General features: G+C 63.8%; 57 protein-coding genes (2 of these 57 running past the window's edge). 39 read left to right on the top strand and 18 right to left on the bottom strand.

All coding sequences use genetic code 11. The annotated features are described in order from the left end of the window. Both QMG25_RS07505 and QMG25_RS07510 read right to left on the bottom strand, forming a co-directional pair. Positions 1 to 974 carry the 5' portion of an Ig-like domain-containing protein gene (locus QMG25_RS07505; protein ID WP_283458838.1) on the bottom strand. 97 nt of this gene lie to the left of the window's left edge, so 974 of the gene's 1,071 nt are visible here — the first part of the coding sequence; its start codon is at positions 972 to 974; its stop codon lies beyond the left edge, outside the window. Continuing rightward, positions 971 to 1,639 (bottom strand): sigma factor-like helix-turn-helix DNA-binding protein, encoded by a 669-nt coding sequence (locus QMG25_RS07510; RefSeq protein ID WP_283458840.1) that lies wholly within the window; start codon positions 1,637 to 1,639, stop codon positions 971 to 973. The genes QMG25_RS07505 and QMG25_RS07510 overlap by 4 nt, the downstream gene beginning before the upstream one ends. A 416-nt stretch (positions 1,640 to 2,055) precedes the next feature. Between QMG25_RS07510 and QMG25_RS07515 the strand changes: the two genes are divergently transcribed. The 10 genes from QMG25_RS07515 to QMG25_RS07560 all read left to right on the top strand — a co-directional run bounded on the left by QMG25_RS07515 (position 2,056) and on the right by QMG25_RS07560 (position 13,431). Then, positions 2,056 to 2,706 carry a hypothetical protein gene (locus QMG25_RS07515; protein ID WP_283458842.1) on the top strand — a complete coding sequence of 217 codons (651 nt, stop codon included), beginning with the start codon at positions 2,056 to 2,058 and terminating at the stop codon, positions 2,704 to 2,706. 2 nt (positions 2,707 to 2,708) lie between these two features. After that, positions 2,709 to 4,013: a phage tail sheath family protein gene (locus QMG25_RS07520; protein ID WP_283458844.1), complete on the top strand. Its 1,305-nt coding sequence runs from the start codon at positions 2,709 to 2,711 to the stop codon at positions 4,011 to 4,013. A 1-nt stretch (position 4,014) separates the two neighbouring features. Then, positions 4,015 to 4,500 (top strand): phage tail protein, encoded by a 486-nt coding sequence (locus QMG25_RS07525; RefSeq protein WP_283458846.1) that lies wholly within the window; start codon positions 4,015 to 4,017, stop codon positions 4,498 to 4,500. A gap of 1,199 nt (positions 4,501 to 5,699) precedes the next feature. Then, positions 5,700 to 6,464, top strand: coding sequence for a CIS tube protein (locus QMG25_RS07530; protein ID WP_283458849.1), 765 nt, complete (start codon positions 5,700 to 5,702; stop codon positions 6,462 to 6,464). Continuing rightward, entirely contained in the window at positions 6,461 to 7,975 is a 1,515-nt protein-coding gene (locus QMG25_RS07535; RefSeq protein WP_283458851.1) for a phage baseplate assembly protein V, read from the top strand. Before QMG25_RS07530 ends, QMG25_RS07535 begins: the two co-directional genes overlap by 4 nt. Before the next feature lie 331 nt (positions 7,976 to 8,306). Continuing rightward, positions 8,307 to 8,741, top strand: a complete 435-nt coding sequence (locus tag QMG25_RS07540; RefSeq protein WP_283458853.1) for a GPW/gp25 family protein — start codon at positions 8,307 to 8,309, stop codon at positions 8,739 to 8,741. After that, on the top strand, positions 8,738 to 11,314 hold the full coding sequence (locus QMG25_RS07545) for a baseplate J/gp47 family protein (RefSeq protein ID WP_283458855.1): 2,577 nt from the start codon (positions 8,738 to 8,740) through the stop codon (positions 11,312 to 11,314). The genes QMG25_RS07540 and QMG25_RS07545 overlap by 4 nt, the downstream gene beginning before the upstream one ends. After that, positions 11,307 to 11,948 (top strand): phage tail protein, encoded by a 642-nt coding sequence (locus QMG25_RS07550; RefSeq protein WP_283458857.1) that lies wholly within the window; start codon positions 11,307 to 11,309, stop codon positions 11,946 to 11,948. Before QMG25_RS07545 ends, QMG25_RS07550 begins: the two co-directional genes overlap by 8 nt. Then, on the top strand, positions 11,945 to 12,415 hold the full coding sequence (locus QMG25_RS07555; RefSeq protein ID WP_283458859.1) for a hypothetical protein: 471 nt from the start codon (positions 11,945 to 11,947) through the stop codon (positions 12,413 to 12,415). The genes QMG25_RS07550 and QMG25_RS07555 overlap by 4 nt, the downstream gene beginning before the upstream one ends. A gap of 104 nt (positions 12,416 to 12,519) precedes the next feature. Continuing rightward, positions 12,520 to 13,431 (top strand): IPT/TIG domain-containing protein, encoded by a 912-nt coding sequence (locus QMG25_RS07560; protein WP_283458860.1) that lies wholly within the window; start codon positions 12,520 to 12,522, stop codon positions 13,429 to 13,431. Here the strand turns inward: QMG25_RS07560 and QMG25_RS07565 are convergent. The 4 genes from QMG25_RS07565 to QMG25_RS07580 form a co-directional block, all read right to left on the bottom strand. After that, positions 13,400 to 14,188, bottom strand: coding sequence for a hypothetical protein (locus QMG25_RS07565; protein WP_283458862.1), 789 nt, complete (start codon positions 14,186 to 14,188; stop codon positions 13,400 to 13,402). The genes QMG25_RS07560 and QMG25_RS07565 overlap by 32 nt on opposite strands. A gap of 1 nt (position 14,189) precedes the next feature. Further along, entirely contained in the window at positions 14,190 to 14,372 is a 183-nt protein-coding gene (locus tag QMG25_RS07570; protein WP_283458864.1) for a hypothetical protein, read from the bottom strand. A gap of 119 nt (positions 14,373 to 14,491) precedes the next feature. Continuing rightward, the gene (locus QMG25_RS07575; RefSeq protein WP_283458865.1) at positions 14,492 to 15,109 is read right to left on the bottom strand and encodes an isochorismatase family protein; all 618 of its coding nucleotides are present in this window, start codon (positions 15,107 to 15,109) and stop codon (positions 14,492 to 14,494) included. A gap of 15 nt (positions 15,110 to 15,124) precedes the next feature. After that, positions 15,125 to 16,426 (bottom strand): nicotinate phosphoribosyltransferase, encoded by a 1,302-nt coding sequence (locus QMG25_RS07580; RefSeq protein ID WP_502866368.1) that lies wholly within the window; start codon positions 16,424 to 16,426, stop codon positions 15,125 to 15,127. A gap of 76 nt (positions 16,427 to 16,502) precedes the next feature. Here QMG25_RS07580 and clpS point away from each other — a divergent pair, with 76 nt between their 5' ends. The 7 genes from clpS (at position 16,503) to rdgB (ending at position 21,358) form a co-directional block, all read left to right on the top strand. Beyond that, positions 16,503 to 16,808, top strand: coding sequence for an ATP-dependent Clp protease adapter ClpS (gene clpS / locus QMG25_RS07585; protein ID WP_283458867.1), 306 nt, complete (start codon positions 16,503 to 16,505; stop codon positions 16,806 to 16,808). After that, on the top strand, positions 16,801 to 17,367 hold the full coding sequence (locus QMG25_RS07590; protein ID WP_283458869.1) for a DUF2017 domain-containing protein: 567 nt from the start codon (positions 16,801 to 16,803) through the stop codon (positions 17,365 to 17,367). Before clpS ends, QMG25_RS07590 begins: the two co-directional genes overlap by 8 nt. Positions 17,368 to 17,428: 61 nt before the next feature. Continuing rightward, complete coding sequence (gene murI, locus QMG25_RS07595; RefSeq protein ID WP_283458871.1) at positions 17,429 to 18,466, top strand: glutamate racemase; 1,038 nt, start codon at positions 17,429 to 17,431, stop codon at positions 18,464 to 18,466. Beyond that, positions 18,463 to 19,260 carry an MBL fold metallo-hydrolase gene (locus QMG25_RS07600; RefSeq protein WP_283458873.1) on the top strand — a complete coding sequence of 266 codons (798 nt, stop codon included), beginning with the start codon at positions 18,463 to 18,465 and terminating at the stop codon, positions 19,258 to 19,260. The genes murI and QMG25_RS07600 overlap by 4 nt, the downstream gene beginning before the upstream one ends. 160 nt (positions 19,261 to 19,420) lie before the next feature. Next, complete coding sequence (locus QMG25_RS07605; RefSeq protein WP_283458875.1) at positions 19,421 to 19,960, top strand: hypothetical protein; 540 nt, start codon at positions 19,421 to 19,423, stop codon at positions 19,958 to 19,960. A gap of 31 nt (positions 19,961 to 19,991) precedes the next feature. Continuing rightward, complete coding sequence (gene rph, locus QMG25_RS07610; RefSeq protein ID WP_283458877.1) at positions 19,992 to 20,738, top strand: ribonuclease PH; 747 nt, start codon at positions 19,992 to 19,994, stop codon at positions 20,736 to 20,738. Beyond that, positions 20,738 to 21,358 carry an RdgB/HAM1 family non-canonical purine NTP pyrophosphatase gene (gene rdgB / locus QMG25_RS07615; RefSeq protein ID WP_283458879.1) on the top strand — a complete coding sequence of 207 codons (621 nt, stop codon included), beginning with the start codon at positions 20,738 to 20,740 and terminating at the stop codon, positions 21,356 to 21,358. The genes rph and rdgB overlap by 1 nt, the downstream gene beginning before the upstream one ends. 169 nt (positions 21,359 to 21,527) lie before the next feature. Here the strand turns inward: rdgB and QMG25_RS07620 are convergent, their stop codons facing one another. Continuing rightward, positions 21,528 to 22,229, bottom strand: a complete 702-nt coding sequence (locus QMG25_RS07620) for a DedA family protein (protein WP_283458881.1) — start codon at positions 22,227 to 22,229, stop codon at positions 21,528 to 21,530. Between the two features lie 180 nt (positions 22,230 to 22,409). Here QMG25_RS07620 and QMG25_RS07625 point away from each other — a divergent pair, with 180 nt between their 5' ends. The 5 genes from QMG25_RS07625 to QMG25_RS07645 all read left to right on the top strand — a co-directional run bounded on the left by QMG25_RS07625 (position 22,410) and on the right by QMG25_RS07645 (position 26,291). Further along, positions 22,410 to 22,841: a GntR family transcriptional regulator gene (locus QMG25_RS07625; RefSeq protein WP_283458883.1), complete on the top strand. Its 432-nt coding sequence runs from the start codon at positions 22,410 to 22,412 to the stop codon at positions 22,839 to 22,841. Beyond that, complete coding sequence (locus tag QMG25_RS07630) at positions 22,838 to 23,782, top strand: ATP-binding cassette domain-containing protein (RefSeq protein ID WP_283458885.1); 945 nt, start codon at positions 22,838 to 22,840, stop codon at positions 23,780 to 23,782. The genes QMG25_RS07625 and QMG25_RS07630 overlap by 4 nt, the downstream gene beginning before the upstream one ends. Beyond that, entirely contained in the window at positions 23,779 to 24,468 is a 690-nt protein-coding gene (locus QMG25_RS07635; RefSeq protein ID WP_283458887.1) for a hypothetical protein, read from the top strand. Before QMG25_RS07630 ends, QMG25_RS07635 begins: the two co-directional genes overlap by 4 nt. 75 nt (positions 24,469 to 24,543) lie before the next feature. Further along, complete coding sequence (locus QMG25_RS07640) at positions 24,544 to 25,542, top strand: 3'-5' exonuclease (RefSeq protein WP_283458889.1); 999 nt, start codon at positions 24,544 to 24,546, stop codon at positions 25,540 to 25,542. Positions 25,543 to 25,685: 143 nt separating this feature from the next. Next, a complete protein-coding gene (locus QMG25_RS07645) occupies positions 25,686 to 26,291 on the top strand; it encodes a DUF4395 domain-containing protein (RefSeq protein ID WP_349307116.1) in 606 nt (201 codons plus the stop codon). 42 nt (positions 26,292 to 26,333) lie between these two features. Here QMG25_RS07645 and tnpC read toward each other — a convergent pair whose 3' ends face one another. After that, positions 26,334 to 27,761, bottom strand: coding sequence for an IS66 family transposase (gene tnpC, locus QMG25_RS07650; RefSeq protein WP_283458891.1), 1,428 nt, complete (start codon positions 27,759 to 27,761; stop codon positions 26,334 to 26,336). Between the two features lie 114 nt (positions 27,762 to 27,875). After that, positions 27,876 to 28,967, bottom strand: a complete 1,092-nt coding sequence (locus QMG25_RS07655) for an ADP-ribosylglycohydrolase family protein (protein WP_283458893.1) — start codon at positions 28,965 to 28,967, stop codon at positions 27,876 to 27,878. A gap of 85 nt (positions 28,968 to 29,052) precedes the next feature. Between QMG25_RS07655 and QMG25_RS07660 the strand changes: the two genes are divergently transcribed. The 10 genes from QMG25_RS07660 (at position 29,053) to QMG25_RS07705 (ending at position 38,787) form a co-directional block, all read left to right on the top strand. After that, entirely contained in the window at positions 29,053 to 29,409 is a 357-nt protein-coding gene (locus QMG25_RS07660; RefSeq protein WP_283458895.1) for a YidH family protein, read from the top strand. A gap of 16 nt (positions 29,410 to 29,425) precedes the next feature. Beyond that, positions 29,426 to 29,830: a DUF202 domain-containing protein gene (locus QMG25_RS07665; protein ID WP_283458897.1), complete on the top strand. Its 405-nt coding sequence runs from the start codon at positions 29,426 to 29,428 to the stop codon at positions 29,828 to 29,830. 69 nt (positions 29,831 to 29,899) lie between these two features. Beyond that, a complete protein-coding gene (locus QMG25_RS07670; protein WP_283458899.1) occupies positions 29,900 to 30,862 on the top strand; it encodes an aquaporin in 963 nt (320 codons plus the stop codon). Positions 30,863 to 30,961: 99 nt separating this feature from the next. Beyond that, positions 30,962 to 31,324, top strand: a complete 363-nt coding sequence (locus QMG25_RS07675; protein ID WP_283458901.1) for an SdpI family protein — start codon at positions 30,962 to 30,964, stop codon at positions 31,322 to 31,324. Between the two features lie 70 nt (positions 31,325 to 31,394). Beyond that, a complete protein-coding gene (locus QMG25_RS07680) occupies positions 31,395 to 32,573 on the top strand; it encodes an exonuclease SbcCD subunit D (protein WP_283458903.1) in 1,179 nt (392 codons plus the stop codon). Beyond that, positions 32,570 to 35,662, top strand: a complete 3,093-nt coding sequence (locus QMG25_RS07685) for an AAA family ATPase (protein ID WP_283458905.1) — start codon at positions 32,570 to 32,572, stop codon at positions 35,660 to 35,662. Before QMG25_RS07680 ends, QMG25_RS07685 begins: the two co-directional genes overlap by 4 nt. A gap of 39 nt (positions 35,663 to 35,701) precedes the next feature. Continuing rightward, positions 35,702 to 37,066: an MFS transporter gene (locus QMG25_RS07690; RefSeq protein ID WP_349307117.1), complete on the top strand. Its 1,365-nt coding sequence runs from the start codon at positions 35,702 to 35,704 to the stop codon at positions 37,064 to 37,066. 113 nt (positions 37,067 to 37,179) lie between these two features. Then, positions 37,180 to 37,632: an SRPBCC family protein gene (locus tag QMG25_RS07695; RefSeq protein WP_283458907.1), complete on the top strand. Its 453-nt coding sequence runs from the start codon at positions 37,180 to 37,182 to the stop codon at positions 37,630 to 37,632. Positions 37,633 to 37,698: 66 nt separating this feature from the next. Next, a complete protein-coding gene (locus QMG25_RS07700; protein ID WP_283458909.1) occupies positions 37,699 to 38,181 on the top strand; it encodes a DinB family protein in 483 nt (160 codons plus the stop codon). Positions 38,182 to 38,259: 78 nt separating this feature from the next. Continuing rightward, the gene (locus QMG25_RS07705; RefSeq protein WP_283458911.1) at positions 38,260 to 38,787 is read left to right on the top strand and encodes a DUF427 domain-containing protein; all 528 of its coding nucleotides are present in this window, start codon (positions 38,260 to 38,262) and stop codon (positions 38,785 to 38,787) included. Positions 38,788 to 38,819: 32 nt separating this feature from the next. On the opposite strand, the gene QMG25_RS07710 is transcribed toward QMG25_RS07705, so the two are convergent. Further along, complete coding sequence (locus QMG25_RS07710) at positions 38,820 to 39,638, bottom strand: alpha/beta fold hydrolase (protein ID WP_283458913.1); 819 nt, start codon at positions 39,636 to 39,638, stop codon at positions 38,820 to 38,822. 76 nt (positions 39,639 to 39,714) lie between these two features. Beyond that, positions 39,715 to 41,112: an amino acid permease gene (locus QMG25_RS07715; protein WP_283458915.1), complete on the bottom strand. Its 1,398-nt coding sequence runs from the start codon at positions 41,110 to 41,112 to the stop codon at positions 39,715 to 39,717. Positions 41,113 to 41,320: 208 nt separating this feature from the next. Here QMG25_RS07715 and QMG25_RS07720 point away from each other — a divergent pair, with 208 nt between their 5' ends. The 5 genes from QMG25_RS07720 to QMG25_RS07740 all read left to right on the top strand — a co-directional run bounded on the left by QMG25_RS07720 (position 41,321) and on the right by QMG25_RS07740 (position 47,485). Beyond that, positions 41,321 to 42,049, top strand: a complete 729-nt coding sequence (locus tag QMG25_RS07720) for an NUDIX hydrolase (RefSeq protein ID WP_283458917.1) — start codon at positions 41,321 to 41,323, stop codon at positions 42,047 to 42,049. A 117-nt stretch (positions 42,050 to 42,166) separates the two neighbouring features. Continuing rightward, positions 42,167 to 43,510, top strand: coding sequence for a quinolinate synthase NadA (gene nadA / locus QMG25_RS07725; RefSeq protein WP_283458920.1), 1,344 nt, complete (start codon positions 42,167 to 42,169; stop codon positions 43,508 to 43,510). Beyond that, positions 43,507 to 45,306, top strand: coding sequence for an L-aspartate oxidase (locus QMG25_RS07730; protein ID WP_283458922.1), 1,800 nt, complete (start codon positions 43,507 to 43,509; stop codon positions 45,304 to 45,306). The genes nadA and QMG25_RS07730 overlap by 4 nt, the downstream gene beginning before the upstream one ends. Then, entirely contained in the window at positions 45,303 to 46,214 is a 912-nt protein-coding gene (gene nadC / locus QMG25_RS07735) for a carboxylating nicotinate-nucleotide diphosphorylase (RefSeq protein WP_283458924.1), read from the top strand. Before QMG25_RS07730 ends, nadC begins: the two co-directional genes overlap by 4 nt. A 2-nt stretch (positions 46,215 to 46,216) precedes the next feature. After that, positions 46,217 to 47,485, top strand: coding sequence for a cysteine desulfurase family protein (locus QMG25_RS07740; RefSeq protein WP_283458926.1), 1,269 nt, complete (start codon positions 46,217 to 46,219; stop codon positions 47,483 to 47,485). 56 nt (positions 47,486 to 47,541) lie between these two features. On the opposite strand, the gene QMG25_RS07745 is transcribed toward QMG25_RS07740, so the two are convergent. The 7 genes from QMG25_RS07745 to QMG25_RS07775 all read right to left on the bottom strand — a co-directional run bounded on the left by QMG25_RS07745 (position 47,542) and on the right by QMG25_RS07775 (position 53,241). Beyond that, on the bottom strand, positions 47,542 to 48,381 hold the full coding sequence (locus tag QMG25_RS07745) for a VTC domain-containing protein (protein WP_283458928.1): 840 nt from the start codon (positions 48,379 to 48,381) through the stop codon (positions 47,542 to 47,544). Beyond that, entirely contained in the window at positions 48,378 to 49,094 is a 717-nt protein-coding gene (locus tag QMG25_RS07750) for a DUF4956 domain-containing protein (RefSeq protein ID WP_283458930.1), read from the bottom strand. Before QMG25_RS07750 ends, QMG25_RS07745 begins: the two co-directional genes overlap by 4 nt. Before the next feature lie 97 nt (positions 49,095 to 49,191). After that, the gene (locus QMG25_RS07755; protein WP_283458931.1) at positions 49,192 to 49,854 is read right to left on the bottom strand and encodes a response regulator transcription factor; all 663 of its coding nucleotides are present in this window, start codon (positions 49,852 to 49,854) and stop codon (positions 49,192 to 49,194) included. Between the two features lie 28 nt (positions 49,855 to 49,882). After that, a complete protein-coding gene (locus QMG25_RS07760; protein WP_283458932.1) occupies positions 49,883 to 51,307 on the bottom strand; it encodes a sensor histidine kinase in 1,425 nt (474 codons plus the stop codon). Next, positions 51,300 to 51,662, bottom strand: coding sequence for a hypothetical protein (locus tag QMG25_RS07765; RefSeq protein ID WP_283458934.1), 363 nt, complete (start codon positions 51,660 to 51,662; stop codon positions 51,300 to 51,302). Before QMG25_RS07765 ends, QMG25_RS07760 begins: the two co-directional genes overlap by 8 nt. 82 nt (positions 51,663 to 51,744) lie before the next feature. Continuing rightward, the gene (locus QMG25_RS07770; RefSeq protein WP_283458936.1) at positions 51,745 to 52,269 is read right to left on the bottom strand and encodes a GtrA family protein; all 525 of its coding nucleotides are present in this window, start codon (positions 52,267 to 52,269) and stop codon (positions 51,745 to 51,747) included. Positions 52,270 to 52,407: 138 nt separating this feature from the next. Continuing rightward, positions 52,408 to 53,241 (bottom strand): fumarylacetoacetate hydrolase family protein, encoded by an 834-nt coding sequence (locus tag QMG25_RS07775; protein WP_283458938.1) that lies wholly within the window; start codon positions 53,239 to 53,241, stop codon positions 52,408 to 52,410. Between the two features lie 82 nt (positions 53,242 to 53,323). Between QMG25_RS07775 and QMG25_RS07780 the strand changes: the two genes are divergently transcribed. Beyond that, complete coding sequence (locus QMG25_RS07780; protein WP_283458939.1) at positions 53,324 to 54,823, top strand: M20/M25/M40 family metallo-hydrolase; 1,500 nt, start codon at positions 53,324 to 53,326, stop codon at positions 54,821 to 54,823. Between the two features lie 202 nt (positions 54,824 to 55,025). Next, positions 55,026 to 55,793: the 5' end (the start) of an HNH endonuclease signature motif containing protein gene (locus QMG25_RS07785; protein ID WP_283458940.1), read on the top strand. 1,644 nt of this gene lie beyond the right edge of the window; the window shows 768 of its 2,412 coding nt (coding positions 1–768); its start codon is at positions 55,026 to 55,028; the stop codon falls past the right edge of the window.

Genomic DNA, 55,793 nt, shown 5'->3' on the forward strand with positions numbered 1-55,793 from the left:
GTGGATTGTCCCTCCACCGGGGGAGGAGCCTGACTGGTGCCGACGGCCACTGCCAATCCGTTCTGATCAACCTGCACCACTTTGTCATTGCTTGTTGACCAGACGGCCCTGTCAGCAAGACGGGTGTTGCCGTCATTGAGCACGAACTCGGCCTTCAGCTGCTGGCTTTGTCCCACTTGGAGCTCGGTTGCAGGCGGGTCGATCCGCAGGCCCACGATCGCCACCGGGACATCAATGTGAGCCTGGGCTGTCTGCCCGTCCTCGGTCAATGTGATCAGCGCGCTGCCCGTTCCGGTCGCTGTCACCAGCCCCCCTCCGTCAACGGCAGCCACGGCCGGGTTGTTGGATCGCCAGATTCCCGTGGCTCCAACCGGTCTGCTGGAACCGTCGCTGAACGTGCCAACGGCAGCCAGCTGCAAGGATTGTCTCAGTCCCAAGGTGACAGTTGGAGGCGTCAGTGAAATTGACGTCAGTGAGGGACTGGCAGTTTGCAGGACAGTGAACTGCAGACGGCCCTGAATGGATTCCCGAGTGGCCTCGATGGTAATCCTGCCCGGATTCAGTGCCCTGACCACTCCGGCGGAATCGACTGTGGCGATGTCCGCATCGCTCGAAGCCCAACGCACTCCATCGGTCAATGGCTGCACAGACCCATCACTGAAACGGCCCTCCGCATCCATTTGCACTGACTGCCCCGTTTCCGCACTGGCCCCATCGGCATGGACTGTGATCGACACCAAGGTACGTGCCAGCGAAGGCTCCGGCGCCGTGTCAGCTCCGGCCGCCAGCGAATGGGCCAAAAAAAGGGAAGCTGTGAGAGCCAACATCACTGTCATGACGGCGGCATAAGTGACAATGAGGCGGAGGCGGTATCGTTGCCAGCCGCGCGTCAGGGCACGCTCGCCGTCGACGGCTTGCAGAGTGGCACGTTCGGCCGCCTCCAGCCAAAGACTCTGCTTCAACGAGGGGTTCACGGTCCCGTTCCGCCCGAAGCCAATCGATTGACAGCAGCTTCCGCAGCGTTCAGTGTGGCGGCTGTCTGTCGCAGCGACGAACCCGTGATGGATGCAATCTGGGACAGAGGGAGGTCGGCGAACTCGTGGAGAACCACCACGACCCGCTGCGTTGGGGACAGGCTCGCCAGCGCAGCCACTGGCGTTGGGGCAGCATTGTTGGGGGCCGGAAGCTGCGCCCACTTCCTGTGCGAGTCAAGCAATTTCACTAAAACGCACAAAATGTAAAGGCGGGTCTCTTCGGTAATGGGGCCGCGCCACGTGGCAGTTGTTTTGGCCCATGCGGACTCCAACAGCGAGGCGGCGAGCACGGGGTCGTCACACAGCAATTGGGCGCACAATTCCAGTTCCCCGGAATCCCCCCTGATCTCTGTGGACAGTTCTTGCCTGCGGTTTCTCACGGCTGCCAGAACTTTCACTCCTGTGGGGAAGCCCAACTCGATCTCGCGCACGGATGGAAGCAGAATCACCACCACGAACAGGACAATTCCAATGCCCATCGGAACGAGGCCGAGCGTGTTGGGAATTTGCCACCCGGCGATCACAATGGCTGCAGCGAGGAGAGACAGCAGCAGCCTGGCTGGACGGAGAACCGACTGCCACTTTCGTTTGGGAACATCGCACATGGTAACTTCCTGGTGAAGCCGTCAAAGAGTGGAGCTGCTAAAGACCGGACCGCCCAGTCTGAATTTGGGGGCCAATGCCCCATGGTGTCAACTGCCATTGAAGCAAATTCGCGGACATTGCTGATCCCCTTCGCTGACCCATGAAGAGCCGATGGAAGGCAAGCATGCAACATGAGCTGGATATGGCTCATCCCAGGCCCTCGCTGCACGCACTGAACAGTGTTCTGCAGCAAGTAGCGAGGTGGTTGACAGCAGTCACTTCACTGCCACTTCAGTCCTCCCATGGCACCGCCCCCAGTGGTTGACTGACGCCACGGGAATGGGCACAGCAAAATAGTTGTTCGTGACGGAGCTCACAGTTGAGAGTAGTCTGGGTCTATCCCCTTGGCGGGGGCGGTCAGGAACGGGGTGCAGCCGTGAGCGTGGTGAGAACTGAGCTGGCCGCACTGGTGGAAATACTCCGCTCTGCTGTCCCGCCCGACGATGTTCGCCTGGTCGATGACGATGAAAATGACCGCGAGCCTGCGCCGGTGGCTGTCCGGGCCATCGCACTCAGCCGGGTCGGACGGTCACGCCGGGCCGGACCTGTTTTGGATCTGGAACTGGCTGTTTCCGTGGTTTGCACAGGGGATCAGCGGTTGGAGAATCTGGAAAGGCTGATAACCACCATCGAGGGCGGCAGCCGGTATTCCACCAGCACATTGGATCGGAGGTGGCCTCCGGCAACGCCCGCAGGCATCGGCTTTCAGGTTCAGGTGCCGGTTGCCATCCCGCTCGACGAGCCGATGGCAGTGACCGTCCGGGAGCCGCTGCAGGTGAAAATGCAAGTGGGGCGGCATCTCACCGGAGTCGTTATTGACACTCACGGTAACGGTCTTGGCGGTGCACGCGTCCGATCCGCAGCCTCCAGTGTTGCCGTAGCCTGCGATCCGCAGGGACGGTTTGAATGCTTTTCCACGTCGGACACGGAACAGTTGCTGACTGTCGAGTTTCAGGATTCAATCAGGCAGTTCACCGCCAACGCGAGAATGCTTCCCATCACCCTTCGATGGGATGGAAAGGATTAGCCATGCCCAACTATCTGGCCCCGGGAGTTTATGTACAGGAGGTGCCCAGCGGCGCCCGGTCCATTGGCCGCGTAAATACCAGCATTGCCGCGTTCATTGGGGTGGCGCCCATGGCGTCAGCCCGGCTGGACGAAGCAGTGGTCATCGACAATTACACCCAGTTCGCCGACATGTACGTGGGAGAGTCGACGGCAGGGACGGCCCTTGCCAACGCCGTTTACGGGTTCTTTGATGAGGGTGGCGGACGGTGTTACGTCGTCAACATCGGCCTGAACGGATCCCTTACGGGCACGTCTGCCAAGCCGACGGGCCTGAAGCTGCTGGAAGCCATCGATGACATCTCCATGGTGGCTGCCCCAGGCTATGCGGATCCAGCGGCCTATGCCGCGTTGATTGGCCACTGTGAACATCCGCTCCGACAGGACCGCATGGCGATTTTGGACACCGTGGAAGTGGTTGATGACGTCTCTGCACTGACCCGGGTCGGAACTGTGGGGGACTCCGATTCCGCACCCGGCGGTGACAGCTCCGCGAGCACCGGGTCGGGGCACGATACGGCGCCGGACGGCGGCGATGCGGACTCCGGGTCCAGCCCGCCCACCCCACCTGCGAAAAAAGTTCCTGCTGCGGAATTGGCGCTCGGTGCGCCGCAGTCACCCGGAGGCTACGCAGCACTGTATTACCCCTGGATTCGGGTAAAGGACGTGGTGACAGGCAATCTCGTCAACCAGCCGCCATCTGGACATGTCGCGGGCGTCTGGGCGCGGGTGGACAACAGCAGAGGTGTCCACAAGGCCCCGGCCAATGAGCCAATCCGGAACGCGCTTGGCTTGGTACGTCGCATTAGCAGGGGCGAGCAGGAGGTGCTGAACCCTGCCGGGGTCAACTGCATTCGGTATTTCCCCACGGAGGGAACACTGGTGTGGGGTACCCGCACGCGCGCCGCAGAGGCCAGTCCGTACCGGTATATTCCCGTGCGTCGGCTGACAAACATGATCAAGGAGTCAATTGCCGATGGCACCCGGTGGTGTCTCTTTGAACCGAACGGCTTCGAATTGTGGCGCTCAATTCATCGGGAGATCAGCGCATTTCTTACAGGTGTGTGGCGTGACGGGGGATTGCTGGGGCGCACCCCACAGGAAGCCTTCTTCGTCCAGTGCGACGCGACCACCAATCCACCGGATGTTCGGGATGCCGGTCAGGTCATCGCCATCGTTGGCATCGCGCCCGTGAAGCCCGCTGAGTTCGTCATTTTCAAGGTGATGCAGTCGGCGGACATCACCGAGATCCAGAATGTAGGAGCTTAGGATGAGTGAACAACCAGCGTCCGTGCCCGCTGCTCAGCCGGGAAATATTGTGGACCCATACCGCCAATACAACTTCAAACTGGTCATTCAAGGCGTGGTCCAGGGACATTTCACCCGGATTGACCCGTTTGAAATCATTGTCCATCACCTGGACCACCGTGAGGGAACCGATCACGCCACCACCACGACCCTGATGGGCAGGGTCGAATATCCGCCCGTGACACTCCGCTATGGTCTGACAGAGTCGAGAGAAATGTGGCGGTGGCTCTTCAATGCCGTGTCCGGCGTGTCGGACCGCCGCAACGTCTCGATCGTGCTGCTCAACGAGTCGGGAACTGACGAGGTTCGGCGCTGGAACCTCATCCGGGCCTGGCCTTGCCGTTGGCGCAGCCCGTCCTTCAAGGCGTTGGGAAACGGCTTGGCCATCGAACACATGACACTTGCCTATGACCGGCTGGAGCTCGACGATGCTGGCGCGGCTGGGTAAGAGGGTGGGGGCCTTGCTCCGGAAGGCCGCCCAAGCCCTGGAAGGCGAACCGGCCGGGAAGTCCGCAACCACAGCTCAGCGGAATCAAACTCTGGACATGGATTTGAGCGGCATGGACTTTCACGATGCCCCCGAACACTGGATTCAAATGCTGCGTGACGGTGGCATGGAACCCGCCATGTCCCACGACTCCACCAATGTTGCGCCATGGTCACCCAGCTGGGGGCCACCGCTGGAAGGGCCTGTTGGTGCAGACATTGGCGCAGACAATCCGTCGCAGCAGGTCGGGGGTTCGGCAGGTCCCAGCCGTGATGACGTGTCCCGTCCACCCGACCCGGTGTTGGCTCCACCACATGGCAGCGGCGGCGCACGGCGCTGGGCAGACAAGAGTCAAAGCGGCCGCCTCAACCTGTCTCGTCGAGCGGCCGCACCAGAGGCCGGGGAGACGGGCAAGTTGAAACGGCCCGCTGGACAGACGGATACAGCCTCAGGAAAAGGGCAAATCGGGAAGACCGCCGCAGACGCCCATGTACATCGTCCACCGGCCGCTGAAACCATCACGGAATCTAGGCATCCTGATGGACACAGCCACAGCGTGGCCCGTGCGGTTGATCCTGCGCGGTTCGGGCTCCCGGACCACAAAACAGTCACGGCGGCCAGTCCCCCTGCAGTGCAGGAGACACCCGGCAATCCGCCCGCCGCCCGCCCGCAACTCGGACAACAGCACAAGGCGCAACGCGAATCCGGGACAACGGGGGAACCTTCCGATCTGCGGCAGGGAGCAGCTGAACCAGATGCAAGATTCCGAAAGGTCCGCAGCCGGAAGCAGAGGCGCCAAAGGATCAGTCGCCCTGGACTGAACCAGCACCGGAGCGAAGCTGGCGCTTCGCCGGGGCAGCGTGGGGGACAGGGACAGGGCCGTGCAGTGAGGCAGAACGGCCCTGCCGAAACCCGGCCTCAAGAGCACGCAAAAGCGCAGGGCCAGGCCCGCACAAACATTCAGACTCTCGTCCAAAACCAGCCCCGTGCCACGTCTACCGGACAAAAATCGGATACGGCCAGCCAGTCACCGTGGCCTGAGCTGAACCACGCTTTCCCGGCACCAATTACCGTGATGGCTCCGCCTGCCGATGCACCCGCCCTTGAACGTTCCCTGGCACGTGCCCATCGGCTGCGCGCCGAGCAGGCTGAGGTGTGACATGGAGAGAGTCGCGTTTTTGATCGAGGACACCGGCGAGCACTTTGGGGCCCTGCTTAATCCTGAAACTGTCCTCATGTCGCGAACGGCCGGCGTCGAACCGCATCGTTCCGGTGGCGGCAGGCTGGCTGGTGCAGCCCTGGCGGACGACCCCCTGCTGTTTACGGGCGGCGGCCACACCGAACTTCGAATGGATCTGGTTTTTGACGTTGACCTGGCCCCGGCGCATCTGTCCGTTTCTGATGTACGCCAAATGACCAGACACATCTGGAGTTTGGCTGAGAACTCAACCGAAGTTGAGCAACAGCGCCGACCGCCGTCCGTCCGTTTTGTGTGGGGCCGGGCATGGAATGTGCCGGGAGTTGTCACGGAGGTGGCTGAACGCTTTGACCGTTTCGCCCCGGACGGGTCACCTTTGCGGTCATGGATGCGTTTGGTTTTTGTCCGCGTCGGCCAAAACCCGGACGAAGAAGGCGGGGAGAATTACGAGTTGGCCCAGCGGCTGCCCGCTGTGGATCTGACGGCACCCCCCGTGGGTGCATTGGAGGTCATTGGTGATGGCGCCGACGAGGACTTGATGGAGGAAGACGACGGGAACTCCATGGTGTCTCTGCCGCACGTTCCCCCCGGAGAGCTGGGAATTCTGTCCTGGCGTGCGTTTGGAACACCGCTGCAGTGGAAACTCCTGCTCGGCTACAACAATATCGACAACCCCTTTGGGTTCGCCGGTCCGTTGGCAGTTCCACCTGTTGTGGAGGACAGATGAAAGCCATCCAGGGACTGCCGGAACTCGTCGTCACCCTCGGGCGGCGGCGGCTCTCTGCCGCCGAACTGGCGGGCATGACCCGGATCCAGGTCCGGTCGGCGCTGGCCCAGCCGACGCAGTGTCTGGCCGTTTGGCAGGTCGGTGATGCCGGCGGTTCCCGCCGAGTTGAGCCGGCTCCGGGGGATTCCTTGAAAGTGGAGCTGGCTGGTCACCGCACCCCATTGTTCGTGGGAGAAGTGACGGTTGTTGAGCACGGCTACGGCTCCGGCCGGCTTCAGGAAGTCAGAGTTCGGGCCTATGACGCGCTGCACCGCCTGCGTAAACGCCAACATACCCGGCGGCACGAAGCCGGTAACCTTGCCGAATTGGCTGCGCGCTTGGCGGAGGGCACCGGACTTCGGATAGTGGGGGGTGGGAATCGTATTGGGGCCGTGTACCAGTGTGCGCGCTCGGACCTGGATCTGCTGGTTGAGGCCAGCGCACGGCTCGGACTCTATCCAGTTGTTGATGAATCCACGCTGCGTCTGGTGGGCCTGGGCGGGGACGGGGAACCGATTGAGCTGGCATTGGGTTCCACTCTGCATTCGGCGGAGCTGGAAGTGAGCCAAGAACCGTCCTTCCGCAGTGCGGCCGTCAATGCCTGGAATCCGGACGGGGCGGGCACTGTCAGCGGCAGCGCCCGCAGCGAACGGGCACGTCCTTCTGTTCGCGCCGATCCGGCACCTCAGGGAGTAGGCGGAGGCGGGCTGCTGCAACGGTCCAATGAAACGTTCGACGACGGGAGTATTGCCGCGGAGCTGGCCCAGGCAGATCTCGACGTACGTTTGGCTGCCGAAGTTGGGGGCGTGCTTGTTGCCGCGGGCAATCCGGCCATGCAGGCCGGACGGCGAGTGCAGATCAGCGGGGTGGCGAGGGACTTTGAAGGCACCTACCCCATATGCAGCGCGCTGCACACTCTCAGCGGCGACGGGTATGAAACCACCCTGTCAACCCTCCCACCACCGCCACCGCGTACCCGGGCAGCGGATGTGACGACGCTCGGCGTGATCACCGATGTTGAAGATCCGCAACAACGCGGACGGGTGCTGGTCCGTCTTCCGGCCTATCCGGACTTGCTGACGCAGTGGGCTCCCGTTCTGGTGATGGGTGCCGGCGCCAACAAGGGCGCGGTGATACTGCCTGACACCGGGGATACCGTGCTGGTGCTGCTGGTCGCGGGAAGTCCGGAAGACGCCGTCGTACTCGGAGGGCTCTTTGGCGAAAACCAGCCCCCGGACGCCAGCGTCCCCGGTGAGCGGGGCAGCCGTTACACGGTCCGGACCGCCGACGGCCAGGAATTGGTCCTGAACGGGGCGGCTCATGGTGTGCGGTTGAGCGACGGGCGCGGATCGCTGGTGGAGATGGGTCCGGATCTGCTGCGAATCACCGCGGCCACCGATCTGGTGCTGGAGGCGCCCGGCCATGCCATCCGCATTCGGGCCCGAGCGGTGGATTTTGAGGAGGCGACATGAAAATTCTGGTTGCGCGTGGCATCCTCCGTTGTGGACACGATGGCAGTGTTGTCAACGTTCCGTCCCAAACGTGGGTGCGGATCAATTCCTCGCCTGTGCTTGTTGAAGCTGATCCGCAAGGACGGGGCATACGAATGTGTCCCAACATGGGTGTCAACATCAAACCGTGCACCTTGACGCTGGCCGTGCACCATGGCTATTCGGGGTTCATCCGGATCGGCCGGCAGGCAATTTGTCTTGACTCTGTCGAAGGCTTCACCGATGGGACGCCGCCAGGCTCTGTGATGTACACAGTCCGCGCTCCGGGGCAGCTGTTCGTGGAGGCGGCACGATGAATCAGCCCCGCTACCGTTCACTGATGCTGGTTCATCCGGACTTTGATGCCGCACAGGGCCCTGCCGGGTTGCGCGTTGGTGCCGGCGGCAGGCTGGCCACTGTTCACGATGCTGTTTCGGTGCGGCAGGCGGTGCTGCTGCTGCTGAGTACGCGGCCAGGGGAACGCATCAACCGGCCTGACTATGGCTGCTACCTGTTTCGGCTGGCGTTCGCGCCGAACGATGACACCACGGCGGGCCTGGCCATCCACTATGTCGCCCGTGCCCTTGAACGGTGGGAGAAGCGGATAATCGTGCTTTCACTTGACGCAGCTGGGACTCCCGACGATCCGTCTCTGCTGGAAGTGCGGTTGCGCTATCGGGTCAGGGCCTCTGCGCATGAAGACGACATCGCCATTGTGGTCCCCGTTGAGACAAGAGGTGCAGGATGAGCATCCCCATCCCCAATCTGGACGACCGCTCCTTTGCCGACCTGGTGGAAAGTGCGCGCGAACGGATCCGGCAGATTGACCCGGACTGGACCGACCTGTCAGTGCATGATCCAGGCATGGTCCTCATTGAAGCGTTTGCGCATCTCACCGACATGCTCATGTACAGGCTCAACAGGGTGCCGGAGAAACTCTATGCGGTCTACCTGAACCTGCTGGGAACAGCACTTCGGCCACCCAGTGCTGCCGAAACGATCCTTGAATTTACCCGTGTCGCCGCCGGCGGCAACGAGATGCTCATTCCACGCGGCACCCAGGTGGGTGGTGCGCCCGGTCTCCCAGGCACGCCGCAACCATTGTTTGTCACGACGGCCGACGGGGTGCTGCCGGCCAACGCCGCGGGTGTCAAAATCCACGCGGTGGATGCGACTTTTTACGATGCCGTTCTCATCGGAACCGGGACGGGCCGTCCCGGACAGACGTTCACCCTGCCCAACTCACCAGCAGTTTCGGGCCCGGGCATGGCCATCGCAGTGGAAGTGTCCGATGGTTCTGAACTTGTCAGCGGGGAGGCGGTTCTGGTGGATGGTGCGGCTTACAGATATTGCCGCGAGGTGGAGGCTTTCGCCGATGCGCGACCGGGTGAGACGGCAGTCCGCGTTGACCGGTCATCGGGCACCATCTCGTTCGCTTGGTGGAACGGGACTGACCATGACCGCCCAGGTGTGCCGGCCCCCGGTGCCCAGATACGGGCGTGGTACCGCTGTGGGGGCGGCGAACGGGGCAATGTTGCCGCTGGAAATTTGTCAGTCCTGCGCACACAAATCTCCGGTTTGCGGGTCAGCAACCCGGAGCCTGCCACGGGGGGCCGTGAGGCGGAGCCATTGCAGGACGCCCTGCGCCGGGCGCCACAGGACTTCCAGGCCCGTGACCGGGCCGTCACGGCGCGGGACTATGAAGCGCTCGCGGTTCGCAATGGGGCAGTGGCCAGAAGCCGGGCCTTTACGCGGAAGGACGCGTGGGAGTTCGCCAACCCGGGGGAAGTCGAGGTGGTCCTGGTGCCCCAGATCCCGGACGTGTCCAGGCCGGATGGACGCGTCGATGCCGAGTCCCTGGCCGCGCATGAACGGGAGGACGTGCGTCTGGAGGTGGAGCGGTATCTGCAGGAGCGGGCGACGATCGGGGCCCAGCCTGTTGTCCGGTGGGGGCTGTACAAACAGGTGCTGGTTCAGGCGATTGTCGTGGTGCGCCCGGAAGAGGACCCGGAGGCCGTCAGAACCCGCATATCCCGACGTTTGGCGCAGTCCATCAATCCATTGCCGACGGGCCTGCCAGGCTACGGCTCCGGTTTCGGGAAGGCGCTGAGGGTGTCAAATCTCTTCCGTATCATGGAGGAAGCCGAACCGGGCGTGAAATACGTTGAGTCTGTGCGGCTTCGACTGGACAAGGCTCCCGACTCCGACGCCGCCGCACTTGTCCAGGCCCAGGGGCAGCCCAGGACATGGTTTGTGGCGCAGAATGGCATCCTCTTCCGGACCACCAATTCGGCAGCCGGGTGGGAAGCCTGCGGTGAGTTTCCGAGGGAGGTGATCCGTGCGGTTGCACCGTTCCCCACGTTCGGTCCCGGCGGTTCCGGGGGAAACGCGCATCCTGGAAAAGTTGCTGTGGCCACCAGCTCGGGCCAGGGCTCCCGGGTGTACATCAGTGATGATCTGGGCGAGAGTTGGCGCCGTGCCGCCGAACTGGGGTTTCCGCTGTCGGATCTGGCCTGGGTGGACCGGAACGGACATGCGGAGCTGCTTGTGGTGGGTCAGAACGGACTGTACGAGCTTGGCGAGGAAGGCACGGTGCCCGTGCAAAACCTTGTGGATCCGGCTAAACCCGACCGTGGCTTCTACACCGTGGACTCCTTTGTTGATGTGCGCGGGAGAACCGGCGTCGTTGTCGCGGCTGAGGCGTCCGCGGGCATTTGGCTCTCTCCGGACGCAGGCGCTCCCGAAAGCTTTTACCAAATCAGGGATGCAGGGGAAGACGTGCGCTGCATGTCCGTGCAATATGAGGGCCCAACGACGTTCCTGTGGATGGGACGGTCCGTGGCCGAGGGCGATGGAACGGGGTGTGCACGGCTAAAAATCGATGAACTCGGGCGTACGAATTTTGATACCACGCTCCGGAACTCCTGGGAACAGTTGAGCCGGGGTTGGGGCGGGGGAAGCTGTTGGGGCATGAACATAGTTGGTGATTCAGCCTATGCTGCAACGCAGAGCGGAGGCGTACTGCGCCTGAGGCTCGGCGGCGGCCAGCCTTCATGGGAACAGTGCGATGTAAACTGCGGCCTTCCGCTGCGTGACCGGGCCCGGTTTGAACCCGTCAGATCAGTTTCCGGGGCCATCCGGGATGATGGTGCCCCGCTGGTCATCGCCGCGGGCCCCCGTGGGGTGTACTTGTGTGGCGATGCGGCACCCGATTGGGAAAATTGCGGTTCCCGCGTGGTCTCTGACGTTGTGACAATTCCAGAAACCTGGCTGTTTTGTTCAGGAGATCACCGGGTGGAGGTGATGCGGGAGCATGGCTAGTGTCCCATTGCTGCCGCTGTTGCCTGAGGTCTTTCAGGTTTGCGCACCGGCCAGCGCACCGCTGCGGGCGATTGCCGCTGTTGCCGGGGACATGCACGTGCCGATTCACGAGGTGCTCGATTCCGTGGACCGGCTGGTGGACCCCTTCAGAACACCTGACACTTTGCTCGGATACCTGTCCCGGTGGGTTGATCTTGACTGGCTGACGCTGCCGGACCCGGGATCCGTGGAGGGTGCGGCTCTGGGCATTCCGTCCGTCCGGCAACGCGATCTGATAGCCAATGCTGCTGATTTGTCGGCACGCCGGGGCACCCCAGGCGGATTGCTGAGGTTTCTCCAGCTTGCCACCGGACTCGAAGGGTTCGAGATTGACGTTGATCCTTCGTCATTCCACCTGCAGGTCCGCATTCCCTCCGCCGCTTTCGATCAAATCGAGATTGTCCGGCGAATTGTGTGGGGAGTAAAACCTGCCCACGTCACCGCAGAGGTTCTGGGAAAGGACAAGGGCGGGGCCGGCGGCCCGGCGGTCGCTTCGGACGTGGCAGAATCCGGCGCGGCAGCAGCAGAAACAGTCCCCGACCGTCCATCCGCGCCCCCACGCAGTGCATCAGGCGGGAAGGTGGAAATCCCATGAGTGAGAGCAACCGCAAACCGGTCATTGCAGCGATCGTGTGTGCTGCGGTGGCGCTTGCCGTGTGGGGGACAGGCATGGGCGCGGGCGCAGGAAACACTTCCGGGAGCGGCGGCTGGCAGGACGCGCTGTCAGGCATGCACAAGAGACAAGTGCTCCGTCCGCAGGATTTGAAGTTGCTGACAGGATCTTGTGTCACGAGCGGACATACTGTGACCGTGCAGGGAGCATGCACCTTTTCCGTGGAGAAATTCGGCGGATCCTTCAACCTGGGCCCACCCACCAAAGAAGCCAAAATGGTTGTTCTCAGTGGCTCTGTCCACCTGGAAATGCAGATCGAGGGAGTTTCGGCCACCCAAAATCTGGCCGCTGGGAAGAACACACAGGTGACTTTTGGAACCTCCGGCGGATCACTGACAGTGCTGTGCACCTCAATTGACTGTGCCCTTGCACTCGTCCCGGACGGATGACCAGGTAAAGATTCAGTACGCCGCCGGCCAGGCTGTGGCCAACGCCCGGCACATGGCGCAAAATGAAGTTCAGGGACCTGCGGCGCTCGCACCAGGAGGATGGCATGAAAAAGATCTCGATGACCCTAAGTTCACCCACCGTGGCCTTGACTGACGGCAAAGGGGCACTGACAGTGTCCGTTACCAACAGCGCCCCGACGCCGGAAAGGGTGGTTCTCGGAGCATTCTCAGACTCCCCGCCGGCGGCCGGTGGGGCAGCGGCCCCCACATGGACGACGGTCACTGAACCGCAGCGCACGGTCGAGCCCGGGGCAACTGTCCAGTACGACGTCAAGTTCGACACCACGGGAGCTGAGCCGGGAAGCTATCCCATCAAGTTCATCCCCTATTCGGCTGATCAAGCCCCTGAGGAATATGCGGAGCTGGCCGCCGTCATTCAACTTGTGGTGCCCCCGAAAGCCCCGGCAGCTCCGCCCAAGCGCTTTCCCTGGCTTTTGGTTGCGGGAGCCGCCGTTGTCATAGTATTGCTGGCTGCCGGCTCGATCTGGTTTTTCACATCACGGGATTCAACACCTGAGGCCGCGGTATCACCGAGCACGGCTCCCAGTGCACCGGCCCTGCAACTGACCTCCGTAGTTCCTGCCGCCGGCCCCCAAGCAGGTGGCACCGCCGTTAAGCTCCTGGGGCGGTTTCGAGAGCCGACAGTTGTGGTGCTCGGCGGTGTGAACATTTCCGGGACACTGGTCAGCAATACTGAATTTTCGTTCGTCACCCCACCGCAAATACCTGCGGGAAAGGTGCTGCTGGAAGTGCGCAGCGATGGTGTGCTGATAGGTGCTTCCATCTTTGAATACACCCAACCCGGCGGATCCACAGTCCAGCCAACCTTTATCTGCGCGAAAGTAAAGGATTGCTTCTTGATTCAAAAGAATGTACGGGACCTTGAGCCTGGTATTCCGTTGCCACCGAAGGAAATTCCCGGTCTTAGAGAGAATCTGCAGGTTGGGAATCGGTAAATGATGCGCTGACGCGGATGGCATTGACAATGGCCGGTATTGACCAGATCAGCATGATCAGGGCCCAAATCAATGCCACCACACCAACGACGATGGCCCAAAACTGGTCCCCGATGGATACGACCGGTCCGGGCAGGAAACCGTGGATGATGCCGAGGACCAGCTGCAGCAGTACGGACAGGACAACCAGAACCACCAGGCCCTTGATGCGCAGGAACCTCGGCTGGGCAAGAATGAGCAGCACGCCGACGGCAATTTTCAGCAGCAGCAGCAGTCCAAGGACGAGGGCGGCCCTGTGGATGGGGAAACTGCCCCACAACGCCAGGTAGGCAATGGTGCCAAACGGCATAGCGACAAACAAGGCGATCATCAGAAACAGCTTCACGACGGCCTGGAGGATTGTCAGGAAACACATCAGGATCCACAACGCGCACACAATGAGTGTGACCAGCCCCTGAATGCGGCCGTAGAGGCGCAGGGGCATGACAAGGCTGGCCCCGAGCAGGAGGAGGGTGAAAAGCAGCAAGCCGTCCAGCAGTGCAAGCGACCCCACCCCGGCACCCAGCGAGTCCGCAGGTCCTGAGCCGGATTCCACGTCAACGCCGGCAGGCATCCCAAGCCCGTTCGCCGTCGCCGTGCCGGGCTGGACGGAGCCTGCGGCAATTAACGCAGCTCCCAGTTCCACCATAATCACCAGAACCATGAGCGCGAGGGCAATGATGAAGAAGGGTCGGCGAAGGCCCCCCTCAACGGTCAAGTCAGTCTGTCTGGCCGTGGGTAACGTAGGAAAGGATGAGGAACACCCCGGCGAAGACCACGAGCGCCGCACCCACAACAATCAGCCACACGCTGGGGAGGACGATGCCAATGATGAGCAGGATGACTCCGAGAACAATTCCCAGCATCCAAGTGATTCGTCCGCGCGCAAATATGCCGACCATGACTACCTCCCATTAAACCAAGAAATCCATGGTATAAGAATAACATCGGTGTCCCCGCCCGGATCGGCCGGCCGGGACATTCTTTGGGCCGTTCAACGCCGCCACGGGTGCGGCGTTGCCTATTTGACCTCCACGCCCGCATCCACAAGTTCCTCGAGGGCTTCCTCGGCGGCGTCGGCATCAATGCCGACAACGAAGTCGCGCAGCACCGTGGTGTTGTAGCCGGCGTTGACGGCGTCCAAGGCCGTGGCACGGACGCAGTGGTCGGTGGCGATGCCCACGACAACGACGTCGTCGATGTCGTTTTCACGCAGCCAATCGTCGAGGCTGACAGGGAATTCATTGCCGTCCTCGACTGATTCGTGGGCTTCACGCTCGCCCACGGCAACTTCGTCCTCGGGGGCGAGGAGTCCGTCAAAACCGGAGTAGCCGGCGTCGTACTTGCCTTTGCGGAAGTAGGCGTCGATGTCCTCGGTGTCCAAGTTGCGGTGCAGGGCGGCGCCCTTGGAACCGGCGACACAGTGCTCTGGCCAGCTGGTGCTGTAGTCGGGCGTTTGTGAGAAGTGGCTGCCCGGATCCACATGCCAGTCCTGGGTGGCGACAACAAAGTCAAAGTCCGTGGTTTCGGCCAGCATTTCGGTAATTTCACCCGCCAGCGCAGCGCCCCCGGCCACGGCGAGCGAGCCTCCTTCACAAAAGTCGTTCTGGACATCAACAATAATCAGGGCCTTGGCCATGAATAACTCCTCTTGCTAAACGGTTGCTGTTTCGTGTTCGTATTCGGTGGGAATGACAGGTTCACCGCGCTGCAGGCGCTTCGCGGCACCGGGCATTTCCGCCATGGATGCGGTGTGGCGGGCCGTGGCACGCACCACGCCCTCGGGGCCTGTCCAGCCGGGCAGCACTTCTCCGTCCTTGACGAATTGTTCAAGCAGCGGGCGGTCGTTGCCGTCCCCGGCGGGGCGGTGGCCAATGCCCACGGCCTCCGAGGTGGCGATGCCGCGCGCATTCAGGCGGCGCACGGCGTACTTCCGCCCACCCACACTGGCCTTGTTCTTGGCTGCCTTGGCAACGGAGACAAACTCTCCATTGTCATCCTCGCGCGAGACCAGCTTGTAGACCATGGAGGCCGTGGGGGCACCCGAGCCCGTGACCAGGGAGGTGCCCACGCCGTAGGAGTCCACGGGGGCCGCGGCCAGGGCTGCAATGGCAAACTCGTCAAGGTCGCTCGTCACGGTGATGCGCGTATTGGTGTTGCCGAGCGAGTCAAGCAGGGCCCGGACGTCGCGCGCCTGGGCCAGCAGGTCCCCTGAATCCAACCGGACGCCGCCCAAGGAGGTCCCGGCGATGGCGACGGCTTTGCGGACGGCGGCTTCGACGTCGTACGTGTCAACCAGCAGCGTGGTCCCGGCACCCATGGAGCCGATCTGTGCGCGGAAGGCGGCTTCCTCGGAGTCGTGCAGCAGGGTGAAGGAATGGGCGGCCGTTCCCTGGGTAAGGACGCCGTAGCGCAGTCCGCATTCGAGGTTGGAGGTGCTGTGGAAGCCAGCAATCACTGCCGCGCGGGAAGCCGCCACCGCCGACTCCTCGTGGGTGCGGCGCGAGCCCATCTCAATGCAGGGGCGTGCGCCGGCGGCGGTGATCATGCGGGAGGCCGCCGAGGCGATGGCGGAATCGTGGTTGAGCACCGAGAGCACGTACGTCTCCAGGATGCAGGCCTCGGCAAACGTGGATTCGATGGTCAAAATGGGCGAACTGGGAAAATAAAGTTCGCCCTCTGCGTAACCGTAAATGTCCCCCGAGAACTTGAAATCGGCCAACCACGCCAGAGTTTCGTCATTGACAATCTCATTCGTGGCAAGGAAATTCAGCTCGTCCGGACCAAAACGGAAGTGCTCCAAACCTTCAAGCAACCGGCCCGTTCCCCCTACAACGCCGTAGCCGCGACCATCAGGCAGGCGGCGGGCAAAGGCCTCAAACACGCTGCGGCGGTGCGCGGCGCCGGAGTGCAGGGCGGCCTGAAGCATTGTCAGTTCGTAGTGATCCGTAAACAATGATGTGCGGGGGTGGCCCCAGCTTGATGGCGTAGTCACGGAATTCACTGTAGTGCGGCAACACTAGAATGGACACATGAGTGTCAGCACAGCCCCGGAAACAGACCGGGAAGTCTCAACCAGCGAACTCATCTCCCCGGACATTCCGTGGGAATTAATCGTGTGGAACGACCCGGTTAATTTGATGAGCTATGTCAGTTACGTCTTCCAAAGCTACTTCGGTTATTCCGAGTCGAAGGCGGCGAAACTGATGCTGGAAGTCCATACCGAGGGCAGGTCCGCCGTGGCCCACGGAGCCAAGGAAAAGATGGAGGCCCACGTGGTGGCCATGCATGGATTCGGCCTGTGGGCGACAGTGCAGAAGGGCGGCGACCGTGGCTAAGGCCTTTTCCGCCGGCCGGCGCGGCATCACCGGTTTCCTCGAAGGCCCCGAGCGCGACCTCATCCGCAAGCTTTTCGCAGACATCATCACCATGCTGGAACCGGAAACGCCCGCATCCAGCGACCCCTTGGCCGCCTTGATCGGCCTCGACATGGATGTGCGCGTCCCCACCGATCCGGCCCTGTTGCGCCTGCTGCCCGACGCCGTGAAGAACGACGACGACTCCGCCCTCGAGTTTCGCCAGCTCACCGAACGCTCGCTGCGCGAAACCAAGATTGGGGCCCTGCGCGCCGCTTCCCTCGGGCTCGAAAGCGACAAGCTGGTGTTGGACCCGGAGCAGGCCAAGCTGTGGTCCATGGCGTTGAACGACGTCCGCCTGGTGCTGGCGGAGCGACTGGCCATTCGCGACGAAGGCGATGCCGAGCGGGTGCACCTGGTGCAGGACTGGGGCGAGGCGGACGACGTCGAAAGTTACCTCAGCCTTGTCTACAACTTTGTCTCGTGGCTGCAGGAAAGCCTTGTCCAAGCCATGCTGGTGGCGCTGCAACGCGGCAAGTGAGTGTGTCCTTGGGCGCATTTGCAGCTGCCGGACGGGCAAAGGAACTAATGTTGGAACGATCATGAGCACAACACGAGGAACAGTCCCGGGGATCCAAGCCCACGCCGGAGGTCAGCCAAGCGACGTGGCCGGACGGGCCATTGGAATTTTCGATTCCGGCGTCGGCGGGCTGACGGTGGCGCGCGCCGTCATTGACCAGCTGCCGAACGAATCAATCCTGTATGTGGGGGACACCGCCAACGGACCCTACGGCCCGCTGCCCATCGCCGAGGTCAGGGCCAATGCGCTGGGCGTCATGGACGAATTGGTGGACTCCGGGGTCAAGCTGCTGGTCATCGCCTGCAACTCCGCGTCGGCCGCCGTGCTGCGCGACGCCCGGGAAAGGTACACGGCCCGCTACGGGATCCCCGTCATTGAAGTCATCCAGCCTGCCGTGCGCCGCGCCGTGGCAGCCACCCGTACCGGCCACGTCGGTGTCATCGGCACGGTGGCCACGGTAGGTTCGCGCGCCTACGAAGACACCTTTGCCGCGGCCCCGAACCTCAACATCACCTCGGTGGCCTGCCCGGACTTTGTGCGCTTTGTGGAATCCGGCATCACGGCCGGGGCCGAGCTGCTGTCCACGGCCGAGGCCTATTTGGCGCCGCTGAAGGCCGCCGAAGTGGACACCCTGGTGCTGGGATGCACGCACTACCCGCTGCTGACGGGCGTCATCTCCTACGTCATGGGGGACTCCGTGACCCTTGTCTCCAGTGCCGAGGAAACAGCCAAGGACGTGTACAGGGCCCTTGTCAGCCACGACCTGGAACGGGTCTGCCTCGAAGCACCCACGCACCAGTTCCTTTCCACCGGCGATGCCAACGGATTTGGCGTGTTGGCACGGCGGTTCCTCGGGCCGGAGGTGCGCGGCGTGGAGCAAGTCAGCCATGTTTCGGCGCACTATCCCACCGGATCGCTGGCCCGCATCACGCCCGACATGCTGGCCGCCGCCCGCGAAAACGGCCCGGGGTCCGGCTCGCACCGCGTCTCCAATTTTGTTTTGGGTGATTCGGTGGGCAGACTGGCTGTTCCGGGACATGGTGCGGGGGAGCAAACATGAAATTGACGATCGTTGGATGCAGCGGGTCCTTTCCCGGCCCGTCGTCGCCCGCGTCCTGCTACCTTGTGACCGCCCACGACGGCGAACGGCCCTGGCGGGTGCTCATTGACTTGGGCAGCGGAGCCTTGGGGGCCGTGCAAAAGTACATGGACTTGGAAGACATCGATGCGATCTTCCTGAGCCACCTGCACCCCGACCACTGCATGGACCTGTGCGGCCTGCACGTGGCTGTCAGGTGGGGCCCGGACGGCTGGAACCGCGGGCGGATTCCCGTCTGGGGCCCGGCTGCCACGGCCGACAGGTTGGCCACTGCCTACGGCTTTGATCTTGATCCGGGCATGCGCGAAGAGTTCGACTTCCAGCTGTGGCAGGAACGCGAACCGGTCACGGTGGGCCCGTTCAAGGTCACGCCCTTCACTGTCAACCACCCGGTGCCGGAAGCCTATGCGCTGCGCGTGGAAGTCGCTGAATACGACGGCACCGGCATGGACCGCACCGCCGTGCTCACGTACTCCGGGGACACCGACAGCTGCCAAGGCTTGGAAGACGCTGCCCGGAACGCCGATTTCTTCCTGTGCGAAGCCGCCTTTGAAGAGGGCCGGGACGACCACATCAAAAACGTCCACCTGACGGGCAAGCGTGCTGGCGAAGCAGCAACGCGCGCCAACGTCAAGCGCCTCCTGCTGACCCACCTCCCCGTGTGGACCAGCGCCAACACGGTGGTCGCCGAGGCTCGCGAGGTCTACTCGGGCGAGGTGGCCGCGGCCGTGGCCGGCGTTCACTACACCATCTGAGCCTGTCCCCGGTGTGGGTGTTGCCCCTGCGGCGGCATTCGGACGCGCATGGAAAAGATCGTCCCAAAGGAGCATCGTTTTGATGCAGCACGGCGGATAGGCTCGAAGGCAGGCAAGGACGGCAGGCGCCGTCGAACTTGATCTGCAAAGGATGACAACCATGACTGAGATGCCGCGCTACAACCCCGAATCCGAGCCTTACCGGCAGTCGGCTGCGTCCGCCGCCGCGCCGACGGCCCCGCCTGTCATGAACACGATCTATTTCATGTTGCTGGGTGCGGCCGTGCTGCAGGTCATATCCGCTATTTTTGGCCTGCTCAATGCCGGTTCCGAGGCTTTTCGCACGCAGATCGTCGACCAGTTGACAGCCCAAAACCCATCCGGAGTCACCCCTGAAGTGATCGATGTGACAGTGGCCTTCGCGGTGGGCGGCATCATCGTGGTGAGTGTGCTGGCCGTGGCCGGTTACATCGTGATTGGCCTGTTCGTCAAGAAGGGCATGGGCTGGGCCCGCATTGTCGGGGCGATCCTTGCCGTTGTGGCGTTGAGCCAGCTCATCGGACTGACCATGCCCGGCGGCATTGTCACCATCCTGCAGATCTTGCTGGGCCTGGCAGCCATGGTGCTGTGTTTCATCCAGCCAGCAGCCGGCTTCTTCACCGCGCGAAAGAACTTCCGCATGGCCAACAAGGTCCGGTAACGGAAAGCCCCTCGCCCAGTAGGCTTGGTCCATGACTTCAAGTGAATCTGCCACCTTGCGCGCCGACGGCCGCACCAATAACCAACTCCGCGACATCACCATCACCCGCGGCTGGTCCAAACAAGCCGAAGGCTCGGCCCTGATCGAGTTCGGCAACACCCGCGTGCTGTGCACCGCATCCCTGACCCCCGGAGTCCCGCGCTGGCTCAAGGGCGAAGGCACCGGCTGGGTCACGGCCGAATACGCCATGTTGCCGCGCGCCACGAACACCCGCAACTCCCGCGAATCCGTCAAAGGCAAGATCGGCGGACGCACGCATGAGATCTCACGCTTGATCGGCCGCTCGCTGCGCTCCATCATCGACACCAAGGCACTGGGCGAAAACACGATCGTGCTCGACTGCGACGTTCTCCAGGCCGACGGCGGGACCCGCACCGCAGCGATCACAGGAGCCTTTGTGGCCCTGGCCGACGCCATCGCCTACGCCAAGGAAAACAAGCTGATCGCCAAGAACGCCCAGCCGCTCATCGACACTGTCTCGGCCATCTCGGTGGGCATTATCGACGGCGTGCCCATGCTTGACCTGCCCTACGTCGAGGACGTCCGCGCCGAGACGGACATGAACGTGGTTGTCACCGGTTCCGGCAAGTTCGTCGAAGTCCAAGGCACTGCCGAAGGAGCCCCCTTCGACCGCGAAGAACTGAACCAGCTGCTCGACCTGGCCCTCATCGGCACCACGGAGCTGGCCCGGATCCAGCGCGACACCCTCGCCGGCTGATGACGGCGCCCAAACTCATCCTGGCCACCCACAACCAGGGCAAGCTGCGCGAGTTGCGCGAACTGTTGCGCGGGCAGGTGCCGGGTCTTGACGTGGACACCGACGTGCTCGACGCCGGTGCCATCCAAGCGCCGGATGTCGCCGAAACCGGGGTGACCTTTGCGGAAAACGCCTTGTTGAAGGCCCGCGCCGTGGCAGCGTTCAGCGGCGTCCTGGCCGTCGCCGACGACTCGGGACTGGCCGTTGACGTGTTGGGCGGGGCGCCGGGGATTTTCTCGGCCCGCTGGGCGGGACGCCACGGCGACGACGAGGCGAACTTGGCGCTGCTGCTGGCTCAACTGGCCGACATTGGCACGGGTCACCGCAGCGCCCGCTTTGTCTGCGCAGCTGCCCTGGCAGGGCCGGACGCCGCCCTGGATGTGGTGGAGGAAGGAACCTTGGAGGGAACCCTGCTGCACCAACCCCGCGGCGAGGGCGGTTTCGGCTACGACCCCATCCTGGTGCCGCAAGGCCTGGAAAAGTCCTGCGCCGAGCTGACAGCAAAGGAAAAGAACGCGATCAGCCACCGCGGCAATGCGTTCAGGGCACTGCTGCCGCACCTGGTGAAGGCGCTGTCCTAGAAATACTGGCCCGGCCTGCCGGTCCGGAATTCCATGCTGCAGTTGTTGGACGAAAAACCGCTAAAATGGGTGATTTTCGTCCAACAACTGCGTCATAGATCTTGGGGTGGGTACAAAACGAAAGCGACCCCGGGCAGACTGTCCGGGGTCGCTTTCGTGCGCTGAAAGCTTAGACCTTCGGTGATTTCTTGCCATGCTTGACCAGGGCCCTGATGAATTCAATGGCAATGGGGATGACGGAGAGGGCAACGATGGCGATGAAGATGATGTCGAGGTTGTCACGCACCCAGGGCACTTTATTGCCCAATATGTAGCCCAGCAACGTGACACCGCCAGCCCACAGGACCGCCCCAATCGCATTGAAAAGCACAAACTTGCGCATGTCCATCTTGGCCACGCCCACTATGACAGGGACAAAGGTGCGCACAATCGGCACGAAACGGGCCAGGATCAGCGCCTTGCCACCGTGTTTTTCGAAGAAAGCATGTGCACTGTCGACGTGCTGTTTCTTGAAGAGTTTGGAGTCGGGCTTGTTGAAGATGGCCGGACCGGCTTTTAGCCCGATGTAGTAGCCGAGCTGATTACCCGCGAAGGCACAGACCATCAGCATGCCCATGAGCAACCAAATGTTGACGGGCATTTTTCCCGTGCTGACCAGCAGGCCGGCGGTAAACAGCAGCGAGTCGCCGGGGAGGAAGAAGCCCACCAGCAGGCCCGTCTCGGCAAAGATGATGGCGCAGGCGATGATGACCACCCAAAAGCCCAGTGCCGAGTTGTCCAAAATCTTCATGGGGTCGAGCCAGTCCGGCAGCAGGCCGAGCGACGGAACGGCTCCGTGTCCCACGAGCGCGGGAAGGACAGAGTCAGTCATAGCGGTAAGTATCACGAACCAAGATTACGTTACTTCCCTGCACGGAACCTCCACCCGGAGGATGACTTTGTTCCTTGGGGTTGCCACGTACCGAAATGGTTGTATGGTTAGTTGCATGACTAAGCAACCAACGAGGCTACGGGGAGGCCTCTTCTCCGGTGGACGGGGGAGTGGCCGGCCATGATTGACGACACCCGGCCAATTTTCCTGCAGATAGCGGAAATGGTCGAAAACGACATCGTTGACGGCGTCCTGGCCGAAGAGGCGCAGGTCCCCTCCACCAACGAGTTTGCCGCCTTCCACCGGATCAACCCAGCCACCGCCGCCAAGGGTGTCAACCGCCTTGTGGACGACGGAATCCTTTACAAGAAAAGGGGAATCGGCATGTTTGTTGCCACCGGAGCCCGGGCCGTCCTTGTCGCCCGGCGCCGAGAGGACTTTTACGAACAATTTGTCCGGCCGTTGGCCAGCGAAGCCCGCAAGCTGGGCATCGACCATGGCCAGCTCGCCGCCATGCTGGCCCGCGAAAGCGACGCCGGCCTCGAAAACACCAGCCACGAAAGTGCAGGCCTCGAAGGTGCAGGCACAGGATGGAAAGCAGGAGCCCTATGAGCACGCCAGTAGTCCAGGTGCAAGACCTTTGCCGAAACTATCGTGACGTCTTGGCCCTTGACCATGTCAGCCTCAGCTTGGAGCAGGACAAAATCTACGGTCTGCTGGGGCGCAACGTCGCCGGCAAGACCACCCTCATGTCCATCATGACGGCGCAGGGCTTTGCCAGCTCCGGTTCGGTGCGAGTCTTTGGCGAGGCGCCCTACGAGAATGAAAAGGTGCTGAGCCGGATCTGCTTTATCCGCGAATCGCAAAAGTACCCCGACGACTTCAAGCCAATGCACGCCTTCAGGGCTGCGGCGATCTTTTACAAGAACTGGGACAACGAGCTGGCCCTGCGCCTGGCGAAGGACTTTCAGCTTCCCATGAAGCGCCGCATCAAGAAGCTTTCGCGCGGCCAGCTTTCGGCCGTGGGCGTCATCATCGGGTTGGCCTCGCGGGCTGAACTGACATTCTTTGACGAGCCCTACCTGGGGTTGGACGCTGTGGCCCGGCAGTTGTTTTACGACCGGCTGCTGGCGGACTACGCGGAGTTCCCCCGCACCATCGTGCTGTCCTCCCACCTGATCGACGAAGTGGCGAATCTGCTTGAACACATCATCATCATCGACCAAGGCCGGATCATCGTTGACGACGATGCCGAGAATATCCGCGGCCAGGCCGTCAACGTTGCAGGCACTGCCACACGGGTGGACGCCTTCACGGCAGGCAGGACGATCCTGCACCGGGAACAGCTGGGCGCCTTGCAATCGGTCACCCTCGACGGAGCCCTGAGCGCTGCTGAACGCCGGGAGGCACACGAGCTGGGGCTTGAAATCGGGCCCGTCTCACTGCAGCAATTTGTCATACGGAAAACGCTCGACGTCGGGTTGTCTCCCGATGATCTCGAGCAGGACGCACAGGGGTCGGACAGCAAGACCCGGACGGGAGTGGCACGATGAATCGCGCAGTGGGAGTTGCGAAGATGCAGCTCATCAACAAATGGACGTTTTTGGGCATACCGGCCGTCATCATTGCCGGCTCGTTCCTGCTCAGTGCAGTGATCTGGGCACTGATACCGGACTCGGTGGGCGTGAAGTACTCCGGCGCCGGCCAGGCGGTCATGTGGTACTTCTTCGGCTTGGGCATCCAGTCCCTGACGCTGTCCTTCCCCTTCTCCCAGGGCTTGAGCGTGAGCCGGCGGAACTTCTTCCTGGGCACGGTGGGATTGTTCACGGTGCTTGCGGCGGCCATTTCAGCCTTCTATGTGATCCTTGGCTTCGTGGAACAGGCCACGAACGGGTGGGGACTGCAAGGACGCATGTTCGCCATCTCCTGGGTGGCGGACAGGTTTTGGTTCAGCCAGTGGTTCTTCTACTTCGTGCTGATGATGTTCTTGTTCCTGCTCGGTTTCTGGGCGGCCACCGTCTACAAGCGCTGGCAGGCCACGGGCGTCCTCGTCATGAGCCTGTCGGCGGCCGTGTTGTTGGTCGGGGCCGTGGCACTGATCACCCTGCAGGGCTGGTGGCCCGCCGTGGGCGCGTGGATCATCACGCTCACGCCACTCTCGATCGGTGCGCTGGCGTTCGCGTTCGTGCTCGTCTTGGGCTTCGCGGCCTTCACCACCCTGCGCCGAGCCACACCCTAGCTGCACACCGACGGGCCTGTGACGGGGGGCTTCGTCGATGCGTTCGGTGTCGGGGCGGGGGAGTAGCCTTGGGGGGTGGCTCTGGACTTTACTGCAATCGATTTTGAAACCGCCAACGGATTTAGGGGCTCGCCCTGCTCCGTGGGTTTGACGAAGGTACGCGGCGGGGTGGTTGTCGACGAGGGCTACTGGCTCATGCGCCCGCCCGAGGGCCACGACCACTTTGACTCGCGCAACATCACCATCCACGGCATCACGCCCGACGACGTCGGCACGGCGCCGCGCTTCAGGGATGTCTTCCCCGAGGTGCACAGGTTCATTGGCGGTGATGCCCTGGTGGCACACAACGCCGCCTTTGACATTGGCGTGATCCGCTCGGCCGCGGAAGTCTCGCACATGCCCTCACCTGCCTTTGACTACGCCTGCACAGTGATTCTTTCCCGCAAGAACTATGCACTGCCTTCCTACTCGCTGCCGTTTGTGGCCGAGGCGGCTGGTGTGCCGCTGCTCAACCACCACGACGCCACCGAGGATGCCCGCGCGTGCGCCGGGATCATGGTGGACATTGCCGGCAAACACGGTTCGTCCAGCGTGCAGGAGGTCTTTGGCTCGATGAAGCTGGCCATGCCGCACGTCGATGCCTACGACCCTTCCCGGGACGGGCTGTCCAAGGCCACGCGCTCGGCGCTGGAAAAAATGGCGGAGATGAAGGCCGGGATTGCTGCCGGAACAGCCCGCGGGGGACGCTCCAGCTGGTCCACCGAAGGGCCCAACCCCGTCCCGAACCCGCAAGCCGACACCTCCCACCCCCTGTACGGCCAAACGGTGGTGTTCACCGGCGACCTTGGCTTGGACCGGCCCGAGGCCAAGGTGCGGGCCGCCGGCCACGGAGCCCAGTGCGCCAGCAGCGTCACCCGCAAAACCACTGTGCTGGTGGTGGGCGGCGGTTTCACGGCCAGCGACCTGCGCAGCGGTCGGCTCACCACCAAGGCACACAGGGTGTTGGAGCTCCAGCGCCGCGGGCAGGGCATTGAGGTGCTTTCGGAGGGCGAATTCATGCAGATGGTGGGCTAGGACGCCGATGTGGTCATTCGCGCCTGATATTTCGGGGCGCGGATGACCAGATCGGGCGCATATCCCGACCTTGGATGCCACAAGGCTGTCATGCTGCGCAACAATCCTTCAGCGCGGGGGTCCCTGAGACCTACTGTGGGCTTATGAGCCAGCAAACCCGTCCCGCCGCCAGCTTCGCGTCCACTGACTTCAGCCAACTCCCGGACACGGTACAGGCTCCGGACCCCGTCCAAGCTCAGAACCCGCTCCAAGCTCCCGTACCCGGAAAGCTCGGTCGGATTTTTGCCTTCCCGAACCCCGTGAACGAACATGCCGCCCGGTTCACTGCAGGCCTTGTGGTGGTCCTTGCACTGACTGCCGTGGTGGCCCGGCTCGACTGGTTGGTGGGGCTCATCGCTGCAGGCTTTGTGCTGCGGGTGGCTTTTGGGCCGCGCATTTCCCCGGCCGCCCTGCTGTCGGTGCAGGTGTTGGCCCCGCTGGTGGGCGAACCCAAGCTGGTGCCCGGACCGCCCAAGCGTTTTGCCCAGGGCATCGGTGCTGTTTTGTCGATCGCGGCATTCGTCCTGCTGCTGGCCGGGGCATCGTTGGCGGGCTGGACCCTGATCCTGACGCTGGTGGTGGCCGCGTCGCTGGAGGCCTTCATCGGCTTGTGCGTTGGCTGCATCATTTTTGGTGTGCTGCAACGCCGCGGACTGATTCCCGCCGGCGCCTGCGAGGAATGCGCCAACTTCACCCTCCGAAAAGGCTGAGCCTATTTGTAACCACTCAGGTGGTTTTTGGTGGGGCCGGAGCTAGCTGATGGCGGGTTGCCAGGGGTTGCCGTTGTGGAGCATGACCATTGCGTCGAACGCTGCCTGGCCTTGTTTGGCGGCGGTGGAGAAGTAGGAGCGCAACCGGCAGAATGCTTCGGCTCCGGGCATGCTCCGCAGTCCGCCGGAGACTTTCATCTTGATCTTCAACGGCCGGATATCTCGCTCGGAGCCGTTGTTCGTGAAGGGGACGCGCAGGTCGGTGGCGAAGCGCAGCACTTCTTCCCGGTGCCCGTCGAGGCGGTCGAGGAGGTTGACGTGTTTGGGTCTTTTCGTGGCGTGCGTGCCCGGTGAGAAGCTGGGGTTTTCCGCCCACCCCGCCCGGATGAACTCGTCGTATCGTCGCTGGTACTTCGCCAACAGGTCCGGGGCTAAGGCTGTCCCTCCGATCTCCCGGGCCCGGTGGGCGACACGGTTGATCTCCGCCAGCAACCGCTCCATCCCCACCGCCCAACCTTCCTGCCCGTCCCTTTCGGAGGCGGCCACCAGTTCACGGGAGAGGTGCGCGCAACAGGCCGCGTGGAGGACATCCAGGTTCCAATAAGGCCTAAAGAAGTCAGTGACCAGCACGGTCGCCGGCGCCAGTTTCGTCAGCACCCCGGCGTCCTCCATCCCGGCGTATCCGCGCTTGGGGGAAACCGTGTACCGGGTCAGGGAATCGGTGCGGGACGCGTGGACCCAGACCAGTTTCCCGTTCACCCGGATCCCCGTCTCGTCAGCACCGAGTACGTCCGCGGCGGTCAATCCCCGCACCAGGGCCTCATCAAAGCCGTCCAGGCCGGCGGCCGCTTCACCCTGCCAGGTGACCAAGGAGCCTTGGCTGACCGGTGCCCCGACGACTTCGCCCATCAATTGCGCGGCGCGTTCCAGGGGAAGGTGCTGGACGGTAAGGAGGTAGACGCCCAGGGCCCGGACCCGGGGCCCGTACTGGGCCGGGGCACCAACCCCGGCAGGAACCTCCGCCATGCTCACGTGCCCGCACGAACACCGCAGGTGCCGGATCCGGTGCTCGGTGATCCACACCTTGATCGGGGGCAGGTCAAAGACCTGCCGGGATTCGGTGGAGACCACCGGGGCGCCCGCCAATGATTCCCCGCATCCGCCGCATACCAATGGTTCATGGACCAGAACCTCATCCGGGGCCGTGACCCGCTCCAGGCTGTGGCCCTTATGGCCGGTCTGCCCGCCCGAGGGCCGGTCCGTCTTTTGCCGCAGGGATTTCGGGGCAGGCTTCTCATAGCCCTCACTGCTCGGCGGCTTCGATGAATTCCGTGGCGACTGCCCCAACCGGGCTTCCAACTCCGCTACCCGTTCCGTCAGGACCTTGTTCGCCCGCTGCAGCTCAGCCACCAGCAATCGCAGCTGAACATTCTCAGCAACCAGATCTTCATAAGACGGTGACGTGCTCACACCCTCAGCATCCGCCCCCAGCGGCGCAAGTCAACGAGGCGCGCCGCCAACCACCAAAACCACCTGAGTGGTTACGCCTATTTGCAGGCCCTTTTCCCCGGCCGTTTTCGTGGGCTATTCCCCTGTGGTGAGCTTGATGAACTCGGCGCCGAGGTGGCGGATGAGCTGGGGCGCTTCGCACAGCTTCAACCACGACGGCGGCAACGCAGCTTCCCCGTACAGCGCCCCGAGGATGTTCCCGGCAATGGCGCCGGTGGAGTCGGAGTCCCCGCTGTGGTTCACGGCCAGGCGCAGCGCGTCCAGAAAGTGTTCCACGGGTGAAACAGCATCCCTTTCCGTGGCCAACACACAATAGAGGGCAACGGCGAGGGCATCCTCGGCCACCCAGCCCAGCCCCAGCGCGTCGGTGAGGGATTCGCCGGCCAGCGGTTTGCCGTCGTGCGTGGAAAGGGTGAGGGCCAGCTCCAGGCGGGCCAACAAGTCGGCATCGGCGGCACGCTCGGCAGTTGCACGGTCGCGGGCGGACTCGGCGGCTGCCCGCAACGGCAGGCCAACGATGACGAGTTGGTGGATCAGCCAGCTGAACGCGCCGGAACTTTGGCGGGCGGAGGGGTGTCCGTGGGTCAGGGAAGCCGCGTCGGAGCTGACCTTGTACACGGTTTCGGCCTCAACGTTGGGCAGCAGGCCGTAGGGGGCCGAGCGCATGACCGTCCCGCAGCCCTTGGAATCAAGGTTCACGGGGCGGGCGGCGGTGCCCATCTCGCCCGTGGACAGGCCCGTCAAGCAGGCGTTGCCTGGGTGGCGCTGGTGGTGCAGCACGCTCTGCGAATCAATCCAGCGCGGCGCCTGCTCGGGGGCGTGGCCGGGAGCCGGAACGCCCTGGGTTTTCAGCCAGCGCAGGTAGGCCAGCCACTGGCAGGCATTGATGTCGGCACCGACACCGCCATTGGCCCACTCCAGCACGTCCAGAAGACCGTCGAGGGTGTAGAGCGTCATTTGGGTGTCGTCGGAAAAGTGCACGGTCCCCTTGGCCTGGCTCAGGTCCAGGAGCATCGAGGAGCCGTACTTGGCAGTGATTTGCTCCAGCGAGTCGAATTCCACTTGGTAGCCCAGTGAATCGCCCAGTGCACCGCCCATGAGCGTGCCCTGGACGCGGCTGGAAAAGCTGGCCGGGGAAGCTGCGGAGGTCTGCGCGGGATTGTTCATGGTTCCAATTTACCGTTCATGGGCTGCTGTGTGATCCCCAGTAGACTCATAGCTGGGCAACCACCACCAACGAATGAGGACATCCATGCGCGAGCCTGCTTGGCGAAGAACCGGCAAGACCCCGGACTACCGGTTTTCGCTGGCCAATGAGCGGACTTTTCTGGCGTGGGTGCGCACCGCGCTGGCACTGCTGGCCGGAGCCGTGGCCCTGGACCAACTCGCGCCGGAAATCGCGCCGACGGCCATCCGCGTCGTCTTGTGCGTGGTGCTGGCCATCATTGGAGCGGTGCTGGCCATTGTCAGCTACAGGCGCTGGGCGCATCAGGAACAAGCCATGCGCAGTGACGCGGAATTGCCGCACTCCTGGCTGATGCTCGGCATGACAGTGGTGGTGTCCGTGGCAGCCATTGTCTTCGCCGTCCTGATCCTGGTCCGTCCTTAGCATGGGCGCAGATGGCATGGGCGCGGCAGCGATCCCGGCCAGGGATCCAGGCCTGCAGCCTGAACGCACAGCCCTGTCTTGGCGGCGGACCATCATGAGCGCCGTCATTGCCAGCCTGTTGATTTGGCGCGGCTGGGCCCTGTCGCTGACGCGCGAGGGTTCGGCCGACGTCGCCGGGCTGTTTGTCCCCGGCCACTCCGCCCATGTCATTGGACTGGGAGTGTGCGCCGTGATGGCGAGCCTGACGACGATTGTTCTGGTGGTGTGCGCCTCCATTCGGATCCGCACCCTCCATGCCGGCGTTGGCGTGCTGGAGACGGCCGGGCACATTGCCCCGCCGGCTCTTATGTTACGCACAGCATCGATCGCTATAGTTGCTCTGGCTGCGGCCACTGTGGTGGCGCTGGTGCTGGGGTTTTAGACTCCCGCCACGGCCCCCGGGCTGCAACCCTGGAATTCATTACCCTTCCACGAAAAGGATCTTCACCCCATGACTACATCCGCAACGGCCACGGAACCGGCCTACCCGCTGAGCACCCGTGTTGCCATTGAAGGGCTGGGCAGCTTTTTCATTGTGTTTGCCGGGCTCGGCACCGCACTCTTCAGCGCCGGCGGGGCCGGCACCACGGTGGGCTTCGCCTACGGCCTGGCCATGGTGGCAGCCATTATTTCCTTCGGGCACATCTCCAACGGCTACTTCAACCCGGCGTTCTCGCTGGGCATGGCCGTTGCGGGTCGGCTGAAGTTCTCCGCCATGGTGCTGTATGTGGTGGCCCAGACGGTGGGCGCCCTGCTGGCCTCCGTCGTGTGGCTGGCCTTGATGCAGGTCATGCCCGCCGGCGCCACCCCCGAAACAGCCAAATTATTCGGCGCACTGGCCAACGGCTTTGATTCCCACTCGCCGTCGCAGGTGCCCATGGTGGGCGTGCTGATTGTGGAAATTGTTGCCGTCGCCGTGCTGACCGCCATGGTGCTGGGCGTCACTTCGGCGCGCAACAAGACGGCTCTGGGCCCCATTGCGATCGGGCTGGCCTTCGCCGTGGCCGTGGGCATCACCATGCCGCTGAGCAACGGGTCCCTGAACCCGGCCCGCGCCACCTCCGTGGTGTTCGTGGCCGACTCCTGGGCCCTTGGCCAGTTGTGGCTGTTCTGGCTGGCCCCGCTCTTTGGCGCCGCCCTGGCCGCCGCGATCTTCCGCTCCTTCGCCCCGTCGAGGGGGCCGGCAGTTGCCCTGCCTTCCGGGTTGCCCGCAGCGACGGACGACGCCGGTGCTGCCACGGCTGATGACGCTGGCGAACACACTGGCGCTCTTGCTGGCACGAGCGCAAACAACGGGGCACTATCCACTGCGAAGTCCACTTCGGGGTCCGCTTCCGGGCCGGCTTCGGAAGAAGTGTCGGAGGCTGGCGGAATCGACGACGCCCAGGAATTCTTCGACTCCCCTAAAAAGTAGTCCAGCAGCTTTTTTCACAGCCCGCACGGGGCGCCCGGCAACCCTCTTCGGTTCGGGCCCACTGTGCGGGCTGTCGGCATGAGCGGCTAGTGTTGCAACATGCTGATCTTTTCCCTGTTCTTCCTTGCGCTCTGCTCTTTGGGGGTTGCTGCGGTCAACCACGCTTGTGCCACCGGCAGGATCAAGAAGAACCCGTGGGTGGGGATTCGCACTTCCAAGACCATGGTGAATGAAGACACCTGGGAGGCCGGGCATCGCGCGGCCGTCCAGCCGATGTGGGTCAGCGGCATTGCGGCGGCGGCCATCTCACTGGCAGGACTGTTGTTCCTTGGCGCGCCCAGCACTCAATCCGTCATGGTTTTCATGGCCTGCGCACTGTTGGTGGTGGCCGTTCTTTACGGAGCCAAAGTGGCCAATGTTGCCGCCGTCGAAGCCCTGGTGGTGGAGTCTCCGCGTCGCTAGGACCAGTTCGTGTCGCCACGACGCAGGATGCAGTCCTTGATTGTCGGTGCCCTCCGCTAGCGTAAGAAGCATGAAGTTACTCCACACCTCAGACTGGCACTTGGGCAGGTCTTTCCACGGCGTTGGCACACTGGCCGCACAACAGCGTTTTGCCGACCAACTCCTTGACACCGTCGCAGCGGAAAGCGTCGACGTGGTCCTGCTCGCCGGCGATGTTTATGACCGCGCACTGCCGGGTGTGGACGTGGTGAACCTCTTTGACAGCATCCTGTCCAGACTCAGTGCGGCTGGAGTGCAGGTGGTCATCACCAGCGGCAACCACGACTCGGCCACCCGCCTGGGCTTTGGCGGGCGCCTGCTCGAGAGGGCCGGAGTGCATTTGCGCACCCGGCTGGCCGACCTCGACACTCCGGTCCTGCTGCCCCTCGAGGGCAGCGGAACCGACACCGGCCCTGCTGCGCAGGTGGCCATCTACGGCATCCCCTTCCTTGAACCCCGGCTGGTAGCCGAGGAACTGGGCGTTGACCATTGCACCCACTTCGGCGTCACGGAAGCGGCGGTAAAGCGCATTGCCGCAGATCTTCAAACACGCGCCCCGGGAACTGCCTCGGTGGTGCTGGCCCATACTTTTGCCAGCGGCGGCATCACCTCGGCCAGCGAACGCGAGCTGTCCGTTGGGGGCGTGGGGGCGGTGCCGCTGGACCTGTTCGACCATTTCACGTACACGGCACTGGGCCACCTGCACGGTCCGCAGCGGCTGAGCGAAAAAGTGCGCTACTCGGGCTCCCCGCTGCCGTATTCGTTTTCCGAAGCCACCCACACCAAGGGTGCCTGGCTGCTGGAAATCACGCAGGACGGGCTGGGCGAAGTGAAAAAAGTAGTGTGGGCACCCGAGCGTGCTTTGAGCGTTTTGAGCGGGAAACTCGAAGACCTGCTTTCCGCTGAAAAGTGGGCGTTCGCGCAGGAGAACTACTGCCAAATCACCTTGACGGACAACGACCGCCCGGCGCTGGCCATGGAGCGCTTGCGCACGCGCTTTCCCCACACCCTTGTCTTGATGTTCGCACCCGAGATCGCGCGGGAGTCGCAGCTGCAAAGCTACGGTGCGCGCATCGCGAAGGCGGCCGACGAACTGGAGCTGTGCTGCGGGTTCCTGGATCATGTCCGCCACCGCGGCGCCAACGACGGCGAACAACAAGTTTTGCGCGCGGCACTGGCCGGCGTGCGGGAACAGGAGAGCGCACTGTGAGAATCCACCGCTTGGAAATCCAGGCTTTCGGTCCCTTTGCTGCGCGTGAAGTGGTTGACTTCGACCAGTTGGGCGCGCAAGGACTGTTTCTGCTCAACGGCTCCACAGGGGCAGGCAAAACGAGCGTCCTGGATGCCATTGCCTACGCGCTCTATGGCAAGGTGCCCGGGGCCCGGCAGGGTGCCCAGGCACAACTGCGCAGCCACCATGCAGCCGAGGGGGTGGCACCAGAGGTTGTGTGCGAATTCAGCGCCGGAGGTCGGCGCCTGGAAGTGCGCCGCAGCCCCGAATGGATGCGGCCGCTCAAGCGCGGCACCGGTACCACCAGGGAACAGGCGAGCACCCACTTGCGTGAAAAAACAGATGGCGAATGGGTGGTGAAATCCACCCGCAACGATGAGGCAGCCGCCGAGATTCAGGCGTTGCTGGGCATGAACATGGCGCAGTTCACCAAAGTTGTGCTGCTGGCCCAGGGGGATTTCGCCGCGTTCCTGCGTGCCACCGCCGAGGAACGCCAAGTGCTGCTGCAAAAGCTCTTTGGCACCGACATTTACAAGGACCTTGAAGTACGCCTGGCCAACGACTCCCGTGCGGCTCAAGCCGACGTCGCCGCCGGGCTGGGGGAGCTGGCATCCACAGAGCAGCTCGCCCGCAGCCAAGGGGCGGCAGTGCTGTCCCGGGAGTCTGCTGAAGACGGTGCCGGTGCCGGGGAGGTCCTTGGGGCGGGTGGTGAAGACGCACTTGACGGTGCCCAGCTGCACGGGCTGGAGCTCTTCGGCTGGCTCAATGGCCATCTGGCCTTGGCCGTGGAACGGGCCAGCCGGCGGGCCCGGGAGTCCCAGCAGCACTCCGACGCATCCGCCCATGCCCTGCAGGAAGCCCAGCAACGCCGCAGCCGGCACACGGCGTTGGCGTCGGCGGTGGCCGAAAAGACCAGGCTGGCGGGACTTGCCGAGCAGGCCTTGCAATGGCGCCAGACACAAGAGCAGCACCATGCAGCACAGGTTCTGGCCCCCGTGCTGGCAGCAGCGGGCAAGGCGGGCAAGGCCCAAGAGCTGGCCCGTGCCCGCGCCACAACGGCCGCCCAGGACGTGGACGCCAACGAACTTTCCGCCGCACTGCTGGGCACGCCGGCAGCTGCCGCCCACGAACAAGCCCTGGAACGCCTTGACCGCGACCTGACCACCAGGATCGCCGCAGTCGAGGCTGCGCTTCCCCAAGAAACAACCCACAGCCAAAAATGCGCTGTGCTTGCCAAGAACGTAAAAACCCTGGCCCGGGCACGCAAGCTGCAGGAAAAGCAATCGGCGGCCGTTGACGCCGCCGGCATACGCCTGGACGAGGTGCAGGGAAGACAGGATGAGCTCCACCAGGGTGGCCACAACGTGGAGCACGCCGCCGAAGGTGCGGCGCTGGCCGGACAACTCGTTACCGCCATTGAGGAACACCAACTGCAAAACACCGCGGTGGCAAAGCTGACGGCGGCACAGGAGCAGGCCCGGGAAAAAGCGCTGAGCGCGAAGGAGAGCTGGCTTGATGCGTTCAACCTCAGGCTCAGCCAAGCAGCCGGGGAACTGGCTGCCACCCTGGTGGACGGCGAACCCTGCCAGGTGTGCGGAAGCACCGTCCACCCGGCACCGTCGCTCCTGGCCGGAACCGGCGCCGACCTCGTCAATGCCGAGAAGGCCGCCAAGCAGAACTTTGAGATCAGCGAAGCCGCGGCCAGTACGGCCCGCACACAGCTCGCGGAAGCCAGAAACACCCTCGCCGTCTTGGCCGAACGAGGCGGCGCCGGCGAGCTGGAGGAGGCCCGGAACGCCGTCGTGGCCAAGAAGCTTGCGCATCGGCAAGCCACCGAGGCCGTTGCGGAGCTGATAGCACTGAATGCCGAGGCCGCCGAACTGCAAGGCCGCATCCGAGACGCGCAACAAGACGTGGTCACAGCCGCCGGCCAGGCCGCTTCGCTGCGGACCGGCCAAGAAGCGCTGGTGCAGGAAATTGCCGTCTTGGAACAGCAGCTCGCGTTGGCCCGCGACGGTTTCGAGTCATTGGCCACACGGCGCGCCGCCCTGCACCACGCACAAGCCCTCGGCGAATTGCTGCTGCATGCCGCGCGGCAGCGCACAACGGCGCTGGCGGCTGCGAAAGACGCCGCCGCCGCACAGGGGGAGGCGCTCGCCGACTCCGTCTTTGCAGACGCGGCAGCCGTGCAGGAGGCATTGCTCGCCCCGGCAGCGGCAGCCGCCCTGGAGAAGGACTTGAAGGACCATGCACGCGCGGTTGACGTCAATGCGGACAGGCTGGCCGCTGCAGAGGTCGTTTCCGCCCAAAAGGAAGTCGACGCGAACATCGCCGCGCCCACGGAGGCAGGCATCGAAATGCTGGCAGGGAATACCAAGGTTGCCCAAACACAAGCGCGGGCACAAGCCCTCTCGGCAGGGATGGCGCGGGAGGCTGCAGCACAAGTCGCGGCCACTGAAACCGCGTTTGCGGCACTGGAGAAGGCCGTTGCCCCCTTGCGTGAACGAGCCGAACTGGTGGCAGGTCTCGCGGATGCCGTGCGCGGACTGGGGGACAACAAATTGAAGATGACCCTGAGCAGCTATGTCCTTGCCGCACGCTTGGAACAGGTGGCGCACGCTGCCTCCGCGCGGCTGGCCACCATGAGCGACGCCCGCTACACGCTGCGCCACAGCGACGCAAAGTCCGGCAACAGAAAATCGGGGCTCGGCTTGGAAGTCGTCGACGAATGGACAGGCATCAGTCGCGACACCGCGACACTGTCCGGCGGCGAGTCGTTCATGGCGTCCTTGTCGCTGGCCCTGGGGCTCTCCGACGTGGTCCACTACGAGTCCGGCGGGCTGGACATTGAAACACTCTTTGTCGATGAAGGCTTTGGCAGCCTCGACGAACAATCGCTGGAGCAGGTCATGGATGCGCTGGAAGGATTGCGTGATGGGGGAAGAGTGGTGGGACTCGTCAGCCATGTTGCCGAGATGAAGCAGCGAATTCCGTTGCACCTGCACGTCCACAAGGGCCGCAACGGCTCCACCCTGGAGTTGAAAATGGCGGGAGCCGCCGCGCCGTAGACAGGTAGACTTGGCAGGACTTTGCCACACGGAGTGCCTGTGCTTGAAATTCGCGCGACCCCGGGCAAGAAAGCTGAGAAAGAAAAATTGAGTCCGTCGTTGTCCCCGCAGGCACCCGCGTCCGCAGCCCCTGCCATCAAGGGAGGCCGGTACTCGGTGTTGCCCCGATTGGCCGGGCCTGGCTACATTCCGCTGGGCCTCTTTGCCCGCGTTCCGTTGGCGATGCTGACCATCGGTGTGCTGACCATGGTCACTTTCGTCAGCAACTCCTACGCCATCGGCGGCTTCGCAGCGGGCAGCATAGGCATAGGCGCGGCCGTGGGGGCGCCCGTGGTGGGCTATCTGGCAGACCACTTGGGACAAAAGCGGGTGCTGCTGGTTGCTGCCGTGGTCAATGCGCTGCTGGTGGCTGCCGTGGTGGTCCTCGCCTATTCGCTGCTGCCGAGAGATGGTGCCCAACTCACCGACGGGTCAACGGTGGTCGTGCTGCTGACGGCGTTCCTGGCGGGTGGCAGCTCACCGCAAGTCGGTCCGCTGTCGCGGGTGCGCTGGATGGCGTTGAGCAAAAGACTGCCGGCCAAGGAGCGGGCCCCCATGGTGGATACGGCACTGTCCTTGGAAGGGACTGCCGATGAAGTGACGTTTGTGCTGGGGCCGGCGCTGGTTGGCTTGTTGGCGTCGCTGGTGGCGCCGTGGCTACCGCTTGTTTTGGCAGCCGTCATGACGGCGGTACTGGTAACACTGTTTGCCCTGCACCCCACAGCGGAAAGCGTCAGTGGCCGACCGGTGGTAGGCAGCATGGTGGGCAACGCCGGCTACGTCTCCAAGGAGCGGCCCAAGTGGCTGCTCGTGGCGGTACCGGTGGCGGCCATGGTGTGCATGGGAACGTTCTTTGGCTCGGCCCAAACTGCGCTGACGGCGTTTACCGGTGTTTACGGGTCGGTGGACCAAGCGGGGCTCATGTATGCCATCATGGGCGCAAGCTCGGCAGCCACCGCCCTGTCCGTTGCCTACTGGCCGGTCTCGTTCAGCAACGTGTGGCGGTGGGTGCTGACTGCGGGCATGATGGCTGCCGGCAGTGTGGCATTCCTGGCTCCGTCGTCGCTGGGCCAGATGGCGTGGGTGCTGCTTCTGGTGGGGCTCCCGGTGGGTCCCGCCATGGTGACGATTTTCAGCGTGGGCAGCGTTGTTGCCCCGCCGCAGTGGATGGGCACCGTCATGACAGTTCTTGCCAGCGGCATCGTTGGCGGCACGGCACTGGGCTCGGCGCTGTCAGGGGCGCTGGCGGAAACCTCCGGCTATCACACGGCCTTCATCGTGCCAATCATTGCCGCAACCACGTTGTTCCTGCTCGGACTTCTTGCCGCTGTGGTCCTGCGCCGCCAGCTCGCACGGGTTCACTAGGCCCACCTCGCCTGGGTTCACCGGGCCGACGTCCGCGGGCTGTTTTCCCGCCGTCCGCCCACTGCTCACGCCAGACACCCCGGACCGCCCCGATAGCGGAGTATTCTTGGTCAATGACTGGGCAGGTGGAGAAGGACTCGATCTTCATTGCGGCCCCGGCTGCGGTCATTTTCGCGATCCTCAGCGATCCGTCACAGCATCCCGCGATCGACGGGTCCAATACCGTGCGCCACCTTCGCAAGGGTCCACCGCAGCTCGCCATCGGCTCAACGTTCACCGTGTCCATGCGGCTGTGGGGCGTTCGGTACCGTGTCACCAACAGGGTGGTGGAATTTGAATCGAACCGACTCATCGCATGGCGCCACTTCGAACCTCAGCGCTGGCGTTACGAACTGGAACCCCACGACGCAGGCACCCGGGTAACCGAGTCGTTCGACTACACGTACTGGTCGGTGCCCGGTCGATTGTTTCTGCGAGTTTTGCGTTGGCCCGCACGCAACAAGCACGCAATTGCACAGACACTGCTGCGGTTGATAGCCGTGGCGGAGACCCCAGTGCGGGCCTGAATGTGCTGACCATGATCAGCCCGACGCTGTTCGTACTCGCAGACAAAACGTTGGACGGGTGTCCGCGTGTCCGTCGATGAGGACATCGGTTTTCCCGGAGGATCGGACGACGAGCGTGAACTTCTGCTCAGCTGGCTGGGCTACCTGCGCGGGGCAGTCCTGCGCAAGCTCGCCGGCATCAGCGACGACCAAGCGCGATGGCGACCGGAAGGAGCCTTGATCAGTTTGCTCGGGATCGTCAACCATCTGACCCACGTTGAGTGGCGCTGGATCGACGGGGGCATCCTCGGCCGCAGCACCGAGAGAATGGACTCCGAGTTCGAACCTGGCCCGGAGCTGACACTCTCCGGCGCTAAGGCCGCCTACGAGCAGCGCGGAGCTGCCACCGACGCAGTGATCCGCGCGGCAGCGTCGCTTTCAACGCCTTGCAGCATGCGACTTGGCACAGACCTCCGCTGGGTTGTGCTGCACCTGATCAACGAGACGGCGCGACACGCGGGCCATGCGGATGCGGTTCGCGAGCTGCTTGACGGCTCCATTGGAGAGTAATGGTTGTGCGCGTGAAGCAACAAAGACTCCCGCTGGAGTTCACAGCACCGTCCCAGTGGAAGGTGGCACGATGCGGACATGACCCCAAACCACAGCTTTTCCGGCTCCTTCCGGCGCCCCCAACCCATCCAGCCCGAGGCCGGCCAGGAATCGGTGTGGGACTACCCGCGGCCGCCACGGGCCGAGCCGCGAACGGACCGCGTGGTTGTGCGGCTTGGGGGACAGGTGATTGTCGACACCACCGCTTCCGTGCGCGTCCTGGAGACGAGCCATCCCCCGGTCTACTATGTGCCGCTGGACTCTTTCCCTGCAAGTGTGCTGGTCCCGGTTCAGGGCACCAGCTTCTGCGAGTTCAAGGGCGTAGCGCACTACTTCGACGTCGTTGCCGGTGGAGTCCACATTTCGCGGGGAGGATGGACCTACCCGGAACCCACCCGGGGTTTCGAAGCCCTCAGTTCCAGGGTGGCCCTCTATCCGGGGCGCATGGATTCCTGCGAGATCAACGACGAGCAGGTGACTTTCCAGGCTGGCGATTTCTACGGCGGCTGGATCACCCGGCACGTCGTGGGTCCGTTCAAGGGCGGCCCGGGTACGGTCGGGTGGTGAGCACATCGCCTTCGTGCGCCCGCAGAACTTGGTTACGCCAGGAAGCTGATCGCCGCTTCCTTGAACTCGCGTGCGGTCACCGTGTTGTTGTGCGTGCGCCCGGCGATGACAAGCTGCTGGGCATTGGGACTCAGCGCAGCCAGCCGGCTCATGCTGCGGGCTCGCTCGTCCAGTTCTCCCGCGACTAACAGGATGGGCATGTCCGGCACGGCGTCCGTGGGATCGAAGGGTTCCATCTTCACTGCCTGGACAAGCGCCAGCAGGGCAAAGGTGTCATTGGAGGGAACCACCTGGGCCATGTTCAGCAGCCATGCCGTGGATTCGTCGGCGATGGGGGTGCCGTCGTTGAGGAAATCCTGGGCGGCCCGGAGATCAAAATCAGCCAAGGGGTCCTCGGGGTTGGGTCCGCCCAAAACCATTCTTCGCACCAGTTCCGGCTGTGTGGCGCCAAACTCCCATGCCAGCCGCGAGCCAAGCGAGTATCCAATGAGGTCGACCCCGCTGGCGGGGTCGTCGTCCGTGAGCGGTCGCACGCCTTGATCAACAAGGATTTGCAGCAGATCGGCCCGGATTTTGCCTGGCGTGTAGGAATCAAGGTCGTAGGGGGACAAGCTGCGGCCGTGCCCCGGCAAATCGACACTGATGACACGTCGCCCCGCTTGGGTGAGGAACTTTACCCAGCCCGTCTTGACCCAGTTCAGCTCCACCGAGGAGGCGAAGCCGTGAATGAGGAAAACAGGTGGCAGCGCTGCAGGGTTATCGCTCTCGAAAACCACAACATGCAGTCCTGCCGGGTCGCCTTCGGTGCGGTGTGGAGTCGCTGCTGCCGAGTGTTTGCCAGCGGAAATCATTGCCCAGCCTTTCCCGCGGTGGACAGTGCCGCCGTCGTACATCAACAATAGCGAAGACTGCCCCGCGGCGGGCAAGCTAGCTGCGGTCGACGGCCAACCTTTGCCGGCGGTTGCGCGAAAGCTTGCTCAGAAGGGCGATCACGGCCACCAGGCTGAACGTGCTCAAAAGCTGTCCGCGACCGGCCGGGTCGCTGAAGCCGACGGCAAAGATCGCCAACAAAAGCGCAAGACCGGCCAGCGTCAGCCACGGGAAGCCGCGCATGCGCAGGGGCAGGGCCGTGCCGTCCCTGTCGGCGCGGCGGCGCAGGATGAACTGAGAAAGCAGGGCCGAACCCCAAATGACCAGGCAGGTTGAACCCACCAGGTTCAACAGGACCTTCAATACGGTGTCCGGGTAAAGCAGTTCCCAGACCACCGTCACAAAGCCAAAAGCCACGGAAACGACGACGGCGGCAACCGGCACGTGGCGCTTGTTGGTGCTGGAAAAAATCCGGGGTGCCTCCTGGCGATCCGCCAGCGAGTAGATCATGCGCGAGGCGCCGTAGAGGTTGGCGTTCAGGGCCGAGAGCAGCGCGGCCACGGCAACCAGAGTGATGGCGGTGCCGGCCCACGGCAGCCCCGCAACGTTCAAGACGCCGGCGAACGGGGAGAGCAGCGCCTCCGACGTCCAGGGCAGCACTGCGGCGATGATGAAGATTGAGCCGACATAAAACACCATGATCCGCCACACCACCGTGCGGACGGCCACAGTCACGCTGCGTTCCGGGTTGGTTGTTTCAGCAGCGGCCACGGCCACTATCTCGGTGCCGCCAAAGGCAAAGGCCACCACAAAGAGCGCTGTGGCGATGCCCGCCATGCCGGTGGGGGCGAAGCCGCCGTGGTTGAAGAGGTTGTCCAGGCCGGGGGAGGCCGCACCGGGGACAACTCCCAGCAGCAAGGCAACGCCAAAGGCCAGGAACAGCACAATGGCAGCGACTTTCAAAAGCGCAAACCAAAACTCGAACTCGCCGTAGTTTTTCACCGAGGTGAGGTTGACGGCCGTAAAAACAACCATGAAGATCAGCGTCAGGGCCCATGCCGGCAACACCGGCCACACGGTAACGAGGAGCTGGGCGGCTCCGAGTGCCTCGGCGGCAATCACCACCACCAGCTGCAGCCACCACAGCCAGCCCACCGTTGCGCCGGCGTCCTTGCCCATGGCCTTTTCCGCGTAGACGGAGAAGGCGCCCGAATTGGGATTGGCCGCCGCCATTTCGCCCAGTGCCCACATGACCAAAATAATCAGCGTCCCGGCCACCAGGTAGGAGATCAGGACGGCGGGGCCCGCCATCATGATTCCCTCGCCGGAACCCAGGAAGAGCCCGGCGCCTATGGCGCTGCCAAGGCCCATCATGGTCAGCTGGCGTTGTTTGAGGGAGTTGCCCAGGCCGGTGGTTGCGGGCGCGGCCGTGACAGTCGCGGGTGCGTGGTTCATGAAAGGGATGGCCTTCTTTGTCAGGTGCCGGCCGCTTGTGCCGTGGAGCGGGAAGTCTGATCCCTGTCAAGAATTATCCCCCATGCGGTTCCTGCGCCAAAGCCGGAGCAGGCAGCCGCCGGGAACGGAAATTTGGCACAGGGCGCTCAGCGTCGTAAAATCAGTTGTAGTCAAAATGACCCTAACTACGAAAGCGGGGTGTACGTCCATGGTGGGAACACAATTCGTCAGCGCGGCAAACATCAGCGAGCGCCTTGTCCAGCCCCCGGCGCTGGCCATCTCCACTGTCATCTTCGCCCTGCGCCCCAGTGAAAACAGTGGCCGGCCCTCCTTGTGGCTACCGTTGGTGCGACGCATTCGCGAACCGTTCAAGGGCCAGTGGGCGCTGCCCGGCGGGCCCCTGATGCAGGCGGATTCCCTGCTCGACGCCGCGGCCCGGAACCTGCAGGACACCACGGGACTGGCGCCGAGCTACCTGGAGCAGCTGTATGCCTTTGGCGGACTGCATCGTTCCCCGAGCCAGCGGGTCGTCTCGATTGCGTACTGGGCGTTGCTTGCCTCCACCGAGGCCGAAGAGGCGCAGGAGTCGGAGAACGTGAAGTGGTTTCGCGCCGACGGCCTGCAAGAGTTGGCCTTTGACCACAACCGGATTGTTGATTACGCATTGTGGCGGCTGCGGAACAAGATGGCCTATGGTTCCATCGCCTACCACTTCGTAGGGGAAAAGTTCACCCTGGCCCAGGTGCGCGAGGTGTACGAGGCGGTGCTCAACCGCAGCGTGGATCCGGCCAACTTCCGCCGCCAGCTCATGCAGACGCCGCACATTGAACCCACCGACGAGTTCCTCCAGGGTGGCAAGCACCGTCCGCCCCGGCTGTACCGCTACGCCGGGGATCCCCACTCCGACCACTCCGGAGGACCCGCCTCCAGCCTGTAGCCGGGCGACCACAGCGCAGACCAACACCAGCCCGCGATTTCCTCCAGCAACTCCCGCAACTTCACCCTCTTCATCCACTGCCTCATACCTTCACTGCCTCACACCTTGGAGCAAGCCATGACATCCGTGAACACCACCATCCAGCTCATCACCCGAGAGCAGGCCCTGCCCGTGGGCGTGCCCGGCCGCGCCCAGGAAAGCTGCGACGACGACCTTGCCCAGGGTCCCTGGGAATTCGATCTGGCGGAGGCGCTCGCAGGCACCCCCGGCTATGGTCCCGGTGCCTCCAACGAGGACACGGCCCCCGCCGCCACCCCGCAGCAGGGACAGCTCCCGCAGGAGTACAAGGACGCCTCCGACGCCGACCTTGAGTTGCGCATTCTCGCCGCGAAAGAAGAACTTGGGGAACGCGTCGTCGTGCTGGGGCATTTCTACCAACGCGACGAGGTGGTGGCGTTCGCCGACTTTGTGGGCGATTCCTTCCAGCTGGCCAACGCTGCCAAGACCCGAACGGAGGCTGAAGCGATCGTCTTTTGCGGCGTGCACTTCATGGCCGAGACGGCGGACATGCTCTCCGGGAACCACCAGTCGGTGATTCTGCCCAACTTGGCCGCGGGCTGCTCCATGGCAGACATGGCTGACCTCCCCTCGGTGGAGGCGTGCTGGGCGGAGCTGGAGGCCCTGTACGGCACCGAGCCCGACGCCGACGGCCGGGTTCCGGTCATCCCCGTCACGTACATGAACTCATCGGCCGCGCTCAAGGCGTTTTGTGGCGAGCACGGCGGAATTGTCTGCACATCTTCCAACGCCTCGACCGTGCTCGAGTGGGCATATGAGCGCGGACAGCGGGTGCTGTTCTTCCCCGACCAGCACCTGGGCCGCAACACCGCCAAGGCGATGGGAATTCCGTTGGAGGAGATGCCGCTGTGGAATCCCCGGATGCCGCTGGGCGGGAACAGCGAACAAATCATGCAGGACGCCAAGGTGGTGCTGTGGCAGGGCTTCTGCTCGGTCCACAAGCGCTTCACGGTGGCCCAGATCGAGCAGGCCCGCGTGGAATTCCCGGGCGTGCGCGTGGTGGTGCACCCGGAATGCCCCATGGAGGTGGTGGACGCCGCCGACGAGGCCGGTTCCACCGACTACATCCTCAAGTCGATCCAAGGCGCCCCGGACGGCAGCACTTTTGCCATCGGAACCGAGATTAACATGGTCAACCGGCTGGCCGCCCAATACCCGCAACACACCATCTTCTGCCTGGATCCCGTCATCTGCCCCTGCTCAACCATGTACAGGATCCACCCCGGCTACCTGGCCTGGGTCCTGGAGGGCTTGGTTGTTGGCGTGGTGCACAACCAGATCACCGTTCCTGAAGCCACCGCAGTCAACGCACGCATTGCCCTGGAACGGATGCTCTCGGCGCTGCCAAAGACTATTGGGCCCAAGACAGCCGCAGGGGCATGAGCAACTCGCACCTGATCGTTGTGGGCGGCGGCATCGCCGGGCTCTACGGCGCCCTGCTGGGCGCAGAGTCCGGGATGCGCGTGAGCCTTGTCAGCAAGGGTGCACTGGAGCACAGCAACACCCACTTTGCCCAAGGCGGCATCTGCGCCGTGCTGGGCCCGGGGGAGGCAGCCCCCGGGGATTCGGTGCAGGCACACATTGCGGACACGCTCACGGCTGGCGCCGGGCAGTGCGACCCGGAAGCCGTGCGGATCCTGTGCACGGAGGCAGCCGGAGACATTGCCGCGCTTGAACGTTTCGGCGTGGCCTTTGACAGAGACAGTGCCACGGGGCGTCGTGCCTTGGGTTTGGAGGGCGCCCACTCGGCGGCGCGCATCCTGCACGCGGGCGGAGACGCCACCGGTGCCGCCATCGCCGACGGGCTCATTCGCGCCGTGCATGACGCAGCGGCGCTGGGCACCATCCGCATCCTGGAGCACGCCTTCGTGAAGGACCTCGTGCTCGACGGCGGCCGTGTCACGGGAGTCAGCCTCCTGACAGCGGATGGCGGCAGCGACACACTGCACGGTGATGCCGTCCTGCTGGCCAGCGGTGGAGCCGGCCAGCTCTTTGAGTTCACTACCAATCCTTCCGTGGCCACGGCCGACGGCCTGGCCGCCGCGGTGCGTGCAGGCGCTGCGGCGGCCGACCTCGAGTACTTCCAATTCCACCCCACCGCCCTGGCCATGGGCGGGAACTTCCTGGTGTCCGAGGCCGTGCGAGGCGCCGGGGCAGTGTTGCGCGACAGGCACGGGGAACGGTTCATGCCCCGCTACCATCCCGCAGGCGACTTGGCTCCCCGCGACGTGGTCTCCCGCAGCATCGCTGCCCACCTGCGGAGCATCGACGCAGCACCAGGGGAAACTGTTTTTCTGGATGCCACGGGCGTGGAGACGGCCAATGGTGCAGGCTACCTGGCCCGGCGGTTCCCCACCATTGACGCCACAACCGGTGCGCTTGGCTTTGATTGGACTCGCGACTGGCTACCCGTCACGCCTGCGGCCCACTACTGGATGGGCGGGGTGGCGACGGACCTGCAGGCCCGCACTTCCCTGCCCGGATTGTTCGCCGCGGGGGAGGTGGCTTGCACGGGCGTCCACGGTGCGAACCGGTTAGCTTCCAACTCGCTCCTCGAAGGGCTGGTCTTTGGCCGACGCGCGGTGCAGTCCTTCCTCGCCTCCACCGGGGAACTGTCCACCGGGGAACTGTCCACCGGGGAACTGTCCACGGGGGAACTGTCCACGGTGGCGCAACCCGGCGCGGCGCAACCCGGCGGGGCAGCACAAGCAACATCAAGTCCGCTGGACGGCACAGGGCGGCATGTCCCTCATCCAGGTGTCGCCGAGCAAATGACTCCCTCGCTGGCTGCGTTGCAGTGTCTGATGAGTTCACACGTCGGCGTGGTCCGCGACGCGGACGGGCTCCGCCAAGCAAGCGAACAAATCGCCGCATGGCGTTCACAGCCCATGGCCGCATCCGCTGATGCACGGTCGGCCGCCGAGCTTGAAAACCTTCTCCTGGCCGCCGAACTGCTGGTGCACGCCGCCCTGGCCAGGGAAAATTCCATCGGCGCCCACCAGCGCAGCGACTTCCCGGAGCCTCCGATTGCCGGGCGGCCCGCGGATCCCCGCCTCGCCGTGAACGCCGTGAACGCCGTGAACGCCGTGAATGCTGTGAACGCTGTGAATGCCGCCGCCGAAGCCAAACTGCCCCACTTTCCCACCAGCCTTCCCGTCCTTGAAAGCGAAACCGTATGAACGCGCTCGAACTTGTTTCTTCAGTCCACACCGCCACGGCGCCGCTGCCAACCCTGCCGGGTGCGATTGTGGACAACATCCTGCGAGCGGCGTTTGTGGAGGACGCACCGTACGGCGACATCACCTCCGACACGCTGTTGCCGGCTGCCGCGAAGGCCACGGCCTGGCTCGTGGCACGCGAACCCGGCATCTTTTCCGGCGGGGACGTGTTCACCGCAGCCATGACCATGCAGGATCCCGACGCCGAAGTGGAACAGCTTGTCGCCGACGGGCAGCCGTTCGCGGCGGGGGAGCGGCTCATGCGCGTGGCAGGGCTGGCCCGCGGCGTGCTGACAGCCGAACGCATCGCGCTGAACCTCACCCAGCGCATGAGCGCCATTGCTACCCAGACCGCCGAGTACGCCAAGCTCATTGAGGGCACCAAGGCGCGCGTCACCGACACCCGCAAGACCACCCCCGGGCTGCGCGCACTGGAACGCTACGCAGTGCGCTGCGGGGGAGGGCACAACCACCGCTTCTCACTCTCCGACGCGGTGCTCGCCAAGGACAACCACCTGGCCGTGCTCACCGGAGGTGATGCCACCAAGCTCACCGCAGCGCTCGCAGGCGTGCGGGCGCAACTGCCGCACACCGTCCACTTCGAGGTGGAGGTGGACTCCATCGAGCAGATCGAGCCCGTGTTGGCGGCCGGCGTGGACACCATCATGCTCGACAACTTCAGCAACGCCGAACTCGTTCAGGGCGTGGCGCTTGTCAACGGCCGGGCCCTGGTGGAGGCCAGCGGCAACGTGAACCTGTCCACCATCGCCGGCATTGCCCGCACAGGAGTGGACATCATCTCCGTCGGTGCCCTGACCCACAGCGTGCGCGCCCTTGATTTGGGCCTGGACATCGCCGTCGAGGCGTGAGCATGATTTTCCTTGACGCCGCCGCCACCACCCCCGTCCGCCGCGAGGCGATCGAGGCGATGTTCCCGTTCCTGACCAACCAGTTCGGCAACCCCTCCAGCCACCACGGGCTGGGGGAGGCGGCCGCCGCCGCGTTGGCCGGTGCCCGGGCGCAGGCCGCCGGGGTGCTTGGTTGCCATGCCGAGGAGCTCACTTTCACTTCCGGTGGCACGGAGGCGGACAACCTGGCATTGAAGGGGATCGCCTTGGCCCGGCGGGCAGCCGACCCCCGCCGCAACCGCATCGTGATCAGCTCCATCGAGCACCCTGCCATCGCAGATTCGGCCGACTACCTGCGCCGCATCCACGGTTTTGCGGTTGATGTGGTGCCCGTGGATGCCCAGGCTGTGGTCGATCCCGAGGTCTTTGCCGCCGTCCTCGCCGGTATTCCCGAGAATACTTCCGGGCACGACGCCGGACACCTCCTTGGCGGGGCGGGTTCAGACGGGCGCGGGGCGGGTTCCGTTCTGGAGCCGGGATCTGATGTAGCACCGGGATCCGATGTTGCGGTGGCCTCCGTCATGTACGCCAACAACGAGGTTGGCACCGTGCAGGACATCCCCGCGCTTGCCGCCGTGGCATCCGGCATGGGTGTCCCCTTCCACAGCGACGCCGTGCAGGCTGGTGGCTGGCTGGAACTGGATGTGCGTGCACTGGGCGCGGATTCGATGGCGCTGTCAGGGCACAAACTCGGCGCGCCCAAGGGTGTGGGGCTGCTGTACTTGCGTGACGGCGTGCCGTGCGAACCGCTGGTCCACGGCGGTGGGCAGGAACGCGGAACCCGCTCCGGGACCGAAAACGTGGCGTTCGCCGTCGCGCTGGCCACGGCGTTGTCGCTGTCGGAATCGGACAGGGCCGCCGCTGCAGCCGGGACCGCCGAGGTGCGTGATCGCTTCATTGCCCAGGTTCTGGACAGGGTGCCCGGAGCGGTGCTGACGGGACACCCCGTCCGGCGCCTGCCGGGGATTGCCTCGTTTTGCCTGCCGGGCACCAGCGGGGAGTCCGTGCTTTTGGAGCTGGAGCGGCGGGACATCATCTGCTCCTCCGGATCGGCGTGCGCCGCCGGCTCCGACGAGCCCTCGGACGTGCTCACGGCCATGGGCGTTGAACGCTCCGTGGCACAGACCGCCCTGCGCTTTAGCTTCGGCGCCGAGGTGGGCGACGCTGCGCTGGACACCGCCGCCGACGAGCTGGTGGCGGCCGTGGGAAGGATCATGGCCCTGGGTCGCTGATCCCTCCCGGGTTCCTTGCACGTCCCGCGAAGGCTGCAGGATTCAGGCACCAGGACTCAGGCGGCGAGGGCCTGTGTTCCGAGATGGCCGGGGGCGCCTTCGCGCTGCCACGAGAAGTTCTCCCGCAGCAGCCTGCTCCAACGGTTGGCCGGCAGCTGCGGGTGCAGCATGGCAATGCCCACGCAGTATTTGCTCATGCTCACCTCTCGAATGCCCATTTCGGCCAGGACCCTGTCCGCCACGCCACGGCCGTCGGCGGACTTGGTTTCCACCACCACCAAGTTGGGGCCGGCCACTTCCTGGCTGCGGTCCCGGCACAGCAACTGCACGTCGAGGGTGAGGCGTTCCTGGCTGGTGGGGTTGACGAGGGTGCCGCGGCGGTAGTCGATCGCCATGACCGGCTCCAGCTCCGGCATCGGAATCCCATACTGGGTGTCCAACAGCTCGGCCAGGAAGTCGCGGGCGTCGGTGTTCATCCGGTTCCGGTCCTCCAACGGGTAGCGGATGCGGTGTTTGTCCGTCTCCCCGCGCGAGCCCTTGAGCTTGGTCTCAAACATGCACAATCCGGAGTCGAGGTAGGTGCGGCTGCGCACCTTGTAACGGCGACGGCGTCCCTGCCGGTGGGCGCGAAACTGGTCAAAGTCCGGGGTGTCAAAGTAGGTGGAGCTGTAGCCGAAGACGCGGCGGCCGTCGATGTCCATGACTCGAAAGTCGTCATCGAGCCGATCGATCAGCGCAGCCAGTTCGGCGGCGGTCAGCAGGAACTTCTTGTCAACTCGGCGCTGCAGGGCTGCCTCCTCATTGACTTCCGCCAGGCTGATCGGCCCACGGTTCGCCAACTGGCTGCCCAGCACATCCGCGCAACTCTGGAAAGCGACCCGCGGGTGCGTTTTCATGAGCGCGTTCCGCTGTAGTTGTATGAGGCCTCAACCGGTGCCGGCGGGTACGCCGGTGCGTTATCAGAGTGGGGTGCGGTGCCAGGATGGGGTGCGGCAATGAGGGAGCCGACCGAATCCTGCTGGTCCGCGGCGAGGGTGTGCCGGGACTTGCCGGCGCGTTTGGTCGAGAAGGCCTTGTAGCGAACGTCGGCGATGGTCAGGTCGCGGACCATGTCCAGGGCAACAACTTCAATGCGCATGACCCTGGCGCCCAGCAGTGTTTCCAGAGCCTGCTTCAGTTCTGCCTCGTTGGCATAGCCGCGGTCCAAGGTGATGGTCTGGCGGCGGGTGCTCGGGGAAATTTTCGGGTGGTCTGCAACGTACAAAGTGGCGACAAGGACCACGGAGAGGACCGGGGCCAGCCATGCCGGGTCCGGGTGCAGTCCGTTGAGCAGACCCAGGACCAGGGCGGCAAAGTAGTAGCCAATTTCGCCTTGGGTGAGGGTGTCCGAGCGAAGCCGGATGATGGACAGGACACCAAAGAGCCCCAAGCCCAGGCCCACGGCGGCTGGGCTGCTGGTGAGCAGAATGGTCACCATCATGATGCCCACGTTCAGGCAAATGTAGGCCAGTGCCAAGTCGCGCCGGTGGTAGCGGGGGAAATACACGGCGTAGACAAGCGTGACGATGCAGATCAAGTTTGCGGCCAATGCCACCCAGAGGGCTAACATGGTTCTCCTTATGATTCAAGTGATGTTTGCTTGAGTTCATTCTTTCGCACCGATATGAGACGAAAAGGAGACGCACATGAGAGCCCTCTCATCTGGCTTAGTCGGTGCGCATCCGGTACCCCATGCCGCGGACCGTCTCGATCCGTTCAGCCCCGAGCTTCTTGCGCAAATATCTGATGTAGACATCGACCACGTTGGAGCCCGGGTCAAAGTCAAAGCCCCAGACTTGGGAGAGAAGCTGCTCCCGGGACAGCACCTGGTCCCGGTGGCGGCACAGGGTCTCGGCAAGAGCGAATTCGCGGGCGCTGAGGTCCTTGGCCACGCCATCCACCAGGGCCCTGCGGGTGCGCAGATCAAGGATGAGACCGCCGGCCTTGAGGCCGCTCTGATCTTCCAACACATGTCCGCGCAGACGCAGCCTCACCCGCGCAAGCAATTCTTCAAAGGCGAAGGGTTTGGGCAGGTAGTCGTCGGCGCCACCGACCAGTCCTGCGACCTTGTCGCTGACGGAGCTGCGCGCGGAGAGGATGATCACAGGGATGGACACCCGTTCCTCCCGCAGTCGGTGGAGCACCGTCAGCCCGTCCATGTCCGGCAGCCCGATGTCCAGGATGAGCAAGTCGTGCAGCCGGGAGGAGGCTTCGTGGTAGGCCGATTGGCCGTCGCCGACTACCTTGGTGACAAAGCCCTTGCTGTTCAGGCCCTTCTGCACGAAAGTGGCGATGCGCTCCTCGTCTTCGACAATCAGAATGCGGTTCACTGTGGGCCTTCCTGGCGCTTGGCTGTCATCATGATTCGTCGGATTCCTCCGGGCCTTCCGGACGCAACAGTGGCAGCGAAAGTTCAAAGGTGCTGCCGGCACCCTTGATACTTTGCACCCGCACCTGGCCACCGTGCGCGTCCACAATGGATTTTACAATGGTCAGCCCCAGCCCGGCGCCGGGGGAGGTGCGGCGTCCAGCTCCACGGCGAAATCGCTCAAAGATGCCCTCCTGCTCGATCCCGGTCATGCCGGCGCCGGTGTCGCGGACCCACAGCACCAGCGAGTCCGACAGGATGCGCGAACCCATCCCAATGGTCCCTGTTGGTGGGGTGTGGGAGACGGCATTCGTGGCCAGCTGCATGAGCGCTTGGGTCAGCCGTTGCCCGTCCGCCAGCACTGGACCTTCGGCCAGCTCGTCAATGACCCAATGGTGTGGGCCCAGCATCCGCGCCTTTGCCAAGGTATCCACGAGCAGGTCCATGACGTCCACTTCATCGCGAACAATAAAGTCCGGCTGTTCGGCTTTTGCCAGCAGCAACAGGTCGTTGACGATCCTGCTCATCCTGTCCAGCTCGTCCGTAACCAGCGCTATGGTCTCGCTGCGTTCCTCTGGGGAGTCCCCCATCATTTCCAGATGGCCGCGCACCACGGTGATGGGGGTGCGCAGTTCGTGTCCGGCGTCGTCGACAAAATGCTGCTGGGTGGTGAAGGCGGTTTCCAATCGGTCCAGCATGCGGTTGAATGTGCTGGCCAGTGCGGCCACGTCATCGCGGCCAACTACTTCGATCCTGCGGCGCAGGTCCGTCTCGGTGATGGAATCGGCCGTCTCCCGCACCAGCCGGACGGGAGAGAGCACCCGGCCCGCGATGAACCATGCGGCCAACGCGGCCCCCACCACCGCCAGTGCGCTCGCGCCGGCGAAAATTCCCAGCGAGCTGTACAGCGGTTGCGACAAGGCACTGCGGAATTGGATGTAGACCAGCATGCCCGAATGCGGATCTCCCAGAACCTGCACTGGAATGGCGGCGTAGGCGGCCTCACCCATTGCCGTTTGCAACGTGCCGTGTGTCGGGGCGTCCTGGCCACTCAGCCGGGCGAGGAATTCCTGGTCCAAATCCAGCCGAACCGCAGGCTCACCCGGAGTGCGTCGGTGGGGTGCACCGTCCAAAAGGGAGAATTGCGTTTCCATCGGGTAGGTGGCGGTGTCCTGCATGTAGCGGGTCAACAATTCATCCACGGTATGTTGATAGCGGCCGGATGGGGAGAGGGAAAAGGCGCGGAAGCTGGCGGCGGCGTGCGTCAGCCGGTCGGCGACCATGGCGTCGGTCTTGGATGAAAGTACTTGCGCCGACCACATGAGGGAGGCGCTGAAGGCGGCCGCCAACAACACCACCATGGCACCGATGATGCGTCCCCGCGCACTCAGCCCGGGGTAGCCGCCCTTACTCATTGCCTACAACGCCGTCGTCGTCGTCGCCATCGTCTGAGTCGTCAGCGCCGTCGACCTCGTCAACACAGTCGTCGGACCCGACGGCAATAACGCAGGCGGGGACTGGCACGGCCCCCGGTTCGACGCTGGCGGGGGCTTCTTGGGAGCTGGACGGAGAGTTCGTGTTTTGCGGCTTGGGTGAGGGGATCGCTGAGCTGGTGGCCTGCGGTGCGGTGCCCGGGACGATCAACGGGGTAACAACTATCGAGTCACCCAATTCAGGTTCGGTAGTGGAGGCTAAAAGTGCAGTCGCAAGTAGAGTGCCTGCCAGCAGGAGGCCCAAGAACGAGAGGATGATGAAACGCGGGACGTGCATGCTTCCACCCTGTCCCATTAAGGCCTCCGTGAACATGAGGCGAAGATGACAATCTTCTCATCTTCGCGGTGGAGGGTGCGGATCAATGCCCCGGAACGGGCGTGCTGCCGCGTCGCAGGCGCCGAAAGATCCAGTAACGCAGCAGCAGGAAACGGGTGACCGCCGATGCCACATTGCCCAGCACAATGACAAGGAGTTCAAGCGTGATCGAAGCGTCGGGCAATACTTGGTGCAGGAGGACGAGGCTGCCGCTGGTCATGGCCAGGGCAAGCAGCATGACCCAGAGCCCGCGCCGCTGGTCCCGCCACCAAAGGTGCCTGCCCCGGATGCCAAAACTCATCCTGCGGTTAAGCTCAGTGTTGAGCACCGAACACAAGATCAAAGAAATGGCATTGGCCCACTGGGTTCCAGTCAATGGGCGCAGGCTGGCGAAAATGGCCATGGAAATGACGGTGCAAATGACGGCGACAACAGCGAATCCGCGCAGTTGGGAAGCAAGCACGGGGTGGCGGCCCAGCCACCGTGCGGGCAGGGCAAGGGGACCATGGCCCGCTGCGCTGGAAGCGCGGGCCGCGGACGATGACTCCGGGGGTGCTGCTGTTGCCATAGGTAACCAATCCTGCCACCTGTTGATCACAACACCCAAAAAACGCCATGGGCATCGGCTGTGAGTTTTTGCAGACACCCGTGGCTGTATCCCCGCCTGCCGCTGCCACCGCCGATGGCAAAAGGTGCGGCGGCGTTGCTATGGGCCGGCAACCACGGGGTTGCGCAGTTCGCCAATGCCGCCGATGCGGCACGCAACCTCGTCGCCTGCCGTGATTTGGCGGCACTCGGCCGGGAATCCGGTGAGAATCGCGTCCCCGGGCTGCAGGGTCATGAAACTGCTCAGATACACCAGGACTTCATCCACGCCCCAACCGTTGTCGTCGCTTGTGGCGGGGGACAGCTCGGTGCCGTTGTGAACGATGCTGATGGGCACGCCGTCGTCCTTGAGGCCGACGACGATCCACGGGCCGAGCGGGGTGAAGGTGTCGGGACTTTTGGCGCTAATCCACAGTTCGTCGGACTTTTGCGCGTCGCGGTCGGAGACGTCGTTGCCAATGGTGAAGCCCAGGACGGCGTCGCGGGCGTTTTCCAGCGTGAGATTCCGGGCGGGGTGGCCGATGATGGCTGTCAGTTCGGCTTCGGGGTCGACGTGGCCGGTGTCGGGGCCGAGGATGATGGCTTCTCCGGGGCCAATGACGGAGCTTGCGGCCTTGTGAAATGCCTGCGGTGGGAGTGCTCGGCCCGGGGCGCCGGTGTTGTGTGCCATGCCGAAAACGTTGACGGGGGCGCAGGGGGCCAGGAAGCTGAACTGTTCCTCGGCGACGGTCGCCCCAAGGGTCCAGGCGTCCCTGAAGGCGCTGTTTTGGTTGGCGAATGACGCTGGGAACGGCGTTTCGACGAGCTGCCACAAGCGTCCTTCGGGGCTGTCGAAGTCAATGGCGTCGTTGCGAACGAAGAATTGCTCGGGCAGTGGGCCCTGCGCGGCGTCAAAGGGGCGGACACGGGCCAAGCGGTACGGTGCATCAGTCATGAGGACATCCTACCTCCCATGTGTTTCGAGTGCCGGGGCAGCCGTGGGGGAGCTCACAGTCCCGTGGCATAGACTCCCTGACATGCCTTTAGGACCAGCGAAGCCCATCAACCGCGCACTTGCGGCAGCACTGGCAGTGGGTGCTGCCGGTGCCGCAGCCGTCATGGGGGCGCGCGCCTACCGTGCGGGAGCTGGCACTCAGGCGGGTGCCGTCGATGCGGCTGCGCACCCGGCCGGCGTGGGCGCCGAGCATGCCCAGCCCGCCGCGGACCGGCTCAGCGAACTCATTGGCTACCGCACAGTGTTTTCGCAGGCGCGGGACAGGATCGAGCTGGACCAGTTCACAGAATTCGTCGACGCCCTGGCACGGCTTTATCCGGCCGTGCACCAGACCCTGGAACGGAAGTTTGTCAACGGCCACGCGCTGCTGTTCAAATGGGCCGGCACCGGACCCGACGCCGAAGCCCGGCCCATCGTGCTGATGGCCCACTACGACGTCGTCCCCGTAGACACGCGCGACAACTGGACGCACCCCGGCTTTTCCGGGCACCAGGAAGGCGGGTACGTGTGGGGACGGGGCGCGTTGGATGACAAGGGAGCCTTGGTGGTCATCATGTCGGCCGTTGAATCGCTGCTGAAGGAGGGTTTTTCCCCGGCCCACGACGTCTACCTTTCATTTGGCAACAACGAGGAAACGGCCGGCGACAGTGCCGCCACGGCTGCAGGGCTGTTGGCCGGCAACGGGGTCAGGCCGTGGATGGTGCTGGACGAGGGCGGAGCAGTGGCCTTGGAAGCCTTTCCGGGGCTGGATGTTCCAGCCGCGGTCATTGGTGTGGCCGAAAAGGGTGGTTTGGATCTGGAACTGCTTACCCACAGTGCTGGCGGACATGCTTCCACGCCGCCGCGCATGGGCGCGACGGCGAGGCTGGCCCAAGCCATTGTGGCGCTGGAGGAGACCCCGTTCCCCGCGTCGATGCCGGAGGCCATCGTGGAGATGACGCGCCGCATTGGGATGAACAGTGGTTTTGGGCTGCGGCTCGTGACGGAGAACATGTGGGCCTTCAAGGGGCTGCTCACCCACGTGTTCGGTGTGCTTGGCGATGAGACCCGGGCGCTGACCCGCACCACGGTCGCCGTGACCATGTTGGAGGGAAGCAAGGCGTCGAACGTCCTTGCTTCCACCGCGCGAGCCAATGCCAACATCCGCATTGCAGTGGGGGAGAGCGTGGAATCGGTGGTGGAGCGGGTGCGCGACATCATTGACGATCCCCTGGTTCAGCTGAGGGTTCGCTCAGGCCATGGTCCATCGCCTGTTTCGTCATTTGGGAATGAGCAATTTGCCAGCCTCTCCCGCGCAGTGGCGGCATCGTATCCTGAAGCGGTGGTGACGCCGTACATCCAGACCGGTGCCACGGACTCACGACATTTCACGGCCATCTGTCCCGCCGTCTATCGCTTCTCCCCGCTCCTGATGGACGTGTCCGACCGAGGCAGCCTGCATGCTGTCAATGAACGCGTCCGCATCAGCTCGCTCGGGTCGGGTGTTGTTTTTTACCGGGAATTGCTGTTGGGCCTGGGCTGAACTCCTAGTTGATACGGGCAGCCGACCCTCGGCTCGCAGCTTGCCAGTCGGCACCGACAGCATCCGTATGTTTCAGCAGTCAGGGCAACTTCCATCAACTCCGCGTGGTGTTGTTTCCTGCACAGGGCGGGACCGGGGGCTGGTTGTGTACTTTCGTTGTTCCCGTCCAGTGAATGTCAGTGCCTTCTTCTAGAATAGAAATATGGTAACAACGGCAAGGACGCCGGGCAATCCGGTCTCCTCTTCAGGGAACCCGCGGGTTGGTGATCACGTACACCAGCTCCTGAATCTCGCCCGCGCCCTGGTCAATGCCGCCAGTGACGGGTCAACCGCCAATGGTGGTTCCACTGCCAGTGGTGGTTCCTCTGCCAGTGGTGGTTCTGTGGGGGTTCCTTTGGATATGGATGTCGCGGTGCTCGGTGATGCAGAATGTGTGCAGTGGGCGCGGGACTTGGAGGACTTGGCCCATCTCGGCCAGGCCCTGGGCGTGCAGATCGCTGGGGAGTTGGCGCAGCGGGTCGAAGCGGGGCGATATGCCAGTTCCGGGGTTCGCAGCCCCGTGGACATGCTGGTCCAGTCCCTTCACCTCAGCGCGGGTGAAGCTTATCGGCGGTTGCGTCTGGCCCGGGCAGTGTTGCCGGTCGCCGATGGGCTAACTGGTGAGGTTGCCCCGGTCGCGCAACCGGTTCTGGGAGACGCGTTCTTCACCGGTGCGGTATCCCAGGAAATGGCGTTGCTGGTCTCGGGCTTCGTTGCTGAAGCCCAAGACCTGGCCCACAACGGCCAGACCACTGAGGAAGTTGCCCAGGACGTCCAGGAGACGTTGGTGGAAGCGGGCAGGGATGAAAGCCCGGATTTCATCCGTCAGCTCGGGAACCGGATCATCAGCCACCTCGATCCCGACGGACACCAGCCCAGCCGCGGGGACTTGCTCGCCAAGCAAGGACTCTTCTTCCGCAAGCCCAGGCGT

Origin of the sequence: Arthrobacter sp. H35-D1 (assembly GCF_030063185.1) — a bacterium.
Taxonomy (GTDB): domain Bacteria; phylum Actinomycetota; class Actinomycetes; order Actinomycetales; family Micrococcaceae; genus Specibacter.

What these genes read in the sequence shown, in the direction of transcription:
- QMG25_RS07510 (WP_283458840.1), bottom strand. Translation starts at nt 1,639, where the DNA reads ATGTGCGATGTTCCCAAACGAAAGTGGCAGTCGGTTCTCCGTCCAGCC.
- QMG25_RS07520 (WP_283458844.1), top strand. Translation starts at nt 2,709, where the DNA reads ATGCCCAACTATCTGGCCCCGGGAGTTTATGTACAGGAGGTGCCCAGC.
- QMG25_RS07525 (WP_283458846.1), top strand. Translation starts at nt 4,015, where the DNA reads ATGAGTGAACAACCAGCGTCCGTGCCCGCTGCTCAGCCGGGAAATATT.
- QMG25_RS07530 (WP_283458849.1), top strand. Translation starts at nt 5,700, where the DNA reads ATGGAGAGAGTCGCGTTTTTGATCGAGGACACCGGCGAGCACTTTGGG.
- QMG25_RS07535 (WP_283458851.1), top strand. Translation starts at nt 6,461, where the DNA reads ATGAAAGCCATCCAGGGACTGCCGGAACTCGTCGTCACCCTCGGGCGG.
- QMG25_RS07540 (WP_283458853.1), top strand. Translation starts at nt 8,307, where the DNA reads ATGAATCAGCCCCGCTACCGTTCACTGATGCTGGTTCATCCGGACTTT.
- QMG25_RS07545 (WP_283458855.1), top strand. Translation starts at nt 8,738, where the DNA reads ATGAGCATCCCCATCCCCAATCTGGACGACCGCTCCTTTGCCGACCTG.
- QMG25_RS07550 (WP_283458857.1), top strand. Translation starts at nt 11,307, where the DNA reads ATGGCTAGTGTCCCATTGCTGCCGCTGTTGCCTGAGGTCTTTCAGGTT.
- QMG25_RS07555 (WP_283458859.1), top strand. Translation starts at nt 11,945, where the DNA reads ATGAGTGAGAGCAACCGCAAACCGGTCATTGCAGCGATCGTGTGTGCT.
- QMG25_RS07560 (WP_283458860.1), top strand. Translation starts at nt 12,520, where the DNA reads ATGAAAAAGATCTCGATGACCCTAAGTTCACCCACCGTGGCCTTGACT.
- QMG25_RS07570 (WP_283458864.1), bottom strand. Translation starts at nt 14,372, where the DNA reads ATGGTCGGCATATTTGCGCGCGGACGAATCACTTGGATGCTGGGAATT.
- QMG25_RS07575 (WP_283458865.1), bottom strand. Translation starts at nt 15,109, where the DNA reads ATGGCCAAGGCCCTGATTATTGTTGATGTCCAGAACGACTTTTGTGAA.
- clpS (WP_283458867.1), top strand. Translation starts at nt 16,503, where the DNA reads ATGAGTGTCAGCACAGCCCCGGAAACAGACCGGGAAGTCTCAACCAGC.
- murI (WP_283458871.1), top strand. Translation starts at nt 17,429, where the DNA reads ATGAGCACAACACGAGGAACAGTCCCGGGGATCCAAGCCCACGCCGGA.
- QMG25_RS07600 (WP_283458873.1), top strand. Translation starts at nt 18,463, where the DNA reads ATGAAATTGACGATCGTTGGATGCAGCGGGTCCTTTCCCGGCCCGTCG.
- QMG25_RS07605 (WP_283458875.1), top strand. Translation starts at nt 19,421, where the DNA reads ATGACTGAGATGCCGCGCTACAACCCCGAATCCGAGCCTTACCGGCAG.
- rph (WP_283458877.1), top strand. Translation starts at nt 19,992, where the DNA reads ATGACTTCAAGTGAATCTGCCACCTTGCGCGCCGACGGCCGCACCAAT.
- rdgB (WP_283458879.1), top strand. Translation starts at nt 20,738, where the DNA reads ATGACGGCGCCCAAACTCATCCTGGCCACCCACAACCAGGGCAAGCTG.
- QMG25_RS07620 (WP_283458881.1), bottom strand. Translation starts at nt 22,229, where the DNA reads ATGACTGACTCTGTCCTTCCCGCGCTCGTGGGACACGGAGCCGTTCCG.
- QMG25_RS07625 (WP_283458883.1), top strand. Translation starts at nt 22,410, where the DNA reads ATGATTGACGACACCCGGCCAATTTTCCTGCAGATAGCGGAAATGGTC.
- QMG25_RS07630 (WP_283458885.1), top strand. Translation starts at nt 22,838, where the DNA reads ATGAGCACGCCAGTAGTCCAGGTGCAAGACCTTTGCCGAAACTATCGT.
- QMG25_RS07635 (WP_283458887.1), top strand. Translation starts at nt 23,779, where the DNA reads ATGAATCGCGCAGTGGGAGTTGCGAAGATGCAGCTCATCAACAAATGG.
- QMG25_RS07645 (WP_349307116.1), top strand. Translation starts at nt 25,686, where the DNA reads ATGAGCCAGCAAACCCGTCCCGCCGCCAGCTTCGCGTCCACTGACTTC.
- QMG25_RS07655 (WP_283458893.1), bottom strand. Translation starts at nt 28,967, where the DNA reads ATGAACAATCCCGCGCAGACCTCCGCAGCTTCCCCGGCCAGCTTTTCC.
- QMG25_RS07660 (WP_283458895.1), top strand. Translation starts at nt 29,053, where the DNA reads ATGCGCGAGCCTGCTTGGCGAAGAACCGGCAAGACCCCGGACTACCGG.
- QMG25_RS07665 (WP_283458897.1), top strand. Translation starts at nt 29,426, where the DNA reads ATGGGCGCGGCAGCGATCCCGGCCAGGGATCCAGGCCTGCAGCCTGAA.
- QMG25_RS07670 (WP_283458899.1), top strand. Translation starts at nt 29,900, where the DNA reads ATGACTACATCCGCAACGGCCACGGAACCGGCCTACCCGCTGAGCACC.
- QMG25_RS07675 (WP_283458901.1), top strand. Translation starts at nt 30,962, where the DNA reads ATGCTGATCTTTTCCCTGTTCTTCCTTGCGCTCTGCTCTTTGGGGGTT.
- QMG25_RS07680 (WP_283458903.1), top strand. Translation starts at nt 31,395, where the DNA reads ATGAAGTTACTCCACACCTCAGACTGGCACTTGGGCAGGTCTTTCCAC.
- QMG25_RS07695 (WP_283458907.1), top strand. Translation starts at nt 37,180, where the DNA reads ATGACTGGGCAGGTGGAGAAGGACTCGATCTTCATTGCGGCCCCGGCT.
- QMG25_RS07705 (WP_283458911.1), top strand. Translation starts at nt 38,260, where the DNA reads ATGACCCCAAACCACAGCTTTTCCGGCTCCTTCCGGCGCCCCCAACCC.
- QMG25_RS07710 (WP_283458913.1), bottom strand. Translation starts at nt 39,638, where the DNA reads ATGATTTCCGCTGGCAAACACTCGGCAGCAGCGACTCCACACCGCACC.
- QMG25_RS07715 (WP_283458915.1), bottom strand. Translation starts at nt 41,112, where the DNA reads ATGAACCACGCACCCGCGACTGTCACGGCCGCGCCCGCAACCACCGGC.
- QMG25_RS07720 (WP_283458917.1), top strand. Translation starts at nt 41,321, where the DNA reads ATGGTGGGAACACAATTCGTCAGCGCGGCAAACATCAGCGAGCGCCTT.
- nadA (WP_283458920.1), top strand. Translation starts at nt 42,167, where the DNA reads ATGACATCCGTGAACACCACCATCCAGCTCATCACCCGAGAGCAGGCC.
- QMG25_RS07730 (WP_283458922.1), top strand. Translation starts at nt 43,507, where the DNA reads ATGAGCAACTCGCACCTGATCGTTGTGGGCGGCGGCATCGCCGGGCTC.
- nadC (WP_283458924.1), top strand. Translation starts at nt 45,303, where the DNA reads ATGAACGCGCTCGAACTTGTTTCTTCAGTCCACACCGCCACGGCGCCG.
- QMG25_RS07740 (WP_283458926.1), top strand. Translation starts at nt 46,217, where the DNA reads ATGATTTTCCTTGACGCCGCCGCCACCACCCCCGTCCGCCGCGAGGCG.
- QMG25_RS07745 (WP_283458928.1), bottom strand. Translation starts at nt 48,381, where the DNA reads ATGAAAACGCACCCGCGGGTCGCTTTCCAGAGTTGCGCGGATGTGCTG.
- QMG25_RS07750 (WP_283458930.1), bottom strand. Translation starts at nt 49,094, where the DNA reads ATGTTAGCCCTCTGGGTGGCATTGGCCGCAAACTTGATCTGCATCGTC.
- QMG25_RS07760 (WP_283458932.1), bottom strand. Translation starts at nt 51,307, where the DNA reads ATGAGTAAGGGCGGCTACCCCGGGCTGAGTGCGCGGGGACGCATCATC.
- QMG25_RS07765 (WP_283458934.1), bottom strand. Translation starts at nt 51,662, where the DNA reads ATGCACGTCCCGCGTTTCATCATCCTCTCGTTCTTGGGCCTCCTGCTG.
- QMG25_RS07770 (WP_283458936.1), bottom strand. Translation starts at nt 52,269, where the DNA reads ATGGCAACAGCAGCACCCCCGGAGTCATCGTCCGCGGCCCGCGCTTCC.
- QMG25_RS07775 (WP_283458938.1), bottom strand. Translation starts at nt 53,241, where the DNA reads ATGACTGATGCACCGTACCGCTTGGCCCGTGTCCGCCCCTTTGACGCC.
- QMG25_RS07780 (WP_283458939.1), top strand. Translation starts at nt 53,324, where the DNA reads ATGCCTTTAGGACCAGCGAAGCCCATCAACCGCGCACTTGCGGCAGCA.